The following is a 53,286-nucleotide window of genomic DNA, read 5'->3' as shown; positions in this document are numbered from 1 at the left end:
GCACTGGCGTCTCCTGCCCGGTCGGTCTGACGTCCGGCGAGGCGTAGACCTGCATAGATGGCCCGGCGCTGTCGGCGGCTGAGCGAGGTGCTCCGCGCGGGCGACGGATGGCCGGCGCCTGCAGCGTGGCCAGGACGCCGGCGTCAGCGTAGAGCGGCGGTTGGGTTTCAAGCACGGAGCTCGGCGAGGGGCCGGAATCATGATTCGGCCAGTGCGACCGCCCTTTCCAGGGCGTGCCGGGCGTCCTGTGGCGAACGTCTGCCGAGGCCGCAGGCGGGGGAGACGTCCACCATACGCGAGAGGACACTCTCCACAGTGCGGAGGATCTTCCGCTGGTCGCCCGGTTCTTGAGCCTCGTGGACCAGGCCGGCGGCGAACCTGGTGTCCCGGGGTAACGCCGCGAGGGATTCCAGCGGTTGGTAGAAGCCCGGTTCCAGGGGCGGCGGCTGGTCGCCCGCCGCCAGCGGAACATGGACGTACTCCAGCGAGCGGCCTCGCGGCCAGATCCGAAGCAGCGCGTTGACCATGGACACCGCAGGCGCAACAGTGCTCAATCGCTTCAGCGCCTTGTTGTTGAGGTCGCCGACGCAAAGGTGGACGCCGAAGCGAGTGCCCGGAGGTGCGGCGGAGACCTGCTTCACCATGCCGTGGACCAGCAAGTACGCAGCCGCCGTCCTCAGTGGCTTGGGCACGGTGGCCACCATGACCAACTCGGCGGGCACCTCAAGCTGGAACAGCACGTCTTGGCCGCCCCATCCGGTGATCTCCTCGATCTCCCGGGCGAGCGCGTCCCGGAAAGTCCCCCGGTGTCTGACTGTCCCGGCCGATCCGAAGGCGAAGAATGCGAGGTCCAGGTCGCCAGGGATCCCAACCTGGAACGACACAGCGTCCAGACGATGTTCCACGCGGATCTTCTTGAAGATCTCATAGCTTTCCCGAGCGGTGGCCGCGTGCCCGAGGTCGAGGGAGCCGGAGGTGAGCCGGTGTCCGCGCTTCACCATGAAGACGGGGCGGTCGTCGTAGTCGGACCAGTTTCCGTCCGTCCGCAGTTCGACGTCCGGATGCTCGCGGAGGCCGTCGACGATGTGCGTGATCCAGTTGCGGCGGGCGCCGACCTCCCCGTCCGCCAGTGACCTTAGGTACGGGCCCGCCATGCCTGCCGCGGTCGTCATGGCCTGACGTGTGTCGGCTGCTGGGTAGCTTCCGACGAGATGGATGTGGCGGCTTGGCATGTTCTCCTCCTCGTCAGCCCGCCACCACGCGGCAGCGGCGTCGTGGCCGTGTTCTGCGTTAGGGTGCGCTCCCCGAGTGTGATGAGTTTCGATCCTCCGGTCGAGCAGCCGATCGAATTCTGAGAGTGTCTCGCCGGTGCGTGCTGATCCCCCGTTCACGCGCCTGGCATGAGCGGCAACATCCGCTTGGCTGCTTGTCCCGTTCCGAACGGGTACTGCTTGATCGGTGGCACGGGCGTGACCTGCTCGGTGGGGGCTGACGTCCGGCGAGGCGCGTAGGTGCATCCAGCGGTCCGGCTCTTGCAGTCCGCCCGTACCCGCTCGTGCTCGTCCACGGCGGCGGCGGGCGTGGCACCGACTGGCTCGGCACGCCAGCACCGAACGTGCGGCCGGGCCTGGGACCAGTCACCCCTCGTGGCCGTCGGGGGTCATCCGAGGTCACGACGGTGGAGCCCGGCCAGCCCGGCAGCGGTGAGCCCGGCGGCGACGACGGCCAGCAGGACCAGCGGCGTCATGGTGAATTCGGCGACCGGAAGCCCAGGGGTCTGCGCGAACGGCGACACCTTCAAGATCGACGGATCGGCGTCCAGCAGTTCCACCGCGAACTCGAGCACGAGGCACAGGCCGAGCGCGGTATAGGGGACGATCGCGGCGAGCCGTGGCATCAGGCCGTACACCAGCGCCGAGATGGCGGCCAGCACCAGGACCGAAGGCAGCCGCGTCAGGTTCGCACCCAACAGCCGTGGAATCTCGCCGCCCGGATCTCCCGTGGACAGCCCGTAGACCAGCCCCATCCCGAGACCAAGCCCAGCGAGCACGATCCCCGACCCGGCTACGACGATGGCAAGGTGACCGCCTGCCCAGCGCAGCCTGCCGACCGGGCCGGTCAGGATGGTATCGGCACGGCCGGAGGTCTCTTCCGTCCGCAACCGCAGGGTCGCCTGAATCGCGTAGACCGTGATGACCTGGCTCATCAGGTAGATGACGAAGGCGAAGAAGCCGTCGACGGGACGGCCACCGCCACCCATCCGCTCGATCAGGCCCCTGAGGGCCTCGCTCGCGTTCAGTTGTTCGGTGACGCTCCGCGCCACGCCTCCCAGGCCGGCCCCGAACGCGGTGAACGCGACGGCCCAGGCGAGCAGCGTGCCCCTCTGCAGCCGCCATGCCAGGGCAAGCGAAGTGCGCAAACCCGGCGCCGCGTCGGCGGGTCCGAGCCGGGGCGGGAGGATTCCGGCCCCCAGGTCCCGGCGTGCGGATATCCGGTAGGCGCCGGCCACCAGCAGCAGGATCAGGCCGATGACGGGCAGCAGCGGCCAGTAGTGGTCACCGGCGAAGGGGCGCATGTGCTGGGTCCAGCCGAACGGCGACAGCCAGGACACCCAGGGACTCTTCTCGACGTCCGCGGTCGCGCGCACCGCGTACAGGACGACCTGTTGCAGGTCGGCCCGTCGGCCGTCTCGGGTGCGGTGAAGTACCTGATGCGGGTCGGGATCGTGACCCGTGAGCGAGACCCCGGAGAGCGTCGTGATCATTACCGCGTCGACCAGACGGCGTGGTACAAAGCGGCAGCATCGAGTGACGAGGTGTTCCGTCGCTTCGAGGAGGGCGCACGCGACGGGGCCGACGTATTGGGCACGGACACGCCCGCCGGGGCCCGGATGGACGAGACCCGGCGCTTCTTCGCGTTCCTCCGCAGCGAGGTCCCCCTGCTTCTGCACAAGTGGAACGAGTTGAACGCTCAGCCCGCAGAGCAGCCGGCCAGCCCGGATCGAGGGGCCCTGTGATGGCACCTGGCGGCCACCTGGCCCCCAGGTTACTGAAGAGGCTGCTGACGAACGACTCTCATCCAGGCGTCCCAAGTCCTGGAAGAAGTGGCGAAATGCTCCTCTTGGGGAGATCATTCAAATCCGCCTCGAGCGCCGGATGCGCCTCGGCATCGAGAGCGAGGCACAGGCCGCAGCGCGCATCCAACGTGTCCGCCGACGGATGCAGCACCGGTCGGTCTGACATCTGGCGACGCATAGGCGTGCGTAGCGGCCGGTCCTTGCGTAGAGCGAGGACCGGCATTTTGCTACTTCGAGTAGTAAACTGAGCCCATGAGCATGCCAGAGCGAGACTTCGCCCCCGGAGACGGCCCGGCCGCCAAGGTCAGTGTGTCTCTGAGAACGGGGAACATTCGCGCTGTCCGAGAGCGAGTCGGGGCCCGCGGTTTTTCCGCCTACGTTGATGCCGCTGTGGAGCGTCAGATCGAGCGGGATCTCTTGGAGGAGGCCCTGCAGGCGAACGAGGCCGCTTCTGGGCCGATCCCACAGTCCTTGCGTGATGAGGCGGCGGAGTTGTTCCGCCGCGTGAAGTCGGCGCCCGCACTCCAAGAGGAGGACGGATGGCGCGCGCACGAAGCCGGTTGAGCGCGGGCACCGTCGTTCTCGATTGCGAGGGGCTCGTGAAGTGGTGCGAGGCCGACCAGCGAGTGACGGCATTCGTACGGGAGGCGCAGGACAACGATTTTCGGGTGGTGGTCAGCGCCATGACACCGATCGAGGCGCAAGACGTTCGGGTCAAAAGCGATCGTCTCAAGTGGTATCTGTCCCGGTTGAAGATTGAGCCGGTGACCGAGGACATCTCCTCGCGAGCGATCGAGCTTCTTCGAGATGCCCGCCTGCACGGTCACAAGTACGCCATCGACGCTGTGGTCGCAGCCACCGCACTGCGCTCGGTGCGCCCTGCCATCGTCCTGACGTCTGACGAGGACGACCTGAGCAAACTGTGCGGGAAAGCAGCGCAGGTGGTCGCTGTCTAGACTCGATCTGCTGGCGGCGGAAGGCCCGTTGCTGGGAGAGCCGTACACGCGACAGCTCGATGGCAAGCTGCGCGAGCTGCGGTTCTACCTTGATGATCTGACAATGCGGATCAGCTACTGGATCGCTTCGGATCGGCGCCTTCTGGCTGTTTTCCACAAAACGTGAATGAGGGAAGATCGAGAAGTGGACCGGGCTCGGCGGGCGCTGTCCCGTTGCAAGGACGAGGCGCACTCGGTGGACGAGGAGTGGTGATGAGCGAGCGGACCGATTGGGCTGATCTCCGTGACCGACGACTGTCCGAGCCAGGGGCGGCCGAGGCATACGATGCGGCTCGTCTCGCCTTCGAACTCGGTCGGGCAGTACGACAGATGCGGGAATCTCGTGGGTGGAGCCAGAGCGAGCTGGCTCGTGCGGCTGGCATGACGCAGTCAGCAGTGGCCCGTTTCGAAGGAGGAGGCACCGTGCCGACGCTGCCGGTCCTCGAGCGACTGGCTAGGGCTCTGGACGCCGAGCTGGAGGTGCGAATCAGTCCACGTGCTCCCGCAGCCCGAGCCTGATTTATCGCGCGAGATGAAGTGCTACCACCAGCAGTATCTTCACAAAGTTCCCAATGGGTACTGCGGTATAGGGGGCACAGGCGTGGCCTGTCCGGTCGGGCTGACGTCCGGCGAGGCATGAGCCGACGCTCGCTTCGGGATCGCGGTTCTGTGCAGAAAGATATACAGTTGATGTATGACTGTTCTGCGCGACGCTACTGAGCTGAGCGTCACAGAGGCGGCCCAGCGAGGGGTCGCTCGCCTGGTGGCTGATGCGGAGCAGGGGGCCGATCTGGTGGTCACCCGCCGGCATCAGCCAGTGGCGGCCGTGGTGAGCATCCGCCGGCTCGATGAGTTGGAAGAGGCGGCGGCTGATCTGCGCGACCTGGCGCTTGTGCTCGCCCGGTCGGTCACGGACACGGGGGAGCGGGTCTCGCTCGATGAGGTGCTTGCCGCTTTCGGGCATACTCGCGAGTCGCTGTCCGCCATCCCGGACGACGAGTGAGTCGTGTCCGACGTCGTCTTCACGGCGCCGGCAGTCGATGATCTCCGACGCATTGGCCCAGATGCGGTGCCCAAGGTACTCAAGAAGATCCTTCTCCTGCTGGAGAACCCCGAGGCTGGTTACCCGCTCGGCGGGGAACTTACCGGTTTTCGGAAGCTTGTGGTCGGCCGCAACACCTGGCGTGTCGTTTACCGGATCACCGAGGACAAGTCGGTCGAGATCTGTGAAGTATGGGCCGTCGGTGAGCGAGCCGATGCGGAGGTGTACGCAGAGGCGACGGCGAGAGTTCGGGACGCAGGGGACAATCGTCCGGAGATCGTCCGACTCGGCCAGGTGATCGAGCGTCTCGGCACGCTGGCTGATCACCTGCAGGTGGATGAAGCGCCCCCTAGAGAACCGGTTCCGGACTGGCTCGCGGATCGGTTGATCCACACGGTTGGGATGGCCCGCGAGAACGTCGCCGCTCTTGATCTTCAAGAGGCGGTCGACTTGTGGACTGACTACCGGTCGAAGCCGCACTAGGCCGCATTACTATCCCCTGCAGTGCATTGCTACCACCAGCAGCACTTGTTCAAGGTTCCGAACGGCTACTACGGCATCGGTGGTACCGGTGTCAAGATGAGTAACCCATCCGAGTGGCCGAACACTTGTCCGACAGGTCTGACGAAGACCGAAGATTGACGAGATCATTTCGGATCGGGCCTACCGCGATCGTTCTCAACGGTTGATTGGGTTCGTAGCCATGGGTCTGGAGTTGGGAACAGGTCAGCCGGTTAACATGGTTCATTTGCTGCGGAGCGCCGCAACACGCTTGTCATGGTGCAGAATGATCGTGTGACGAAGGTCGTTCCGGCTGAGCGGATGCCGGCGGCAGCACTGGCCGCCAGGGTCATCATGACCTTGCAGGTAGGCTTGGGACTTTTATTTCTAGCCATATTTTTGGCGGGCGCAGTGGCTGCCGCCAGCGATGCGGCACTTCTCGTGGCGTTCCTCCCCGGCCTCTTGTTCGTGGTGCTCCAGGGGTGGCTGATATTTCGCTGGTCGTCACGCAGGAAGTGGGTGCGCTGGTCTGCCATCGCCATCGAGGTGGTCGCGGTCGGCAGCAGTGTCATCACGGCCGTTGTCGACGGCGAGCTCGGTGGGGCAACGCTGGCCGGCCAGGTCCTGCCGCTCGCGATCGTCGTCCTGCTGCTCACGCCCTCGGCGGCACGCTGGTTCGAACGTTGACGTCGCCCATCATGAGGTCATCGGCACGCGTTCCTCCGCCGACGGACTCATGCTTGTCCCGGCAGGCCCTACGAAGACCGAGGGAATGACAAGATCATTTAGCAGCTCAAGATCCACTCATTCAGTCGGCTGGTTGCGGGTTCGTCTCCGAACGCGCAAACAGGTCCCCGGCCAACTGGAGATCCAGCGGCGGGCGCTTTGCATTTATGCGCCGAGCTGCGGTCGCGGCGGCTTCGGCGAACCATACAGCTCCCGGTAAACCTCGCGTAGTTCGACTGCTTCGGCCAGGCCATGTTCCTCGACGCCCGCGATGACCTCTTTCGCCCGCCAGTAGTTCGATGGCACGAGCAAGCCACTCATCACCGCCTGGAGAGCGACGTGGCCAGCCTCACCCGGCTCGTCCGTGGCAAGCAGGGCCAGCGCCAGATCCAGCCGCGCGGACGCGGCCCGGCGCGGGCGCGGCCCGCCGTCCTCAGCGGACTCCAGCCGTGCGAGGACCTGCCGTGCGTATCCCACCGCAGCAGGATCGCCAAGCCACGACAGCGTTGTCGCGGTATACGCCTCGCTTTTGGCGGGGTCGTAGCGGAAGTGGTGCTCCGGCCGGTCCGGCATGGGCATGGGAGAGACGATCTGATGAATCCGGGTGAGCGCGGCCCTCGTCTCGGTGCCCTTCCTCATCCGCGCCCATGCCCGACCTTCCTGCCCGGTCGCCTGGATGTACGCCGAGCTCTTGCGCGGGGCGCCGTCTTGCGCTGCCTGGGCGAGGATCATGGCGTGCTGGTATTCACCCTCGGTGAGGGCTTGCCATGCTTCTGTTTCCAGGCACCACGCCTTGATCTCGGCGTGCTCGGCGTCGTCGGCCAACTGCCCCGCCGTCCGCAGGCGCGCTGCGGCTGCGGGATGTTGTCGCAAGTCGATGTGGCAGGTTCCCGCAAGCAGCGATAGCCAGCCGCCGGCCACGAGTAGGCGGCGGTGCTCGGCGAGGGTCTTCTTGCCGTCGAGGAGCCGCGCAACGTACTCCAAGTGCCGTCTCACCCGCCCCAGCAGTTGGGCGGGGGGTGTGCGAGGGTAGGCCGACGCCAGGTCGTCCACGGCGAGCTCCAGCCGTTCCAGCGTTTCCCTGCCGACATCGCTGGCCGCCGCGCGGCGAGCGAGCTCGATGGCGTCGATCTCGTCGCCGAGGTACGTCTCATCGTCCACGTCGTTGAACAGGACGTGCTCGCTCAGCCCATACAGGCGGCAGTACAGCTCGGCGTATTCGTCGTCGGGCCGATGCTTGCCGCTCTCATGATCCCGGATTCGGCGCACCATGCTCTCGGGCTCAGGCATGATCCTTTCGGCGACCTTGGAAAGTTGCACTGCGAGATCCCGTTGAGACCATCCTCGTCTGGTCCGTTCGGTACGCAGCCGACCGGCCCAGGCCGGAATCTTGCTCATCGTGCGCACACCTCCGGAGGACGGGCGGACACGGGCGGATAGCCGGGTGCGCCTCCAGTGTCCTCTCCCGCAGTCGTACCACGCGTGGATGTGATGGAACCGTGCACTGGGACAGGGAAAACCGCGACGCCATGACTGATGTCGAGCTGCGAAGCCTGGTTGAGATCACGGACCAGAACGTTCGTCAGGTGATGGCTCGGGCGGCGCTCCTGCAGGACTGGGCGGGGCGTCAGCTCTCCACGCTGCGCAACACCTACCCGGCCTGGAACATCGACCGTGAGCGGGGTCCGGCCGGAGAGGTGTCTTGGACAGCCGAGTTGCGCAGAGAACTCACACCCGCGCTGGTGGCGGCGGGAGTCATGAGTACTATCCGGCAGCCGGACGCCATCGCGCTCGCTGCCACCCTGGCCTGGCAGGCGGCCCTTCTCCACAACGGGGGACGGTCCCGTGCCGGACCTATCTGAGCCACCCTGGCCCGCCGGTTGCAGGTGTCGCAGGCGGCGGGTCAGGGGTCCAGGTCAGGCCGCGAATGGCCTGACTCAGCCAGCCCTTTGGGCCGACGAAGAGGGATATCCCGAGATGGTCAACGACAGACACAAGATCAACGATCTGTACGCGCACGACCTCGACGAGGACTTGTTCGCTGAAGTGGACGGGACCACTCTGGCGTACGCGCCGATACCCGACGTCGAGGACGCGTACGCCGTGCGCGACATGAGCAACATCGACGCCGGGACCATCCGCCAGCCGGGCACCGCGCTGCGGAAGCTCGGCGTGGTCCTCTAGCCGCACACCGCAGTCCTCGCCGGAGGCGCAACCCCTCCAGCTACGGACCCCGAGCAGGCGCGGCGGTCACGGCCCCACCACACCCAAGGCCCACCGCCGCGCCACTGGAAGTGACTGGAACATGCGCGACTGGGAGTGGTACGTGCCACGAGTGCCGCGACCGCGGGTGCGTAAGACGTCCTGCTGCGGTGCCTACGAATTCGTGTGCGAGGGCGGCGAGTACGTCGTGTTGCGCCCCGCCAAAGATGGAGGCCACGAGGAAACCGCCAGGGGCTTGTACGCACGCACCCTGGCGGTGTGGAACGAGCTCGTCTCCCAGCACCAATGCAGCAGGCGGGCGTCATGATCGCCGCTCGTCAACTGGCTTCCTTGAGCCGTAGCCATCCTTGTCTGCCCGCACGGCTACGGCACCCTCGCCCCGGCGCACCAGGCCCGGGACCGGGGCGAACAGGCCGTGGGGCTGTGCTGCTGGAGTCGCAGCCTCACGGCCGTTCGCCACCCTCTCCGGCCCCCAGCGCCGTAAGCTCGCCAACTACTCAACCGACCGGAAGACCACCATGACCGATGCCCTGATAGACGCGCTGAGCGACGCGTTCCCTGACCGGCCACTGCGGATCGGGACACGCAGCTCACCCATGGCCAAGCACCAGGCCGGCGACGTACGCGACCGCATCCAGAAACGCATCCCCGGCCTGGACGTCGAGCTGGTTCCCATGCAGACCAGCGCCGACCTGTGGCCGGGCGACCTCGCCGAGCTGGGCGGCAAGCGGCGAGCATGCCCGGTGAGCGTGAGCCGGCGGCCGAGCCGGTCGGCCAGTCATCCCGCCACGACATGGGAGAACAACGACCCGACAACGAAGACCGCCATCACGGCACCGACGTCAAGCTAGCGTTTTGGCGGCCGGCGTAACCGACCGGCCATCGCTACGCCGCTCTTTTAGCCGGATAGATGAGGATGAGATCCACGCCTGGACGCGTATACAGGCGCAGCCGGTAGATGCCAGGACCGCTGCGCGCGAGATTGGGGAAGCGCACCTTGCTCGCCGACAGCGTCTGCATCACCAGGTGACCCGATTCGCTGACGATGTCCGCCTCGGCCACCTTGTCCCAGCCTTTGCGTCGCAGAGGTGGCGGGGCCGAACGCAGCGCCTTCGCCGTGACGCAGGTCGCCCAGTCCTGGCTGGGTGTGAAGATCAAGGCCAGCTGACCGCTGGTTGCCAGGGTGTCGACCGATTCCGCATTCCAGATCACCTCGGAATCTTCCTCGGTGTCCGATTCCGGGTCCCGGATGCCGTAGGGCTGTGCATCCCAGTCGTAATAGGACGCGGTCGCCTGGAATCGAGTACGTAGCGCGGGCCACGGGTCGCGGCACAGAGCGTCCTCCTTGCGCGCCTCGCGCGCAAACTGTTCGCGCTCGATGTTCTCCTTCTCTGCCTGCTGCTGCTCTATCTGAGCGGACGACAGCAACAGATCCGGATGTTTCCGTTCGATCACCTCCGGGCAGAGCAGCGCGAGCAGCGCCGGCCGAGCCTTGACCGGCTCTCCGGCGGCGAACCTGGTGCACGCATCTCTGCCCTTGCCCAGCAGTTCCTGGTCCGAGACCTGTCGATCAGGCTTGCTCACGCTGCACAGGTAGGCCCGATCGCGCTCGTGGGGCGGGACATCCGCGACACGTGGCGGTTTCCACCGCGCCCAACAATCCAAAAGCTGATCGCTCTGCCAGGTGTAGGTGAGATGTGGAGGGTCCTCGGGTCCGACGACCATCAGCAGGAGGACCGTGGCTGCCACAGCCGCGACCGCTGTGGGCACTCGCAGAGGCGCCTTCTGTCTCGGCTCACGGTTCAGTTCATGCGCCGTGCGCGCCAGCCAGACGACGTAGAGCACATCCATCGCCTCGGCGATCGACTCGATCGTGCTGCCCCTCGTCAGGCCATCTACGAGCTCTACCAGGAACGCACTGGCGAATGTGCCCCGCCTGGCAGGACCCGTGCTGGGTGGATCAAGGGTGTCTCTGTCCTGCTGCGATCCGGCTGGTGTTGGATATTCGGTGCATAGCGGTAAAAGGTTCACTAACCTCTTCGGGTGATTTCCTACCGTGCGATCGTCCCTGCGGACCTCGACCGCGTGACCGCTTGGATCGTGACTGAGCCCGTCGGCTGGATCCCCGCCGACCGTTACCTCACCGAACTGGCCGAGAACATGTACCGGCCGGAATGGACGTGGATCGCCGAGGTAGGCGACCGGGTCGTGGGACGGGCGCTGTGGTGGGGGCCGAGGGACAGCGCGTACCCGGTCGCGCTCGACTGCCTCGACGTGGATCCCGCCATGGGTGACCGCGCCGCCATCGCCGCCGAGCTGATCAGGGCCGCGCTGGCGGGGTTCCCGCGGCCGGTGCAGTACGCGATCAAGGTGGCGGGCGGCTGGCGCGACGATCCGGCCACGTCGGTGGCCGTGGAGTGGCGGCGGGCGGCGGCACACGCGGCGGGCCTCACCCGGGAGGTGGAGCGGCTGCAGTTCGAGTGGACACCGGCCGACGGGGTGCCTCCGGCGACCGGCGCGCTGCGGTTCGCCGAGGCGTCCGACGAGGAGTTCCTGGCGGTGTTCACGAGAATCGCCGAGGGCAGCCTGGACGCCCAGACCCGGGCGAGCCTGGCGGCCAAGGGCGTGGACGCGACCGCGCGCGAAGAGATGGACTTCTATCTGAGGGCGCCGGGCAAGCGGGAGTGGTGGCGGATCGCCTATACGCACGAGGGCGAGGTGGCCGGTATGGCGATCCCCTCGGCGACGCCGTACAACGTGAATGTCGGGTATCTCGGGGTGGTCCCGGAGTTCCGGGGGCGCGGCTACGTGGACGAACTGCTCGCCGAGATCACCCGCTTCCACGCGGCCAACGGAGAGTCGCGCGTCACCGCCACCACCGACGTGGGCAACGCGCCGATGGCGGCAGCGTTCCAGCGTGCTGGATACCGCAACACGGAGATCCGGATCAACCTCTCCAACGACATCCGGCCCTGAGAACTGCCGATGCCGATGCGGGGTGGACGCCTTCACCAGATTTCACGGTTGTGCCAGGCACTTGGCGCCGGCGATGCCCACGGAGAGCTCCTTGCCGGATTTGCCCTGCACACTGATGGAGTTGGTGTCGCCGGAGTAGGCCACCTCGGCTGCTGAGTCGCAGATCTTCTGTGCTGTGCTTGACTCGCCGTCGCCGAGGGTGGTCTCGATCGACACCAGCGTGCACTGGCCCTGCATGGTAACCGATTCGATTTCGGGCTGCTGCGCACGCTGCTTGACCTTGTCGGCGGTCTTGCCGCAGGAGTCCTGGGCGGGTGCCGAGGTCGCGCTCTGGCCGTCCCCGGGTGGTGGGCTCGGTGCGCGTGGGCCGGCTCCCGGCTGGCCGCAGCCGGACGAGACGACGAGCGCGATGGCCAGCAGGGCGATCCTGGAGATCATTGCCATCAGGCGGTCACCGAGAGGGTCCAGCCCTGTTTGCAACTGGAGCTGAAGGTTCCGTTGTCGCAGCCTTCGACGATGAACCGGTAGCCGCTGGTGGTCATCACGCGGACCCGCATCCGGCCGCTGGTGCCTCCGCCGACGTCTCGCTGGGTTCCGGCTCTCTCCGCGGCGCTGGTCCAGCGGACGAGGAAGCGGTCGTAGGAGCGGGGGGCGGTCGTACGCCAGTCGACGTAGGCGTATCCGCCGATCGACCAGGCCGACACCACCATCTTGGGCCCTTGCCGGGGTGACCAGACCATCTGCCCGCGAAGGAAGTTCTGCCTGCGTCCGGCCCAGACGCCGTTGAGGTAGACGTCCACCTCGGAGGTGCGCGGGCAGCCCAGCGCGCTGTTCTCGCCGCCGAGTTCGATCCACCGGGCGCCGATCAGGCCGTAGGGCTGAATGCGGCAGGCGCTCGTCACGGCCGCCCCGGTGGTCGCCGTTGCGGTGCCGGCATGGGCGGGGACCCCGGCGCACAACGTTGCGGCCAGCACGAGCGGGGTGCCGACCGATAGCACGCGGCATAGGGTCACTGCCGCGGATGTACGGCTGGTGCCAACACTTGCCATGATGCGATCATCTCGATTCTGGTGGTGTGGGTGTAGTGAGGGCACCGCCGCGCGTGCTGCGGTCGGCCAAGGGGCGCGCATGGCCTGGTGAATGAGCGCGTCATCTGGACCCGGCTCTTCATCGTGGAAGGGCTGGGCCGCCCCTGGTGAAAGGCTCAGTTGCTGTCGGCATCCCGACGAGGACCGAGGAGGAGTGGATCGGAGTGAGATCGACTCGTCGGCCGGCCTGCGTCTGCCGTTGCTCGATCTGTCGATCGATGTGAGGGCGACGATTCAACGATGGGCGGGCACGCGATGAGCTGGTGGGGACGCTGCCGAGTCCACGTGAAAGGCCGGGACCTGCGTGACCTGGTTCTGGTCAGGTGGTACTGGGCCCCAGAGGGCTGTCAGGGGTTGGCGAGCCGCTCGCGAACGGTTCCTTCAGCTCAACAAAGATCGTGTGGGTGTCGGTGTCGCCGATGTTCTCGCCGGAATGCTCTTGAGCGCCGACCCATCGGACCTGCCCGGCTTGGAGTTCGACATCCACCTGCTGGGCGCCGGCCGCAACCCTTCTCTTGAAGGAACTCAGCGTGTACATGACACTGTCGGGATGCCGATGAGGGGTGGTCTTGTCGCCCGGCTTGTCCTTGTACTCCAGTACACGGATGCGCTCGTTCTCGAAGATCAGTTTATAGAGGTCGGGGTTGGTCGTGGTGGGATCGTGGTCCATGAGCGCATCACCCGGTCTGCTTCGTCAGAGCACTGACGCCGATATGGGACTCAAGTCCCATGGGACGAAGATACCATGATGGGCATGTCAGTACCATATGAGTTGGGTGGCCGTCATCAGCAGAAGGTTCGTACGCGCCAAGCGCTCATCTCGGCCACGCGTGAGCTGCTGACGCAGGGGGTCATCCCCACCGTGGAGCAGGCCGCGGCCGCAGCAGGGATCTCCCGGACGACGGCGTACCGGTACTTCCCCAATCAGCGCACGCTGCTGCTTGCCGCACATCCCGAGACCGAGCAGCAGTCGCTGCTGCCCGAGCATGCGCCCAGCGATCCGCAGGCCCGGCTCGACCTGGTCATGGAGGCTTTCACCCGGATAACCGTCGAGTGGGAACCGCAGCTGCGCACCTCGCTGCGCCTGTCGCTCGAACCGGCCCCCGACACCGACCGGCCGGTTCTCCGCGGAGGTCGAGCGATCGGCTGGATCGAGGACGCCCTGGCGCCCCTGCGCGAGACCAACCCCGAGATCGATGTGCATCGGCTCGCCGTGGCGATCCGATCCGCCAGCGGGATCGAGGCGCTGATATGGCTCACCGACATCGCCGGCCTCTCCCGTGAGGAGGCGGTGGAAACCATGCGCTGGTCGGCACACGCCCTGCTGCAATCGGCGCTCGCCGGCAGGGCCCCCTCACACTCGTAGCCTGCCCCTACCCCGGGCAACGGCTACTCCGGGTGGCCGCCGGACATCGGCGACGCCGTGCTACGCAATCACTGGAGGTGGGTGGCGAGGCTGCTGCGCGGGACGTACCGGGCTTCACTCGGTGGCCGTAGGAACCTTGTTGTACAACCGGCCGGCAAGGTCGACTCCCACGACCGCGCCGCTGTCGTCGCGGGTGAAGAAGCCGCGCTGCCCCGCCAACCCGCCGCTGGTGACGATGTACTCGTCCGTGCCGCCGGACAGCAGGCCGATGTCGGCCGGCGCGTAGTCCGCGGGCAGTTCGGTGTCCGACGCCGCACGGATCTCCGGCTTGATCAGGACCTCGAGTGTCAGCCCTGCCCCCTCCACGCTGATGGTGAGCGTCATGGCGTCGATCTCGTAGCGGCCGGCGATCTCGCGGGCCCGCGCCTCGTCATAGGGGAGCGGCTCCGGGTCTCGGTCGATCACCCCCAGGTAGTGCTCGAGCACCCAGCGGACGACGGCCTGGTTGAAGGGGATGCCATCCGGTCCTGCGTTGGACAGCGCGACGACGGCGAAGTTCCTTTCGGGCACGATGAGAAGCTCGGAGAACTGGCCGTACGCTGACCCTCCGTGCCCGACGGTGCGAACGCCGTCCACGTCGCGCAGGAACCAGCCGATGCCGATGGCGTCGCCGAGCGTGCTGGCCCGCAACGCGACCGTCGGCTCCTTCATCCGCTGCAGCACCTCGGCGGGCAGAACACCGACACCGCTCTCCGCGCGGCCGTCACCGAGATGGAAGCGGGCCCAGCGAAGCTGGTCGGCCAGCGAGGACGCGACGCCTCCGCCTGGGTTGTTGCCGCGCGTGTCCTTCCACGGCCGCGCGATGGACAGCGTTCCGTCCTGGCCGAGGTCGTGCCCCACGGCGAACCGCCGGGTCATGACATCAGCGGGCGCGAAGAAACTGTGCGACAGCCTCAGCGGCTCGAACACGAGGGAGGTGACGGCCCGCTCGAAGGTCAAGCCGGTGACCTTCTCGATGATCCGACCGGCCAGGTTGAACCCCGCCTGGCTGTAGGAGGCCCGGGCAGCAGGCGGCGCGATCTGCGCCAACTCGGCCATCTTCGCCACATAACCTGCCAGGGCGTCGTCCCCGTCACCGGTGTCGACGATGATCCCCCAATCCAGCCCTGCAGTGTGGTTGAGCAGGTTCTGCACGGTGACCTCCGCCGCGGCCCGCTCGTCCGCGAGCACGAGTTCGGGAACATACCGGCGCACCGGCGCCTCCAGCTCGACCCGTCCCTCCGCGACCAGGCGCATCAGCGCGGTCGCCGTATAGGTCTTGGTGACCGAGCCCAGCTGGTAGAGCGTGTCCTGGTCGACAGGCAGCGGGTTGTCGAGGCTCGTCACGCCGTGGCAGGCGTAAATCTCCTTTCCGTCCGCCCACACCCCGACGGCGACGCCAGGAATGCCGAACTTGGTGGCCGTCGCCTCGACGAAAGCGAACAGCGTGTTATCTGACATTTCATTCCCCTGAGTCTGAGTGGAGGTCTTGGTGAGTTCCATGGGGAAGACGATCGCCCCAGCCGCTGACACGGCGCTTCTGCGGCGCTGATACAACAGGCGAGATTGGTCAGGGCGGGCCTCAGCCCCGGTACGGCGTCAGCATCGGCTTTGATGGGCCGAATGTCATGCCTGATGGGGTGGCGTTCTGGGAGGCTATTGAGGTGCGAATTGTCCTGCTTGGCCCGATTGAGGCCTATGCCGATGACATGAAAATGATGGACATCGGCGGTGTCCGGTTGCGTATGTTGCTGGCAAGGCTCGCCATGGCGGCAGGTCGTCCGGTGTCTGCCGACTCGCTTATCGATGATGTGTGGGGTGACGAGCCGCCGTCAGGGGCGGCCGGCGCGTTGCAGGGACTGGTGTCCCGGTTGCGTAAGGCATTACGCAGGACCGGAACGGTGGACCTGGTGGCGGGGGGCTACCGGCTGTCGGTGCGGGACGCGGACGTGGACGCGCTTCGGTTCGAGGAGCTGGCCGGGCAGGGCAGGCGTGAGCTGGCGGCGGGCAGGCCCAAGGAGGCGGCTTCGGTGCTCGGCGGCGCGCTGGGGCTGTGGCGGGGCCCTGCGCTGGCGGATGTGCTGGAGGCCCCGTTCGCCCGCGTCTACGCCACGAGGCTGGAGGATGTGCGCGCAGCGGCCGCTGAGGACTACTTCGACGCGGAGCTTCAGCTGGGCAGGTACGCCGAGGTACTGTCCGATCTTGAGGCAGCCGGCGCTGAGCGCCCGCTGAGCGAGCGGCTGGCCGGGCTGCGGATGCGCGCGCTGTCGGCGGCGGGCCGTCAGGCCGATGCACTGGCGGTGTACGAGGAGATCCGCGCCGGGCTGAGCGAAGAACTCGGCGTCGATCCCTCGGCCGCGCTGCAGGAAACGCACCTGGCTCTCCTCCGCGGTGAGCTGGAGCGGCCCCAGGCGCGGCCGGTACCGGCCGCGAGCAAGCTTCCTGGACGGCTGACGAGCTTCATCGGCAGGAAGGCCGAGCTGGACAAGCTGGCGGAGCTGATGGCGGCCTCCCGGCTGGTCACCATCATCGGACCCGGCGGCGCGGGCAAGACCCGGCTGTCCCTTGAGACGGTGAGCCGCGATGGGGCTTACCAGCGTGGGCGGGTGTGGTTCGTACCGCTGGCCAGAGTGAGCGCGCCGGATCAACTGGTCGACGCGGTGGCAGGCGCGCTCAACTCCCTGGATTTCGGCCCGCCCGGCGGGTTGCAGACGCACAACGCCGTCGACCGGGTGGCCGAGCTGCTCGACGTCGGAGACGCGGTGCTGGTGCTGGACAACTGCGAGCATCTCGTTCAAGCCGCTGCCGAGCTCGCCGAACAGCTGCTCGACCGGCTGCCTCAGGTACGGATCCTGGCCACCAGCCGGGAACCGCTGGCGATCACTGGGGAGGCACTGTGCCATCTCGGCCCGCTCGAACTGCCGGCGGAGTCGCCGGAGCTCGCGGAGGCGGCCGCAGCAGCCGCGGTACGCCTGTTCGTCGACCGGGCCGCCGATGTCCGGCCGGGCTTCGTGCTGGAGGAGTCCACGGTGGACGCCGTGGTGGAGATCTGCCGGCGGCTGGACGGGATGCCGCTGGCCTTGGAGCTGGCCGCGGCCAAGCTGCGTTCGATGAGCGTGGACCAGATCGCGCGGCGCCTCGACGACCGGTTCCGGCTGCTCACCTCGGGTAGCAGGACCGCGCTGCCGCGCCAGCGCACGCTGCTCGCGCTGGTCGAGTGGAGCTGGGACCTGCTGGAGGAGCCCGAACGGGTGCTGGCCCGCAGGCTGTCGATCTTCCCCGGCGGGGCGACCGTCGACGCGCTGGAGGCAATCTGCTCGGACGAGGCGCTGCCCGCAGAGGACGTTTTGTACGTGCTCGGCTCGCTGGTCGAGAAGTCCATCGTGCAAGCCTCTGGCGAGGACGAAGAGCGCTACCAGATGCTGGAGACCATCCGCGCCTACGCGGGCACCCGGCTCGCGATGTCCGAGGACGACATCTCCGGCCGTTTCGCGGACCATTTCCTCGCGCTGGCCGAGGAGCACGAGCCGCTGCTGCGTACCGGTGAGCAGCTACGGGCGATCGCAGTCTTCGACGCCGAACACGACAACCTGATCTTCGCACTGCAAACGACCCTGGACGCCGGAGACGCGCTCATGGCGTCCCGCTTCGTCACAGCGATGTTCTGGTACTGGGGAATCAGGGGGATGAACGCCCAATTCGAGACGTTTCTCGCCGCGGTGCTCAAGTTCGGCGACGCGCTGCCTGACGAGGCGCGCGCCGCGTTCAGCGTGGTGTATCTCGCCGCGGGCGTCCCGGTTACCGCCGCCCAGGCGGATTCTCTGAGCGCGGGCGCCGATTCGATCGCGGCGCGGATGTTTCACCCGGCGTTGCCGTTGTTGCAGATTTCCCAGATGGCGTCCGCCACGGGCGACTTCGGGCTCACGGAACACCAGCGCCGGCAGGCGCTGAGCTCGCCGGATCCGTGGGTGAGGGCCAGCGCGCAGTGGGCGTGGGACTTCGTCCTCACCCAACGGGGCGACCTGCGGACCGGAGCGGCGGCGCGGCTGGAGGCACTGCGCGGCTTCGAAGCAGTGGGCGATCGCTGGGGGCTGGTGATGAGCCTGCTCAACGTCGGCCGGGACCATTCTCTGCGGGGCGAGTACAGCCCGGCCATCGCCGCATTCGAAAGGGCGGTCGCGATCAGCTCCGAGCTCGGCACAGAGGAGTACCTCTTCTCGACCAAGTCCAGGCTCGCGCAGGAACGGATGCGCAGCGGTGATCTGGACGGCGCCCTGCGGGACATCCACGCCGCGCGGCGCCAGGCCAAGGAGCGCGGCCATCGGCGTCTGGAGGCCAACCTGTTGTCCACGATCGCCGACGTGCACTGCGTCGCGGGTGACACGGAGCAGGCCGACCAGGCCCTGGACCGGCTGGAAGGACTCGTACACCGGCTGCCCTACCCGGAGGAGATGGCCAGGGACATGCTGGCGGGCATGCGGATGGCGGTCCGGCTCGGGGAGGGAGCGGCCGTACAAGCCCGCGAGCTGCTGCCCAGGGCCGTCCGCGGCTACTTCGCCCGGGGCGACAGCAGCGGCATGGCGTGGCCCGCGGCGCTGCTTGCCCGGCTGCTCGTGCTGGAGAATGACCCGCAAGGTGCGGCGACCGCTCTGGGGATGAGCCAGGTGATCCGCGGTGAGTTCGACGAGGGCTGCCCGGAGCTGCGTGCTCTGGTCACTGAACTGATCGGACGGCTCGGCGAGGACGGGTACCGCGAGGCGTACCGCCGAGGCGCCGAGCTGCCGAGGCAGGACGCGCTGAACCGGCTGGCCGAGCAGGCCGGCCAGCCTGTCAGTACTCCAGCCGGTGCGCCCAGAGATTGAGGAGGTGGTCGTCCAGCGACCATGACCTGATCACAAGCTCGTCGTCGCCTGCCGGTGTGAGTCCGGTCCGCGAAGCGTCTCTGATCGGCTTAGCGATCCTGAGGAATCCCTAGGAACAGTGCACGGCGAAATGCCGGGCATGCACCGATCGTCTTCGTGCCCTGGTGCCGGTGGACAAAGCCCCCGGCCCGCGTGGCACGTCCCTCCGGACGCTATCGGTCCAGCGTGCACGGCTATGGGACCGAGGAGGGTGCCCCGCGTCGCCTGGGCACGGGGCGTGCTGATGCCAGAACGATCCACAGGATCACTATGAGTCACTAACGAAAGAAGGCAGCCTGCCGCGTAGGTCCACCTGGCGGCTGTCTGTGGGAACAGAGTGCGCGCCTTGCACACGCGCTCCACCGGGCGGCCAAAGCTGACCCGAATCGACGGTTCCACGCGTTGTTCGACAAAGGCCTGTCGCAGGGACGTGTTGAAACGGCATGGCAGGACGTGCGCCGCAACCGCGGCGCGGCCGGCATCGACCGCGTCACCTGACCGGCGGGCGCCGGCGGATGCCGTTCTCGCTGCGCATGCGGATGCGGGCGCGTTCGCGGCGTTGGGCGGCCAGCACATCGGCGTGGCGGGCGTGGGCGTTGCGCCGGCGCAGGTAAGGCGTGCAGTGCGCGAGTCTCGCCGCGGGGCCAGTCCAGGAGATCGCCGGGTGTAGCGTTTTGACACCTCGTATGGGTAACCGCTATCTATTGGCTAACCGTTAGGGGGTCGAGTGCAGGACGCAGTGCTGGCGATGCTCGCCAAAGAGCCGACGCACGGGTACGACCTGCGCGTTCGGCTGCGGCAGAGTCTCGGTCCGCTGGGCGAGTCGATGAATCCCGGTCAGATCTATGTGACCTTGGCCCGGCTGGAAAGGGCGGGGCTCGTGGTCTGCGAGCGGGCGGACGGCCTTCCCGAACGACCGGAGCGCAAGGTCTATGCGCTGACGGCGGCCGGGCAGCAGCGGGTGGCCGCCTGGCTGGCCGAGGTGGGCTGGCCGAAACCGGACCTGGCGGAGTTTCATCTCAAGCTCGTCGCTGCCGCCGCGGCCCGGCTGGCCGACCCCGTCGAGCTGGTGGCGGCGCAGCGCCGTGAGTTGCTGCGCCGCTTGCGTGAGGCGCAGCACGCGGCGCTGGCCGAGCCGCCGGGATCGGCCGGCGGCCTGCTGCTGGAAGGGGTCGTGCTGCGGTTGCAGGCGGACCTGCGCTGGCTGGAGGCCTGCGAGCGAGCCTGGTCCAAGGGCGATGACAGAGCTGAGGGTGGATGAACGTGTTACGTGGCGTGGTCCGGGCCCGCGGCCTGGTGAAGGATCACGGTCAGGGGCAGAGCCGGGTCCGCGCGGTTGACGCCGTCGACCTGGAGGTGCCGCAGGGGGAGATGCTGGCGGTGATGGGGCCCAGCGGCTGCGGGAAATCTACTCTGCTGCACCTGCTGGGTGGCCTGGAGCGGCCCACCGGCGGGGAGGTGTGGCTGGCCGATCGGCGCATCGACCGCCTGAGCGAGCGGGCCCTGGCACAGATGCGGCGCCGGTCGGCAGGATTCGTCTTCCAGGCCTTCCACCTGGTGGAGGAGCTGTCGGCGGCCGAGAACGTGGAGCTGCCCGCGCTGCTGGCCGGGCGTTCACGACGCGCGGCCAGGCGGCGCGCTGGCCTGCTGCTGGAGCGGGTCGGGCTCGCCGACCGCGCCCGGCATCTGCCGTCGCAACTGTCCGGTGGGCAGCGCCAGCGGGTCGCCATCGCCCGCGCGCTGGTCAACGATCCGCTGGTCGTCCTGGCCGACGAGCCGACCGGCAACCTCGACACCGCGGCGACCCTCGATGTGCTGAGGATCTTCGAGGATCTGCGTTCCGCGGGACAGACCTTCGTGATCGTCACGCATGACGAGCGGGTGGCGGCCACCGCGGACCGGCTGGTCTCGATGCGCGACGGGATGTTCGTCGACGACACCCGGCTGGCCGGCTCCCACACGCGCGGGCTCGGCGGGCTGATCGGGCTGGAGGGCTGAACGCCATGGGCTCCATCGTGCTTGTCGTGCGCCTGGTGCTGGCTGACGTGCGCCGGCACAAGGCCCAGGCCGCGATGCTCCTGCTCGCGGTCACCGCGGCCACCGCCACGATGGCACTGGGCCTGTCCCTGCGCGGCGTGAGCGACGCGCTGTACGAGCGGACCCGCGCGGCCACCGCCGGGCCGGACGTGGTGGCACTCTCCGGCGACACGGGCCCCGCCGTGACCTCGGCCCTGACCTCGCTAGCGAACGCTCCCGAAGTCACCGCCCACCATGGCCCCTATCGCATCGTCTACGCCAACCTCACCACGCGCGATTCCGTGTCGTCCCCGGTGGTGGTGCACGGCTTCGCCAAGAAGCCCGGCGCGGTCAACCGGCCGCTGGTGACCTCGGGTCAGTGGGTCCGATCCGGCGGCACGGTCCTCGAACGCGGCTTCGCCACCGCGCTGGGCGTCGGCGTCGGCGACCGCGTCACCATCGCCGGCCGGTCGTACCCCGTCGTCGGGACCGCCGTCACCGCGGCCACCTCCATCTACCCCTGGGCGGCGCAGATCGGCCCGGGCGGCGGCCCCAGCGACTACAGCGGCCTGGCCTGGATGACCCGATCAGATGCCCGGACACTGGCGTCGTCCCAAGATCTCCCGGTGACCTCGGCCCTGGACCTCAAGCTGCGCGACCCCGCCGCGACCGAGGCCTTCCGCGACGCCCACCGCGTCTCCACCATCAGGGTCAACTTCCACTCCTGGCAGTTCAGAGCCGAACAGGACACGGTCATCCTCAGAAACAGTCAGCCGATCCTGGTCGTCGGTAGCTGGCTGCTCAGCTTCCTGTCCATCACCGGAGTGGCGGCACTGGCCGCGGGACGCGCCGTCGAGCAGACGCGCCGGGCCGGGCTGCTCAAGGCCGTCGGCGCCACCCCGGGTCTGATCGCCGCCGTCCTGCTCACTGAGTACCTGGCGCTGGCGCTGGTCGGCGACGCGCTGGGGTTGGTGATCGCCCGCCTGACCGTGCCCGCCATCGCCAGTCCCACCGCCAGCCGGGTCGGCGACGCGGTCGGGCTGACCGGCGTCACCGTTGCCGCGGCGACCGTCCTCGCCGTGGCGGTCGCGGTGCTGTCCACGCTGCGTCCCACGCTGCGGGCCATGCGTACGGCGACCGTCACGGCGCTGTCCGCCACCGCGCACCAGCCCCGTCACCGACCCTGGATCACCGCGCTGTCCGCGCTGCTGCCCACGCCGCTTCTGCTCGGGCTGCGGCTGACCGCCCGCCGGCCGGGCCGCGCCGTGCTGCAGGCATGCTCCACCGCCACCACAGTGATCGCGATCGTCGCCCTGCTGACCCTCTACGCCCAGCCGGAGAGGGGCTATGGCCTGGGAGGCTCCTCCGCCCTGCCCAACCTGCGAGGCGAGCACGACCGCCAGCTGATGCTCGCCGTCACCATCCTGCTGATCGCACTCGCCGTCGTGAACACCATCACCTTCACCTGGACCACTGCCATCGAGGCCCGGGCGAACATGGCCATCGCACGTACGCTCGGCGCCACCCCAGGGCAGATCTCCGCGGGGCTGTCCACCGCCCAGCTCCTGCCCAGCCTGCCCGGCGCCATCATCGGCGTGCCTCTGGGCATCGGCCTGCTCTCGCTCTTCGCCGCCAGGAATGCGGTGGAACCCCCCTCCTCCTGGCTGTTCGGCGCCGCACTCGCGACTCTCCTGGCGACGGTGGCGCTCACGGCCCTGCCCGCACGCCTGGCGGCGCGCCGGCCCGTGGCACAGACCCTCAGCGCCGAAACCGCGTGACCGGCCCCGCCCAGCAGAGGCGCTCAGCGGACCGAGTCCCGCACAACGCCGCAGAGACCTCATCCGCCTCACCAGCGTTCGCCGACGGGCACCGGCGTCTAGATGAATCGATTCGATCGACGGAAAGGAACCCCGAAGTGGCATCTGACGCCGCCGGCACTCGGCGATTCATGGCGGACACGAGGGAGCCCCGCGGATGGGTGTCCCCCAGGACAGACCTGGTGACGGCGCTGCTCGGAATCTGGTTCGGGGTCGGACTGATGATCGACGCCTGGGCGCACAGCAACCTGACGGAGCTGGAGACGTTCTTCACTCCCTGGCACGCGGTGTTCTATTCCGGCTTCGCCGTGGTCTCCGGCTGGATCATCTGGCAGGTGTGGCGCAACGTGCGCGCCGGCCGGCAGGGGCTGGCGGCCGTCCCCACCGGCTATCTCGCCGGGCTGGTGGCGATTCCCGCATTCGCCGCCTTCGGGCTCGCCGACATGATGTGGCACACCATCCTCGGCATCGAGACGACCATCGACATCTTCTTCAGCCCGTCACACCTCGGCCTCGTCGTGACGATGATGCTCATCATCACGACACCGCTGCGCTCGGCGTGGAACGCCCCCGATGTCGGCGCCCGGCCCTCGCTCGGCCGCCTGTTGCCCGCGCTGGTCGGGCTCGCGTTCGCCACCACGCTGGTGTCGCTGTTCCTGTCGTACGGCGACGCCTTGCAGTACCGGCCCCAGGTAATCGTCCAGGCGTTCTCCTTGGCGCAGGACTCGGGCGCCGTGCCACGGGGCGCCGGCCCCAGACCTGTCGCCGTGGGCGCCGATCGGGTGGCCGTCGCGATGGTCGTCACCAACGTCGTCATGCTCAGCCCGGTGCTGTTCCTGGTGCGCCGCTGGCTGTTGCCGTTCGGCTCGGTGACCGTCATGTACACGATCATGGCGCTCATGCCGGGTGCCCAGACGGCCTTCCGTAACCTGCCGATCCTGTTGTCGTTCGTGGCCGCCGGGTTCGTGAGCGACCTGCTGATCCGCCGGCTGCGGCCGTCGGGTGAGCGGCGCGCCGCCTACTGGACCTTCGCCGGGCTGTCGGCCTTCGCCACCTGGTCGCTGTACATCGGGGTCGCCTCAGCCACCGGGGGCGGCCTGCCTGCCGTGCCCGAGCTGTGGACAGGCGCGCCGGTCGTCGCCGGGCTGATCGGGCTGGCGCTCGGGGCGCTGCTCCTGCCCAACGCGGTCACTGCCGAGCCGGTTCCGCACGGCGCGGCCGTCGCCGAGTGTGCATGATCCGAGTTCTGTGCCTCGCCGCCGCCCTCGTGCTGGTGCTGGCCGTCCCCACCGCTGCGCACAACGTCACGGCGGGGGCGGACCTGCGATCAGGCCTCATAGCTCCAGGCCGTCCCGGAACCGCGGTACTCCCTGACCGGGATCGGATCTACTCCGGGGCGCATTCTGGCCCGATACAGCCTCCCCGCGAGGTGGTCGACTTCGTGCGCTACCAGACGGGCAAGTCCACGCTCGAACACGGAGACGCAACGGACGCCCTCAAGGGTGTCGTAAGCGACCCGGAGGGCCAGCGCCCGCGGCACGAGCCCGCGGACGTCGAAGAAGCTGAGGCACCCCTCGAACTGCTCGTCGGTCTCCGTCGACTTCTCAAGCACCACGGGATTGAGGAGGACCAGGGGCTCCCGCCCAGGTGGCCGGACGATGGCGGCGTCCAGGGCGATCTCGCCGAGCTGCCTCCTCATCGTTCTCGCATCTCTTGAGCGGGACTCGAGCCGTCCGGACGAAGTCCTCTTGGCCTAGATCGCCTGGGTGAAGCGGGCGAGCAGGTCCCGGAAGGAGTCGCGTTCGTCCGGGGTGAAGGCGTCGGCGATCCTGCGCTCGATGACCACGGCCGCCGCGTCCGCAGTGCGTAGTGCCTCGCGCCCCGCATCGGTGAGGTGGGTCTCCAGCATTGTGCGATGCCACTGATGCGGGCTGCGCTCAATCAGGCCGTGCTCCAGCAGGTTCTTCAGCACGACGGTCATGGCCTGTGGGGTGACGAGGCATTCCCTCGCCAGGGCGGCTGCGGAGATGCCCGGGTTGGCGGCCAGCACCAGCAGGGCGGCGTATTGCGGCACCGTCAGCCCTGCGGTCTTCACCGCCACGTGCTTCGCCGCCATGAGCCGCTGCTCGGCGCGTTTTACTGCGAAGCCGAGCCGCTCCTCTGCAGGCATGTCCATGCACGGAGCCTACAAGTCATTCTCACTCTAAGGGTATTTATGAGTATCAAACCTTTGATACTGTGCTCGCATGTCTGTGATTCCGGAAAGTCACCTCGATCTGCTGACTCGCCCCTTGTACGCTCACTTGGCGACGCTGATGCCCGACGGCACCCCGCAGGTGACGCCGGTGTGGACCATCTGGGATGGCGAGTTCCTGCGCTTCACCACCACGACTGACCGGCAGAAGGGGCGCAATGCGAGCGCTCGCCCTCACGTTGCCATCTCGATCAACGACCCTGGCCAGCCGTACCGCTACCTGGAGGTCCGCGGCATCGTCGAGCGAATTGACCCTGACCCCGAGGGCGCCTTCTTCGACGTGCTCGCCAAGCGCTACGGGCTGGAGTGCGAAGCGCCGGTCGGCGACGCCGAGCGCAGGGTCGTTCTCGTTGTGCGGCCCACCCGCCACACCAGCCAGTGACACCGTGGACGGGATCTTTTCATCGATCGACACTGGCCCCGATCGCCGGCGCGATCGGTGAGTTCCGTCGTGGCTCATGATGTGCGCCGGCGGCGGGGCCGACGGGCGTTGGTGCTGCGGTCAGGCCGGCGCACATCGAGGAGCGGGCTCCGTCCCTTCATGGGTTGGATCAGCGGTGGAGGCGAGCGGTCAAGCGGCATGGGTCTGCTGCCGTGGATCTACGGATACCTCGAGGACGGTGGCGTGGGCGCCGTCCGCGTCGATGAGGTGTTCTTCCACCGTGGGACCTGTGATGGCCAGGTGGTGGCGGTGCAGCCAGCCGAACAGGTCCTGTCCGGCGAGGACTACGCCTGCTGAGGGTGGAACGATGGCTCGCACGACGGTGCGAGCGGGCAGGGTGAGCTGCTCGCCACCGCGATCGGTGGTCACCGCGGCGACGAATCCGCCCGTCGGCTGTCCGCGAAGCCAGGTCAGCAGGGTCGCCGGCGGCGGTGGGCAGATGGTGGCCAGTTCGGATGGGTGGTCGAGTCGCATATGACGGACCCGTAGTCGGCGCGGGCCCACCGTGGTCTGCTGGGGCAGGATGGACATCGGCGTGGCGAGGTGGTCCTGAGCGTGGGCGGCGGTCGCGGTCAGCGCGGCGATGTCATGCCGGATGCTCGTCACGATCTCGGTCAGCGCCTGTCGCAGCTGCGTCTCGGGAGCCTCCAGCAGCTCGGCGATCTGACGCAGCGGCAGTCCGAGGCGCTGCAGTCCGCGGATGCGTTCGAGCCGGGACAGCTCGGCCACGCCGTACCAGCGGTAGCCGGTGGCGCGGTCGACCGTGGTGGGGACCAGCAGTCCGATCTTGTCGTAGTGGCGCAGCGTGCGTTCGGACACGCCGACCATTCGCGCCAGTTGCCCGATCCGCCACATAGCGTCCCCTTTCTCTGGCATGTTGACCTTGTCGCTGCGTCAGGGTTCTACCGTCACGGTCCATGACTGATGTGAACCCTCAGAGCCGGCTCACCGGCGTGCTGCTGCTGACCTCGCTGGTGGCTATGATCTCCGGTGCGGCCATCGTGGTGCCATCAGGGTTGACCCTGAATCCGTCCGATCCCGCCGCCGCCCTGGCCGCCGTAGGCCGGCAGGTCGGCCTGCACTTGACCGAGCTGGCCTTCGACGTGCTGGGCTGGCTGGCACTGACCGCGGCCGGTCTGGTCATGGCTGCTCGCTCGGCCGAGGCACTCAGGCCGTACACGGTGACGCTCGCCGGTGGCCTGCTGGCCGCCGCCGGGCTGGCGGGTCTGCTTCACGACGCCGGAAACCTGGCATTGACCCAGTTGGCCGCCGGCCCCGCTGTTCCGGCGGCCGCGACTGTGGCCATGGCGGTCCTGCTCACCGCCAAGTGGGGGGTCAACCTGGCCGGGCTGCTGTGGGTCGCCGCCACCGTGGCCGGAGCAGTTGGTATCCCGATGCCCGCCGGGCTTCGTATCACCGGCGTGATCGCCGCGCTTTCCGGCCTGGCCGGCGTTGCGCTTCCGTGGACGACTGGGACCGACGGTCCGACGGCGGCGCTGGAACAGGCCGGGTACGCCCTCCATCTGCCGATCATGCTCTGGTACGCGGTGCTGGGCCGGCGGTATCTGCGTCGTCAGAAACCAGCGCCCGAAATCGCGGTTCCGCATGACGCTACCGAGCCCCCTGATGCGATGCACACGTGACCCTGCAGGGTCGGCGAACCGTCGGCCGGGCGGACGCGGACTGTGCGATGGTGATCTTCATGATCTGGGCGACGATGTTCCGCTTGGTGCTGATCGCGGCTGCGGTGGTCGGCATGGTCTATACGTGGATCGCCCTGGCCAGCCCGCTGAACCCGCTCGTGCTCTTCACCGTACAGAGCAATCTGTTGCTCGCGGGTTATTACGCCTGGCGAGTGGTAAGCAGGCGGCCGCCTTCGGCTGAGGTCAAGGGAGCCGTGACGCTCTATATCGTGATAACAGGGCTGATCTGGCATTTTCTGCGTATGCGCGGGGCGAACCCATTCGAGCACCTGTTCCATTCCGGTCTCGGCCTCGGCAACTTTCTCCTCCACTATGTGACACCCGTCATGGCTGTGATCGACTGGCTGGTCTTCGATCGGAGCGCCCGTCGGCCTAGATGGGCGGCCGCTCCCGTATGGCTGGCCTATCCGACGGCGTATTTGGTCTTCGCCCTGGTGCGGGGGGCTCTGCTGCCTCCACAGGCATGGAAGCGGTACCCCTATCCGTTTCTGGATGTGGTCAGGTTCGGGTACGGCGGAGTCGCGCTCATGGTCGTGGTCGTGGCTGTCTCGTTCGTACTGCTCGGTTATGGGCTCATCGCCCTGCACCGCCTCGTCAACCGTGCCGACCGTACGGACGAAGAAGCGGCGGCGATGTGAAGGCCCCGAAGCCCTCGGACTTCCGGGGCCAACGCATATTCTCCGATCGGGGGCAGCGGACGTGACCGACCTTCAGAGCGTCGCTGGGCCGGACAGGGCGGGGATCTTACGCTGGATGAGGTCGGCCATGGCGGCCTGTCCCTGCTGGTTGAGGTGCAGGACCGCGTCGATGCCCTCCTGGCCCGGAGCGAGTGCGTCGAATCCCCGGTAGAAGGGCGGCTCGGCCTGGCACAACGAATGGCCCTCGAATTCGGGCCGGAGATCGACCGAATTCATATAGGGGCTGACGAACCGGACGTTGACCCCCTGCGCCTTGGCGGCCTTCGTGGCATTTCTCAGTGTCGCGTCGAGTTCTCTCGCGATCTGGTTGCCTTCCACCCGCTCCTGCGCGGTGAACACCTGGCTGTCGCAGATCGGGTCCAGTGTGACGCCCTCGGCGTTCTCCCCAGGTGTGACCTGCTGTCCGTACCCGGTCAGTATGATCTTGGCGCGCGGGCTGCGGGTCTTGATGTCGATCAGGAGAGCCGTCAGCTTCTCGCCCATGGCCGGTAGCAGACCTCTGATCGTCGTGGCGGGCGCGCCCGAGCAGTCCGCCTGGATGCACAATCCGCCGAATCCCGCGAAGTCGATATCGCCGGTGCCGATGCTCAGCATAACCACGTTGGTGTTGCGCTTAAGGGCGTCGAACTGAGGGGGCTCGCCTTTGAACGATTGCCGCAGTGTGCTGATCGCCGAGCCGCTGCAGGTGACGTTCGTGAAATTCACCTGCTTGCCCCGCCGGCGGAGTTCGTCGGCGATGACCGAGGAGTAGGAGTTGGCGCTGCGGAAGCAGACTCCCTCGGTGCCCGGTTCGTAGTTACCGGCACCGGTGCCGGATCCATAGGAGTCACCCATCGCCACTAAGTTCAGCGATGTGTGAGATTTGGTCTCGGCGACCGCCGTAGCTGGTAATACACTTAGCGTGCCTATGGTGAGAGCCGCTAGCAATGATTTCATGTCGGCATCGTAGTGATATGCGGCAAGGAATGCGATGAACTCAGCGTGTTCACGCGTTGTATATCTTGATATGCAGAGCGCATTTCGGCGCATCGTCGCAGGTGAGCAATGTCTAACGTGCCCGCTGTGAGATCGTTTGGGAATGGATGACAAGGGGAAGTCCATCGGGTTGGTGATCGTTCTCAGAGATTCGGCGTGATCTGGAGTCGTCCCTGCTCACCGCCCTGGCCGAGAGCCGGTTCTCGACAGTGCTGATCCGCCCTCCATGGCGTACCGTTCTCGATATTTCTGCACTCAACCTCCCCAAAATCCGATAAACCTCGGCGTGGTTCGGACGATCGGATACAGGTGTGAGGTTCTTTGTCGCCCAGATGGTCCGCTTCGCGTGGGCCGAGGCCAAGTCGTGCGCGTTCGCGGCCGCCCTGTTCGCGGGGCTGGCCGCTTCGTCTGTCCTGCCGCTGCCGATCCCGCGCTATGACGCGCTGCTGGTCTATGCCGTGGCGGTGACAGTGATCCTGCGTGCCCTGCGATGGGAGAGCAACCAGGAGACAGCCGTCATCGCCGGGTTCCATCTGGTCGGGCTGGCCTTTGAGATGATCAAGGTACGGCTCGGGTCATGGAGCTATCCGGAGGATGCCTACACCAAATTCGGCGGGGTACCGCTGTACAGCGGGTTCCTCTACGCCGCGGTGGGCAGCTACGTCTGCGCGGCCTGGCGGATCTTCTCGTTGCGCCTGGTGGCCTACCGAACGGTGCCGGTGACCCTGGTGGCACTGGCGATCTACGTGAACTTCGTCAGCCAGCACTGGTGGATCGATCTGCGGATCCCGCTGGCCCTCGTGCTCGTCCTGGTCACATGGGGGACGGTGGTGCATTTCACCGTGGGCGAGCACCGATACCAGATGCCGCTGGCCCTGTCGCTCGCCCTCATCGGGTTCTTCCTGTGGGTGGCCGAGAACATCGCGACCTACCTCGGCGCCTGGCAGTACCCGTACCAGCGGGATACCTGGCAGTTGGTCCACCCCGCCAAGTTCGGGGCCTGGGCGCTGCTGGTCAGCGTCACGTTCGTGATGGTCGCTTCCTGGCAGGCGAGCCGGGGACGGCTGCACCTGCCGACGACCTCCCGCGGCAGCTCCCTCGGCTGGGCGCTGCCGCTGCGCCGCGTCCCTCCTCAGGCCTCCGCAGACGGATGAGCGGCATCGACAGGCCGGCCGGAGGAGCAGGTCCTAGGTCGCTGCTGCCGAACAGCTAGCAGACGCCGGGCAACTTACACACCTTCGCAGCCATCTTCCTGGCGTCTTTGGTCAGTCGGCCGGGCTCGTGCATTCCCTCGTCGGTCGTGTAGATCATCAGTGCGCTGCCCCTGCGCGCGGCAATACCCGTGATCGTCTGGTTCACGCTGCCGTCCTGCCAGGTCTGATAACCCATGCCTATGGCCTCGTCTCCGGCCTTGGCCTTACTCGTCCGCCACTGGATCTTGAGTCTGGGCTCTGACGGGTCGCCCTTGCGCGCGCACCGCTTGACGTCGGCGCGCAGGCGGGTGAGCGCGGAATGGGCGGCACGAGGGGTCTTGTAGATGACGAGTTGTTCGGAGGAGCCGCTGGGGGCGCTGGTCCAGTGCGTGATCGTGCGGGCGGCCACCCGGTCGCGGTCGACGGCGCGCCGGTGCCCGCACGGGTTCAGCTCCAACGGCTCGGTGAGCTTGTCGCTGATCTTGTAGCCCTGTTCGTCTGCCTGATGGGGGTCCAGGTGCCGGCGCGCGTCGCGTTCGGTGAGCAGGAAGTTCTTCGGAACCTCGGTCACGGTCGCCGGGGAAAGGACCAGCAGGAAGGAGAGCGTCACGTTGATCACGAAGAGTTGGATGCCGGTGGGAACGGCTTGGTTCTCAGTTCTCTCGCCAGATCGGCTCAAGCAGGTCGGGGTTGCATGTGGCCCATCGGGGCGGCAGGGCTGAAGAGGACGGGGAGAGACTCCAGGCTGCGGGCCCACAACGAAGGGCGCCAGCGGAGCGACTCCGGCGACACCGCCAGATGAAGGTCCGGCAGCCTGTCGAGGAGGACTTCGACGGCCGACTTGGCGATGATCTCCCCGAGCTCGGGGGCGGGGAAGGGGCAGCCGTACTCGCCGTGGCTGAAGGACATGTGCGCGCGGTTGGCGCCCAACCCCACCGGATGTGCGGCGGGCTGGACCTGAGGGTCGGTGTTGGCCGCGGCGAAGCCGAGCACGACGAGGTCGCCGCGGCGGATGCGGCGGCCGGCCAGGTCGCAGTCGCGTACGGCGTAGCGCGAGGGCATGCTCATGGTGGGCGTGTCCTTCCACAACACCTCGTTGAGCGCTTCGCCGACGCTGCTGCGGCCGCCCTGCAAGGTCATCGAGAAGTGGTCGTCCACGAGCATCAGCCGCAGCGTGTTGCAGATCCAGTTGGCGCTGGCGCCGTGGGAGGCGCCCACCAGCACCATCAGGTCGGCGGCGGTCTCCTCGTCGGTGAGCCGGGCGGCGTGCGCCAGCAGGCGCGAGGTGACGTCGTGGCCCGGACGGGCACGCTTGACGGTCACGAGACGTTCCATGTGGGCGTAGACCCGGGGGAACGCCTGGGCCGCCTCCTTGCCGCCGTCCAGGAGGTTGTGGATGTCCTTGATGAGGTCCGGCAGGTCCACCTCCGGCATGCCGAACAGGCGGGTGACGACCTCGGCCGGAATACGCTGGGCGTACTGGGGGACGAGGTCGGCTTCGCCGTCGCCGGAGAACCGGTCGATCACCAGGTCGGCGACGTGCTCGCAGATCCGGGTCAGCTCGGTGCGGTCGATGGAGTCGAGGGCGTCGCTGACGGCGTCGCCGCGGCGCCGGCGTTCCTCGCCCTCGGAGTACATCAGGTTCGGCTGCCAGGTGACGTACAGCCTGGCCGGCCAGTCCTCGGGAAGCCGGTGGAGCAGGTTCCAGCGCCTGGGGTCGCGGCCGAACAGCTGCGGCTGGCTGGTGACGAAATGCAGCTCGCGATAGCCGATCACGAGCCAGGCGGGGATGTCGGCTTCGAGCAGGATCGGGACGACCGGCCCGTACGTGCGGCGCAACTCGTTGTGGTACGCGGCGGGGTCGTCGTGGATGGGAGCCTCGGGCAGGCGCACGGCGGCGGCGTGCTCCGGGTAACCCTCCATCAGCTCCTCCATCGGCGTCACGGCGTGCTCCCCTCGTACTGGTGGGTGAGGTGTTCCATGAGGGTGATCAGCACGTGCTTGCACGAGCTGCGCTTGCGCGCGTCGCACTCGATCAGCGGGACCTCGGGCGGCAGCGAAAGCGCTTCGCGCACGTCCTCCAGCGAAGGTCCGTCGGTGAAACGGTTGACCGCGACGACGAACGGCATCCGGTGGTGTTCCAGCCGGTCGATGGAGTACCAGGAGTCCTCCAGGCGGCGGGTGTCCACGAGGACGACCGCGCCGAGGCTGCCGGCGAACAACTGGTCCCACACGAACCAGAACCGCTGCTGGCCGGGCGCCCCGAACAGATAGAGCACCCGGCTGGCGTCCAGCGTGATGCGGCCGAAGTCGAAGGCGACGGTGGTGGTGAGCTTGGCGCGTACCCGGCTCACGTCGTCGACGCCCACGCCCGCCTCGGTCATGACCTCCTCGGTGCTCAGCGGGCGGATCTCGCTCACCGAGCCGACCAAGGTCGTCTTGCCCACGCCGAACCCGCCGACGATCACGATCTTCAGGGCGTCTACGGCTGTCTCCCGTAGCGGAATCCGAGTCGGGAGCCGGTCAGAGGTCGCGGAGTGCAATGAGTACCTGCTTCAGAGTCTCGGCGTCGGGACGGCCGGCACGGCTGGCGGCCGAGGGGTGGCGTACGGTGATGCGGTTGGTGTCCAGGAGGTCGCGCAGCAGGATCTTCACCACACTGACCGGCAACCGCAGCTCAGCGGAGATCTCCACCACCGCCATCGGCTGCCGGGCCAGCCGCAGGATCTTGACGTGCTCCGACTGCATGCCGGGGGTGGGCTCGCATTCGCCGACGATGAGGGAGACCGGGTCGAAGGCGGTCTCATCGGCGCGCGTACGGCCCCCGGTGACCGTGTAGAGCCGGTCGGGATCCTCGCGGTCGACGGATCGACCGGTCATGGAAGCTCGCTGCTTCCCGCCGCCTGTCTCGGCGCCGCGGTGAGGTAAGTCCCGATCTGCTCGACCAGCTCGTTCATGTTGTGCGCGATCAGCCCCACGTCACCGTCCTCGTCTGCGAGTACGGCCAGGTGGGCGCCGTCCCCGGCCGGCACGATGAGCAGCATCCCGCCGGCGAACTCCACCATCGCCTGCCCCGCCCCCACGTCGTCGCCGAACTCGGCGGAGGCGCTCAGCGACAGGCTCTGGATCCCGGCCGCGAGCGCCGCGAGCTGATCGGCTGAGTCGCGCTGCAGACCGCCCGTGAAGCACATCTTCAAGCCGTCCCTGGTCAGCACCAGCACGTGCCGGATTCCCGGGGTCTTCTCCCTGAGGTTCTCCAGCAGCCAGTCAAGGGTCTGCGTGATGTCGGTCGTGCTCATCGAAACGCCAATCTCTCTACGTGGTCACGAGTCGCCTGGTGCCGGGGCGGAGGTGCGCCCGCGGCCGCCGGCCTGGCGGAACGCGGCGAATCTGGCGGCCGCGTCCTGACCGCTCCGCGTGGGCCGGGCCGCCGGCACGCGCGTGCCCATGGCCTCACTCCGCGAGGCGGACGCCTTCATCGCCTCCGCCAGCGTCTGCCCGCGCCGCCGCTTGGGCAGCAGGTCGCCGCTCTCCTCCGGCGCGGGCGTGTCCGACGCGGCCGCAGGCTGGGCGGGCGGAGGCTGGACAGGGGGCTCGGCGGGAACCCTCGGCTGAGTGATCAACCGGCGCGGGATCAGCATCACGACGCCGGTGCCGCCGCGGGCGGACGGCCGGAAGCTGACCGTGAAGCCGTACTTGTCGGCCAGGCGGCCCACCACCGCCAGGCCCAGCCGGGTGCCGGACAGGGTACGCAGATCGAGGGGCTCGGTCACGAGCCTGGCGGCGTGGCGGCGCTCACGTGCTCGCATGCCCAGGCCGCTGTCCTCGATGATGATCACGATGCCGGCGTCCTCCTCGTCCACGTACACGTGGACCTCCGTGCCGTGCGCCGAGAACGCGGCGGCGTTGTCCATGAGCTCGGCCAGCGCGTGCATCACGCCTTCGGCGGCGTACCCGGCGACGGCGGAGGTGCTGGTGGAGTGCGGGCGGATGCGGCGATAGGCGCCGATGCGGCCCATCGCGCCACGCAGGATGCTCTCCATGACGATCGGACGGGTCCACCGCCGCCCGGAACGGCCGCCGCTCAGCAGGGCGACGTTGTCGGCCAGGCGGCCCATCTGGGAGGCGCGGTGGTCGAGGTCCAGCAGGTCGGCGAAGATCTCTTCCTGGTCGCCGTACTGCTCCTCCAACTCGCGCAGGCGGGCGAGCAGGCTGGTGGCCTGGGCCTGTACGCGGGCGGCGGCCCCGGCGCAGGCGGCCATGACCGCGGCGGCCTTGCGCTCGCCCCCGCCGAGATGGCGGGCCGTCCCGGTGAGCAGGCCCCGGAGCGGGGCGAGCTCGGGAACGCGGACCTTGTCCAGCGCGGCCTCGGCGGTCATCCGGTCTGCCTGGATGCGTTCGACAAGCTCGGGCAGGGTTTCGGTGGTCAGGCGGGCGATCTCGCCCACGGTCGCCGCATGGGCGGCCTCGGCCGCGGCGTGGGCCGCCTGGGCGGCGGCGCGGTCGCGTTCGAGCGCTCCAAGTTCCTGTCCGGCCATGGCGAGCAGGTGCCGCAGCGCGCCGTCCGCGGGCTGAGGGACGCCGATCAGCGCGTTGGGCATCAGGGCGCCCGCGCGGAGCCGGTGTGCCAGCGCGGGCACCGACTCCTCGGCCGTCCGCAGCGTCTCCAGCTCCAGATGGGCCAGCCGGCCTTCGGCCTGCGCGACCCGATCGCGCAGCACGCGGGCGGCGGCGACGAAGTGGACGATCGCGGCGGCGGCGCAGGCCAGCAGGAGGGCCGACCCGCCGCCGGCCAGCGCCATAGGTCCTCTGGCCGCGACGGGGGACGCCAGGACCGCCCACAGCCACACGCCGACCATGACGATCGTCATGCCTAAGAAGGCCAGGACCGCCGTTTCCTTCGGTGAGAGCCTGCGCTGCGGTGCATCTGCTGACATCGGCTGTCCTCGGGACGGTGGCGGCGAAGCGTGGCGGCCGCGTCGAACGTGGTGCTTCCCGGGCGACACGCGGCGGTCCGCTGTCGCTTCGCGACGGAGCGCGATGGGAAATTCACGGTAGCACCACGTGTCCCTGCAAGAACAGACAACGATCTCAGAAGCACCGGTTTCAGGAGTAACGGAACACTGTTACACCGGCGCCGGCTCAATCCAGTTCCTGGAGCCTGGCCAGCTCCGACGCTTCGACGGGACGGAACGTCCGGAGCATGGCGATCAGCTCTGCCTCGGGCACAATGCTGCTCTCCACTCGTACCAAGGCGTTGGCGGTTGTCGCGAACACCGAAGTCTGGACCTCTCCGTCACGGACCCACACGCCTGGCGCCGCCTCCCGGCATTCCGACGTCCCGTGGGGGTCGCGCCAAGGAAGGGACGTCACGCAGGCGACCTTGGGCGGGGCCGCGAACACCGGTCCGACGGCGACCTCGACGGCGTGGGCGTTGTTCTCGTCGGCGTACCAGAGCTGCAGCCAGGATTCCGAGTCGGACGCGTACACGAGCTGGTGGTCCGGCAGCACGGGCGCGATGAGCGGGATTCCGGCGCGGGCCAGCCTGTCGGCTCGTGCCGTCTCGGCGATCACGCCCTGTGCCGACCACACGGCCAGGTACGCGACGGCGACCCCGCCGGCCGTCAGCGCGCGCAGCCGGCGGTGCACCGGCATGACCAGGCCACCGGCGGCCAGGTAGCTGGTCGCGCTCAAGGCCATGAAGATCAGGCACATCTTCCAGTCGCCCAGGTACGTGTCCTCGGGGATCTCCAGGAGGGGGAGGTTGACGAGGGCGAACGCCGCGGTGACGCCCGGGCCGACCGTGGCCACCCCCGCCCAGCGCGGCAGCATGCCCCACCACGACAGGAAGAACCCCAGCGAGTAAGGAACAACCAGGAGTCCGAACAGGTCGAGGATCCCGATGTCCGGCCCCCGCCAGCAGAGGAGGATGAACTGCGTCAGCCCGACTACCGCCCCTACGAGGGCGGCCCGCATCGATGCGTTCATTGTCCGATCATGCCGTACGAAATCAGTTAATTGTGGGAATTGCCTGATTCGACACCCGGACGCGGGGTGACCGGCAGTAGCGGCTTCGGCGTGACCTGCAGCCTGATTACGCCATCGCGCTCCGACCAGGCATTCCATACGAGCCAGTCCTGCCCGACCTCGGCCGCGCTCACAGGCTCGTATGACAAATGGAAGGCGCCTTTCTTCCCGTCGATGAAGTTGATTTCCGGATTGTTGGGATCATTCCTGACCCGCTGGTAAACGACCTCCAGGTCGCGCTTGCGGGCCTCGGCGAGCACCTGGCTCACGGGACGGTCCTCCACCGGGACGCCCTGGAGCATCTCGCCCGGGTCGGTCGCGTGGGCCGCCGCCTGGTACTGCTCGCCGGGCGCCGCCGGCCTGCCGAGCTCAGTCCGTACCCGGCCCTCGAAGCCGACGGGGACACGGAACGTCAGATGGCAACCGGCCTGGCCGATCCGGCAGCCTTCGGGTTCGAGGCCGCCGCTGAACGTGCCGGACTGCTGCGAGCCGGTCATGACCAGGTCGCCGACCCGGGCGGGCGAGGCCGGGACAAGCAGGAGGTCGACGTCCAACCCCACGGCGCCGAACGCCTCGCGGTACTTCTCACGCTCGGCGAGCGGATCCTTGATCCTGGCCACCCAGTCGCCGCCCTCCTGCCTCACGTCGATGGCCGAATTGGCGTACGACGTCGCGTTCCCCGGCGGCAGCGCCGACACGACCAGGGCTGCGGCCACGAGCCCCGCCGTCACCGGCACTCCCACCAGCAGACGGCGCAGGCCTGCTCGCGGGCGCCTGTCCGGCTCCTCCGGCTGCCAGCCGAGGGCCAGGGCCAGCTCGTCGGGGTCGCGCAGCGGGATCTGCGACCTCATCCGCTTCAGCGACTCGATCTCATTCATCAGCGGTTCCTCCAAGCGCGTCGCGCACCTTCGTACGAGCCCTGTTCAGCCGCGAACGCACGGTGCCCACCGGAATGCCCAGCACGTCGGCGACCTGCTGGTAGCTCAGTTCGCCCCACGCGGTCAGCAGCAGCACGTCGCGGTCGCCCTTGCGCAGCCCCGCCAGCGCGGAGGCCAGGCGCGGGCTCTCCGCGGCGGCGCTGACCTGCTCGGCCACCCTGTCGGCGTGGCTCTCCAGCGCCGGGTCCACGCCGGTCCGTGCCAGCGCGCGCAGCATGCGCAGTTCGGAGCGGTAGTGCCGGCGGATCAGGTTGGTGGTGATCCGCCACAACCACGGCCGGACGTCGCCCCGGGCGGGGTCGTACGCGGACCGGGCCCTGAAGGCTGTGTGGAAGGTCTCCGCGACGATGTCGTCGGCGAGATCGCTCCCGAGGCGGCGGGCGGCGTAGCGGTGCAGCGGCGGGGCGTGTCGGCGAAACAGGTCGCCGAAACATCGGGGATCCTCGAGGGACCGCGCTACCAGCAGCGCGTCGTCCCTCTCGTCGCCGAGCACCTCAGAAGAGCCCATGGATGTCCTTGTCGCCGTGCGTCCGGGTTTACATCGGCTACTAGCCCGACGCCGCACCACCGGTTCACGGTCACTGACCGGATGCGCCCGAGGACCCGAACCAGCGCCGGGCCGCAGGCAGGAGCAGCAGCCAGCCGGCCAGCGCCAGCATCGCCGCGCTGTAGGCGAGAAGCAGGAACAGCATGGCGTCGAACGTGGCGAAGAAGGTGCCGACCAGGATGGCGATCCCCACGAGACCGAACGCCACCTCGAGCGTCATGATGAATCTGACCGTCCTCACGGTTGCTGGCATTCGGTCCGTCCCGGTGATTTCGGTCACCCTGTCATTGTGGCGGACAATGACACTTCCGTGACTGAGATCAGCGTTGCGAACTGCGCGTTAACCGGTTGTTTCGGCCGGACGGCTATCAGCGGGCGGCTGATGCCACAGGTGGACAGCTGGATTTTCGGGACAGATATTGGAGATGAGCGGAGGTTTCCATGAAGGCACATCTTGACCATCTCGTCTGCTGGGTCGCCGACCAGCTCAGGTCGCTGCATTTCTACACGGAGGTGATCGGCCTGCCCGGAGTGCGGGCCGAGGAGTTTCGCGAGGGGAAGGCGGCCTTTCCGAGCGTGCGTGTCTCTGGCGAGAGCATCATCGACCTGATGGCGTATGACGCCATCAGAGGCGTCGACGAGGGCACCGGCGTGCAGGGCAGCGCCGGGCATCCGATCAACCATTTCTGCCTGGCCGTGAGCAGGGAGGATTTCGACGCGCTCCAGGTCCGGCTGAAACAACACGGAGTCGAGATCACGGGCACCGGCACCAACTCGTTCGGCGCCCAGGGCATCGCCCCGGACGCCATGTATTTCCCCGACCCGGACGGCAACGTACTGGAGGTCCGCTACTACGAGTGACCGGCTCTGCGTAGCTTCGCGCGTGCGGCGCGGCGGACCAGCGGGCCCATGTCGTCCAGGACCGTCACCAGCGCGGCGAGCTCCTCCAGCGCGTTCAGCGCGTGGTCGGCGCCCTCTGTGTCCACGCCCTCGTACAGCTCCAGGCCGACGAACGCCGCCGCCACCGCCTTGGCCAGACCCGACACGTCCACGAAGTCGGCCAGCGGCGACTTCGCCAAGACGCGGCGGAGCGCCTGCTCCACCTCCGCGATCCACAGGTTGAGGCCGGCGGTGGTGGCGGGGGCGAGCTTGGCGTCGGTCTGGCTGCCGGCCAGGAGCTGGGCGAGCGCCGCGACGCTGCCCTCCGCGCGCTCCTCTGCGTGGAGGGAACGGCCCAGATCGAGGAGCTCGCGGAGCGTGGTCACGGCGGCGAAGCGGTCGCGGTAGAGGGCGATGCGCTGATGGGCGCCGTGCTCGCAGGCGGCGGCGAGGAGCTGGTCGACGCTGCCGAAGTGGTAGAAGACCAGGGCCTGGTTGACGCCTGCCGCGGCGGCGATCGTCCGGGCGGAGGCGCCCGCGATGCCCTGCTTCTTGAGGGTCGCGAGCGCGGCGTCGAGCAGCTTGGTACGTGTGTCGGCCACCAGGTTTCCTTACGTGGTCAGCGGCGGGCGTCCTCTCGCTCCGGCCTCACGTTAGCCGGTATGCCGCGCGCTCGACTCTCGGAAGTGTCGGCGCGATCTGATACACAGGCGGACATGGGTGTGAGCGTCGATGAGTTCCTGGAGATGCTGGAGGAGCTGCCCGAGGTCAAGATGAGCCACGGCGGCGAATGGATCGGCCTCAAGGTGCGCGACAAGGGGTTCGGCTATCTGTGGGAGGCGACTGAGACTGTCGGGCTCAAGGCCACGATCGAGGAGCAGATCGCGCTGGTCGCCGAGCGGCCCGAGGTGTTCGAGGTGCAGTTCACGGCGGGACGGTTCGGCTGGGTGGTGGTGCATCTCGACCGGATCGACGCCGACGAGCTGTTCGAGCTCGTGGCGGAGGCGTGGTGCCTGACCGCGCCCAAGCAGATGGTCGCCGACTTCGAGGCCGCCCACCAAATAGGGCAACAGGTGCGTCCTGGGTAATCTCGGGCTGCGTGAGCTCTGTGAACATCCGGTTGCGGGAATGGCGGGAGAGCGACGCGCTGACGGTGCTCCAGGCGTTCCAGGCCCCCGACTTGCGGCGGCAGGCGCCGTGGCCGATCGTCACGCTCAAGGACGCGCTGGGCTGGATCGCCTCCTGGGAGGGGGCCGGTCACGCTTTCGCCGTGACCGTCGGCGGCGATCAGGTGATCGGGAACGTGGCGGTGACCAGGATCGACGCGCATGACACCGGATGGGTGTCCTACTGGGTCGTGCCGGAGGCGAGAGGGCGCGGGGTCGCGGTGGCGGCCACCGAGAAGCTGGCCCGCTGGGCGTTCGACGAGCGCGGGCTCTACCGGCTCGAGCTCGGGCATCGTATGAACAATCCGGCTTCGTGCAGGGTCGCCACCAAGGCGGGGTTCCGGCCGGAGGACATCGAGCGGGGCAGGCTGCGCTATGACGGCGTGCGGCACGACGTGGAGCGGCACGCCCGCCTGGCCACCGACTGAGCACGATCCGATGGCCGTCCGCCGTCCGCTGATCTACCCTTTCTTGGGTGGACAGCGAGAGTCTGGCCGCGGCCGGGCTTCTGACAGCCTTGAGCCGGGCGTCGGAGATTCTCGCTGACTTACGCCATCCCTTCGTCAGAAGCGAGCCTTTCTCCTATTTCCTCCCGCCCGCGGGCGCCCGCGTCGGCACCACTTTCACCCTGCCCGACGGCCGCGAGGTCCGTTTCGAGGTCTCCGTCACCGCCACCTCCACCGCCTTCCGCGTGGAGGGATCGATCACCGCGGAGGACGACACGCTGCTCGAACTCCCGCGCAAGAGCCTGCCGGGCATCCACGACGGCCTCGCCGCGCTGGACGACTACGTGGGGGAGGTGGCGGCTCCGGCGGCGCGGCTGATCGACCAGCTACTGGACGAAATTGTCTAGTTGTCAGACAATGACTGCATGAGGAATGGGTCTTTGGCTGTCATCGGCGCGTCCGTGCTCTGGGGCACGGCCGGCACGGCGGGACTGCTCGTCTCCGCCGACTCCGTGGCGCTGGCCGCCGCGCGGCTGGTCATCGGGGGCGCGGTGCTCGCGCTCTTCGCCGGGGCGGGCATCAGGCGGGCGATCAGGCCGGGACTGCTGCTCGGCGCCGTGGCGGTGGCCGCCTACCAGCTGTGTTACTTCGCCGCCGTGGCCCGGACCGGCGTCGCCATCGGGACCGTGGTAGCCATCGGCAGCGGCCCGGTCTTCACCGGAGTGCTCTCGTGGCTGCTGGACAGGCGCCGGCCGAGCGGGCGGTGGACCCTGGCCACGGCGGCGGCCATCTGCGGGTGCGCGGCGCTGATCGTGGGCGGCGGCGCCGAAGCAGGCGGGCAGGTGGTCTCCGGGGTCCTGTTCGCCCTGCTCGGCGGGCTGCTGTACGCGTTCTACGCGGTCATGGCGGCGCGGGCCATCGGCGATGGGGCGCGGTCCGACGCGGTCATGGGGGTGATGTTCGGCGGGGCGGCAGTGATCATGCTGCCCATCCTGACGGTGAACGGCGTCGGGTGGCTGGGAGAGCCGCGCGGGCTGGTCGCCGTGCTCTACCTCGGGCTCGGCACCACGGCCCTGTCCTACTTCCTGTACGGCCGTGGCCTGCGGACCACCCCGGTGGCCACGGCCGCCACGCTGGCGCTGGCCGAGCCGGCCGTGGCCGCGCTGCTGGGGCTGGTGGTGCTCGGCGAGCGGCTGGCGCCGGTCTCCATCGCCGGGCTCGTGCTGCTGGCGCTCAGCCTGGCGGCGGTGGCCGTACCGGAAAAGGCCGCAGCACAGGGGAAGACTGCCGTACCGGAGAAGGAGGCCGTGCCGGAAAGGGCGTTAGAGTCGCAGGCGTGACGTTGCCGCTCAGACCCCTCTCCACCGTCGGGGCGCTCACCGACGCCCTGCGCAGCAGGGTGCTCTCCGGCGAGATCGCGCCCGGCACCCCGCTGCCCGAGCAGGAGATCGCCGCGTCGTACGGCGTGGCCAGGCCGACCGTGCGGGAGGCGCTGGCGAGCCTGGTTCATGAGGGGCTGCTCAGGCGAGAGCGCAATCGCAGCGCCTATGTCCCCGAAGTGACGATCTCGGACCTCAATGACCTCATGTACGTCCGCCGGCCCCTCGAGGACCTCATGGCGCAGGCCGTCGCCGGGCGGCAGGTGCCCACGGCGGAGGCCGCGCTGCACCGGATGGCCGCCCTGCCCGCCGGCGCGCCGTGGTCGGAGATCGTGGCCGAGCACATGGCGCTGCACCAGGCGTTGATCGAGGCCGTCGGCAGCCCGCACCTCGAACGGCTCTACGGCGTGCTCGCGGCCGAGACCAGGCTCGGCCTGGTGCGGCTGAAGGAGGTCTACATGGACAGGGACGTGCTGGTGCGCGAGCATCGCGAACTGCTCGACGCGATCTCGGGCGGCCCCGAGGACGCGGCCAGGGCGGCGGTGGCGGCGCATCTCAGCCATTCCTGGGGCGTGGAAGAGTCCGACTGAGCGCGAACCCTTGCGGGACGGCCATGGAACTCGCAAGAATCGCGGCCATGCACGGCAACCCGATGCCGGACTCCTACGTGTATGTCACGGAAGAGGGCGTCACCCGTCACTACGCGGACGGTAGCGTCGAGGCCCTTGCGTGGGAGGACGTGGTGGAGGTCCGTGTCGTCACCGAATCAGGGGAAGACGTCCTGTTCATCCTGCTCGACCGCGACGGCGAAGGCTGCGTCGTGCCCCGCTCCGCCACGGACGCCACCTTCCTCGCCCGCCTGCGCTATCTCCCGGACTTCGACCTCGATCGGCTGGCCAACGCCGCGGAGTCGGCGCACGACGGTGTGGTGGTCGTCTGGCGCAGCCCGGACCCGCCGTCCGCGCTGCCGGACCTGGAGTACGACTGACTTCTTCATATTGCGGCAACCTGGAGAAATGCCGCCGTGAACCGGATATTTCCCCGCACCGGACGCTGCACCAGATGGACCGTTCCGTCAACCCCTTGGCTTGCCCATCAAGCGTCCGATTGTGGACGTTTGACGTTATTCCCCCCGCCCGAATCGATCTTTACTCTTTAGTGGGGGCCGCCGCCCTTTGATGCGTGGGACTTGTCAACCCATGTGATTCAAGGAACGTCAAGTTATCGCGGTGCACGGAGTTGTCACAGGGTGGTGCTATGAGGGTGGGGACTGGGGAGTCCGCTGTTGTGCTCCTCAAGGCCGTGCCGCGCCGTGCGTCCAGCATTTGGACGCGGGCGTATTTACGGCTCCTGTTATTCGGGGACACGGTGTGCGCGCTGCTCGCATGCGTGTGCGTGCTGGGCGTCCGGCTGATGGCCGGCGTGTACATCCCATGGATCGAGTTCCTGCTGGGATTCGGCCTGATCGCGGCCTGGCCCGTCGCGCTCATGATGGGCGGCGCGTACCGCCAGCGGGCCAACGGCGAGGGGACGGAGGAGTTCAAGGCGGTGTTCAACGGCGGCGTCGGCCTGATGGCCACCGTCGCCATCATGGCCTACGCCACGCAGACGTCGATCGCGCGGAGCTTCGTGATGGCGATGTTGCCGCTGGCGCTGCTGGCCACGCTTTATTACCGCTACCGGATGCGCAAGCGTCTCCACCGAAGGAGAGCGGTCGGGGACTACACGCGCCAGGTGATCGCGGTCGGGCATCGGGAGTCGATCCTCGACCTGGTGATGCAGTTCAGGCGCCAGCCGTATCACGGAATGCAGGTGGTGGGAGCCTGCCTTCCCGAGCACTCGATGGACGTGGACCTGGACGGCATCCCCGTGCTCGGCTCCTTCGGCGACGTGGCGAACGTGGCCGAGAAGGAGCAGGCCGACGCGGTGGCCGTGCTGGCCTGCCCGGAGCTGGACGGCGCCGCGCTGCGCCGGCTGGCCTGGAGCCTGGAGACCGCCCGTACGGACCTCTTCGTGGCGCCGGCGCTGCTCGACGTGGCCGGGCCGCGCATCAGCATCAGGCCGGTCGCCGGGATGCCGCTCCTCCACGTGGAGCATCCCGAGTTCGACGGCACCAAGCAGCTGGTGAAGACCGTCTTCGACCGGCTGGTGGCGGCGACCGCGCTGCTGCTCCTGGCCCTGCCGCTGCTGGCGATCGCGTCGCTGATCCGCCTCACGAGCAAAGGGCCCGCGCTCTTCTATCAGACAAGAGTCGGCAAAGGCGGCCGAGAGTTCCGCGTAGTGAAATTTCGTACGATGGTGGCTGATGCGGAACGGCTCAAGGGCACCCTCCTGGATGACAACGAGTTCGACGGAGTGCTCTTCAAGATTAGGAACGATCCAAGGATCACCCGGGTAGGCGCTTTCCTACGGAAATACTCCCTCGACGAGCTGCCCCAGCTGCTGAACGTCCTGCGTGGCGAGATGTCGCTCGTCGGCCCGCGACCGCCGCTGCCGGAGGAGGTCGCCGCGTACGGCACCGACGTCCGCCGCCGCCTGGTGGTCAAGCCGGGGATGACCGGGCTCTGGCAGGTCAGCGGCCGTTCCGACCTGACGTGGGAGGAGTCCGTGCGGCTCGACCTGCGGTACGTCGAGAACTGGTCGCTCATCCTCGACCTGCAGATTCTCTGGAAGACCTGGTCCGTCGTCACCCGTGGAGAAGGGGCTTACTAGCGGTGAAAGCACTCGTGCTCGCCGGGGGGTCGGGCACACGGCTTCGGCCGATCACCCACACCTCGGCGAAACAGCTGGTGCCCGTGGCCAACAAACCGGTGTTGTTCTACGGCCTGGAGGCGATCGCGGCGACCGGGATCAGAGAGCTGGGCCTGGTGGTCGGGGACACCCATGCGGAGATCGAGGCGGCCGTGGGGGACGGGTCGGAGTTCGGGCTGCAGGTGACGTACCTGCGCCAGGAGGCGCCGCTCGGGCTGGCGCACGGCGTGCTCATCGCCCGCGACTACCTGGGCGACGAGGACTTCGTCATGTATCTCGGCGACAACTTCGTCGTGGGCGGCATCAACGGCCTGGTGGACAGGTTCGCCCGCGAGCGGCCCGCCGCCCAGATCATGCTGACCAAGGTCGGCGACCCCCGCCAGTTCGGGGTGGCGGAGCTCGACGCCGAAGGGCGGGTCGTCGGGCTGGAGGAGAAGCCGGCGCGGCCCAAGAGCGACCTGGCGCTGGTCGGGGTCTACCTGTTCAGTCCGGCCATCCACGCGGCGGTGGCCGAGCTGAAGCCGTCGTGGCGGGGCGAGCTGGAGATCACCGACGCCATCCAGTGGCTGATCGAGGAGGGACTGCGGGTCGAGTCCTCGCTGATCTCCGGCTACTGGAAGGACACCGGCAACGTCACCGACATGCTCGAGGTCAACCGGCTGGTCCTGGAGTCGGTGGAGCCGCGGATGCGCGGAGCCGTGGACGCGGCCAGCGAGCTGGTGGGCCGGGTCGTCATCGAGCGGGGGGCGGTGGTCGAGCGCTCCCGCATCGTCGGCCCGGCGATCATCGGGGAGGGCGCGCGGGTCAGCGACAGCTACGTCGGCCCCTTCACCTCCATCGGCGCCGGCTGCGCCATCACCGACAGCGAGATCGAATACTCGATCGTGCTGCCCCGGGCCTCGATCTCCGGGGTCGGCCGCATCGAGTCGTCGCTGATCGGCCACGACGTCGAGGTCACCCCGGCGCCCAACACGCCCAGAGCCCACCGCCTCGTGCTGGGCGATCACAGCAAGGTACAGATCTCTTCATGACCAGAGTCCTGGTAACGGGCGGCGCCGGGTTCATCGGCTCCCACTTCGCCCGAAGCCTCCACGACATGTACGTGACCGTCTTCGACAAGCTCACGTACGCCGGCAACCGCGCCAACCTCGAAGGGGTGCGCCACGAGTTCGTGCACGGCGACATCTGCGACGCCGACCTGCTCAGCGAGGTCGTCCCCGGGCACGACCTCGTGGTGAACTTCGCCGCCGAGTCCCACGTCGACCGGTCGATCGAGGGCGCCGCCGAGTTCATGCGCACGAACACGCTGGGCACCCAGACGCTGCTGCAGGCATGCCTGGACGCGGGGGTGCCGAAGGTGGTCCAGGTGTCCACCGACGAGGTGTACGGCTCGATCGACCTCGGCTCCTGGGACGAGTCCGCGCCGGTGCGGCCACGCTCGCCGTACGCGGCGTCGAAGGCGGGCGGTGACCTGATCGCCCTCGCCTACGCGGTCACGTACGGGCTGGACGTCTCCGTCACCCGCTGCGGCAACAACTACGGACCGCGGCAGTACCCGGAGAAGATCATCCCGCTGTTCGTCACCCGGCTGCTGCGCGGCGAGAAGGTGCCGCTGTACGGCGACGGCGGCAACGTGCGGGACTGGATCCACGTCGAGGACCACTGCGCGGGGATCCGGCTGGTCGCCGAGAAGGGGCGGCCCGGGGAGGTCTACCACATCGCGGGCACGGCGGAGCTGACCAACAGGGAGCTCACCGCGTGCCTGCTGGAGGCCTGCGGCCGTGACTGGGACCTCGTCGAGCACGTCCCGGACCGCAAGGGCCACGACCGCAGGTACTCGCTGGACGACTCCAAGCTGCGGGCGCTCGGCTACCGGCCGGAGATCCCGTTCGAGCAGGGGCTCAAGGCCACCGTCCGCTGGTACGCGGAGCACCGGGACTGGTGGGCCCGTTAACCGCGCTGGGGAGGCGTCATGAGGTGGTTGATCACGGGGGCCGGTGGCATGCTGGCCGCCGACGTCCTCGATCGGGTGGCCATGACCGGCGAGCCCGTGCTCGCGCTCGGCCGGGCCGAGCTGGACCTGTGCGACAAGCGGGCGGTATACGACTTCGTGTCCGCCTACCGGCCCAGAGCCGTGATCAACTGCGCCGCCTGGACCGCGGTGGACGACGCCGAGACGCACGAGGCCGAGGCGCTGGCCGTCAACGGGCACGCCGTGCGCTGGCTGGCCGAGGCGTGCGACCGGGCGGGCGCGCGGCTCCTGCACGTGTCCACCGACTATGTCTTCGACGGGGGCGGCGACGCGCCGTACGCCGAGGACGCGTCGACCGGGCCGGTGAACGCGTACGGCAGGACCAAGCTCGCGGGCGAGCGCGCGTCGCTGGAGCACGGGCACTACGTGGTGCGCAGCGCCTGGCTGTACGGCGCGCACGGCGCCAACTTCGTGCGGACCATGATCAGGCTGGCGGGGGAGCGGCCGACGCTGGACGTGGTGGACGACCAGCGCGGGCAACCGACATGGACCGCCGACCTCGCCGACTACCTCGTCCGCCTGGCGCAGTCGGACCTGCCGCCGGGCGTCTACCACGGCACCAGCTCAGGGGAGACGACCTGGTGCGGGTTCGCCAGGGAGATCTTCACGTTGCTGGGCGAGGACCCCGGGCGGGTGCGCCCGGTGCCGACCTCGGCCTTCCCCCGCCCGGCCCGGCGGCCGGCCAACAGCGTGCTGGCCCACACCAGGTGGGAGCCGATCCGGCACTGGCGCACGGCACTGCGCGCGGCGTGGCCCGTACTCACGGGGAGCCCTCAATGCAACGTGGCGTAGAACTCCTGGCACCGCCGGTAGTCGGGCAGGAGCCCGGTCGCGAGCGCCTCCTCCAGGGACGGCGCCTTGGCGTCCTTGTCCGACAGCACGGGCTCGACGCCGGCCGGCCACGCGATGCCGAGCGCCGGGTCGAGCGGGTGGATCCCGTGCTCGCGGCCCGGATTGTACGGCTCCGAGCACAGGTACACGACCGTCGCCTGCTCGCTCAGCGCCATGAACGCGTGCCCCAGGCCCTCGGCGACGAACATGGCACCACGCGTCTCGTCGTCAAGGACCGCCGTCTCCACGCGGCCGAAGGTGGGCGACCCCACCCTGATGTCCACGACGACGTCCAGGACGCTGCCGGACACGCACATCACGTACTTCGCCTGACCCGGGGGGACGTCCGCGAAGTGCACGCCGCGCAGCACCCCGGCGCCCGAGGTGGAGCAGTTGATCTGCGCGAGGTCGAACCGTCGCGGCAGGTCGGCCGCGCGGTACGCCTCCAGGAACGAGCCACGCGGGTCGGTGTGGACGTGCGGCGTGTGGCGCCAGACGCCGTCGATGCCGAGGGGATCCATGCGCCGCACAGTAACGAGATCACCGACCCCAGCGAAATACCAATCTTTGGAGCGTGTGAATGACCGTCTGCCGTTTATGCGGTTCCTCCGACCTGACCGGAGTCGTGGACCTGGGGGCGACGCCGCCCTGCGAGCGGATCCTGACCGCCGGGCAGCTCGACGAGCCCGAGGTCACCTATCCGCTGCACCTGCGCGTGTGCACCTCGTGCTGGCTGGCGCAGATCCCGCCGCTGATCTCCCCCGAGGAGACCTTCACGGACTACGCCTACTTCTCCTCGTACTCGACCTCGTGGGTGGAGCACGCCCGGTCCTTCGTGGCCGGGCTCGCCCTCCGGCCGGACTCGTTCGTCGTCGAGGTGGCCAGCAACGACGGCTACCTGCTGCGGCACGTGGTCGAGCGGGGGGTGCGCTGCCTGGGCATCGAGCCGTCGGTGAACGTGGGGGCGGCGGCCAGGGAGAAGGGGGTGCCGACGGTCACGGCGTTCCTGACGCCGGAGAGCGCGCGGGCCGTCGTACGGGAGCACGGGACCGCGGACTACGTCGTCGCCAACAACGTCTACGCCCACATCCCCGACGTGGTGGGCTTCACCGAGGGTCTGCGCACGCTGGTGGCGGACGACGGGCTGGTCTCCATCGAGGTGCAGCACCTGCTCACGCTGATCGAGGGCAACCAGTACGACACGATCTACCACGAGCACTTCCAGTACTACACGGTCGCCTCGGCGCAGCGGGCGCTGGCCGGCGGCGGACTGACCGTGGTGGACGTCGAGCTGCTGCCCACGCACGGGGGCTCCATCCGGCTGTGGGCGAAGCCGGCGGAGACCGCGGAGCCGCCCTCGCGGCTGGTGTCCGACGTGCTGGCGCTGGAGAAGGCGGCCGGACTGCACGAGCTGTCGGGCTACGTCGGCTTCGCGAACCGGGTGGCCAAGGTCCGGCGCGACCTGCTGCGCTTCCTGGTCGACGCCGCCGAGGACGGCAAGACGGTGGTGGGGTACGGCGCGCCGGGCAAGGGCAACACGCTGCTCAACCACTGCGGCATCCGGCCTGACCTGCTGGCGTACACGGTGGACCGCAACCCGTACAAGCACGGCAAGTTCACTCCAGGCGCCCGGATCCCGATCCTGGAGCCCGACCGGATCGCCGCCGACCGGCCGGACTACGTGCTCGTCCTGCCCTGGAACCTGCGCGACGAGCTGATCGAGCAGCTCTCCTATGTCCGTCACTGGGGCGGCCGGCTGGTCTTCCCCATCCCTGCCTTGGAGATCGTGTGAAGGTCGTCCTCTTCTGCGGCGGATACGGCACGCGCATGCGGACCGGCGCGCCGGGCGACGTGCCCAAGCCCATGCAGCTCGTCGGCCCGCGGCCGCTGCTCTGGCACGTCATGCGCTACTACGCGCACTTCGGGCACAAGGACTTCGTGCTCTGCCTCGGCTACGGCGCCGAGCAGATCAAGAACTTCTTCCTGAAGTACGAGGAGACCGCCTCCAACGACTTCGTCCTGCGCCGGGGCGACGTCGAGCTGCTGGGCAACGACATCTCGGACTGGACGATCTCGTTCGTGCACACCGGGGTCGAGTCGTCGATCGGCGAGCGGCTGCGCCGCGTCCGCGATCACCTCGACGGCGAGGAGATGTTCCTGGCCAACTACGCGGACGTGCTCACGGACGCGCCGCTGCCGGAGATCATCGAGAAGTTCACGGCGTCGGACGCGGGGGGCTCGCTGATGGCGGTGCCGCCGCCCGGCACGTTCCACTGTGTGGAGATCTCCGAGGGCGGGCTGGTCGAGCAGATCACCGCGGTCACCGAGATGCCGCTCTGGGTCAACGGCGGATATTTCGTCTTACGTCAGGAAATCTTCGATCACATCCCGAAGGACGGTGACCTGCTGGTGGACGGCTGCCGAGAGCTGGCCAAGCGCGGGCGACTGCTCGCCTACCCGTACCGCGGCTACTGGCGGCCCACCGACACGGTCAACCAGCGCCTGGAGCTGGACCGCGCCTACTCGCGCGGCGAGCGGCCGTGGGCCCTGTGGGAGCGCGCGGCATGAACCGTCTGGTCCCCGGCGGCCTGCGCAGGGTCGCCGCCCTGGCCGCGCACTGCGACGACATCGCGATCGGTGCCGGCGGCACCCTGCTGGCCATCTGCACCTCGCATCCCGGCATCCAGGTCGACGTCCTGGTCCTGTCGGGCGGCGGCACCCCGCGCGAGGACGAGGAGCGGGCGGCGCTGGCCGCGTTCTGCCCCGACGCCGACCTGCGGGTCACGGTCGCCAAGGTGCCCGACGGGCGGCTGCCCGCCCACTGGGACGAGGCCAAGGCCGCGGTCGAGGAGCTGCGCCTGCGTACCGAGCCGGACCTGATCCTCGCGCCCCAGGACGGCGACGCCCACCAGGACCACAGAGGGCTGGCCGAGCTGGTGCCCACGGCCTTCCGCGACCATCTCACGCTCGGCTACGAAATACTCAAATGGGATGGCGATCTCGGCCGGCCCAATGCGTACCAGCCGCTCGACCTCGCCCTTGCCGAGAGCAAGGTCACGCTGCTCTGGGAGCACTACCCGTCCCAGCGCCACCGCCCCTGGTTCGACAGAGAGGCCTTCCTCGGTCTGGCCAGGATCCGCGGAATCGAATGTCACGCGCGCTACGCCGAGGCCTTCTACCTGCACAAACTCTCCCTCGACCTAGCTGGAGGCTGATCGGCATGCGTGTCTTACTCACCGGGCACCAGGGTTACCTCGGCACCGTCATGGCCCCCGTGCTGGCCAAGGCGGGCCACGAGGTGGTCGGCCTGGACTCCGGGCTCTTCGCCGGCTGCGTGCTCGGCCCGGTGCCCGATGACCCGCCCGGCCACCGCGCCGACCTGCGCGACGTCAAACCCGACCTGTTCGCAGGCGTCGACGCGGTGATCCATCTGGCCGCGCTCTCCAACGACCCGCTGGGCGCGCTCGCGCCCGAGCTGACCTACGACATCAACCACCACGCCTCGGTACGGCTGGCCAGGCTGGCCCGCGACGCGGGCGTCCGCCGCTTCCTGTACGCGTCCACCTGTTCGGTGTACGGCGCCTCCGGCGGTGACGACCTGCTCGACGAGGAGGCCCCGCTGCGTCCTGTGACCCCGTACGCGGAGTCCAAGGTCCGGGTCGAGGACGACCTGCTGGAGCTGGCCGACGCCGACTTCACCCCGGTGTTCCTGCGCAACGCCACCGCGTTCGGGTTCTCGCCGCGGCTGCGGGCCGACATCGTGCTGAACAACCTCACCGGCCACGCCCACCTGACCGGCGACGTCCGGGTGCTGTCGGACGGCACCCCGTGGCGGCCGCTCGTGCACGTGGCCGACATCGCCGACGCCTTCCTGGCGGTGCTCGACGCGCCGCGCGAGGCCGTGCACGCCAAGGCGTTCAACGTGGGCGGCGAGCACAACAACCTGACGGTGGCCGAGATCGCCGAGCACGTCGTGGAGGCGGTGCCCGGCTCCCGGCTGCTGATCACCGGCGAGACCGGCGCGGACCCGCGGTCGTACCGGGTGGACTTCTCGCGCATCCGCGAGGCGCTGCCCGGCTTCCACGCCCGCTGGACGGTGAAGGCGGGCGCCGTCGAGCTGGCCGACGCGTACCGGCTCTACGGGCTGACGGCCGACGACTTCCGGCAGCGGTTCACCAGGCTGGCCTGGCTGGCCGCGCGGCAGGCGGCCGGCACGGTCTCCACGGAGCTGCGGACGTGACGGGAGAGGAGATGCACGCCCTGGTGGAGCGGCTCTACCCGCTGTGCCGCTCCATCACGGGCGACGGCGTGCGCGCCACGCTGGAGATCGTCAGCGAGCACCTGGACCTGGCCGTGCACGAGGTGCCGACCGGGACCCCGGTGCTCGACTGGACGATCCCCAAGGAGTGGAACATCCGCGACGCCTTCATCAAGGATCCCTCCGGGAGGAGGGTGGTGGACTTCCGGAGCTCCAACCTGCACGTCGTCGGCTACAGCGTGCCGGTGTCGGCCACGATGACGCTGGAGGAATTGCGGCCGCACCTGCACACGCTGCCCGACCAGCCGGACCTGGTCCCCTATCGCACCGGCTACTACGCGGAGACCTGGGGGTTCTGCCTGAGCCGGCGCACGCTCGACGGGATGGGCGAGGGGCCGTACGAGGTGGTGATCGACTCGACGCTGGCCGACGGGCACCTGACGTACGCCGAGCACGTGGTACGCGGGCGCAGCGACGACGAGGTGCTCATCTCCTGCCACGTCTGCCACCCGTCGCTGGCCAATGACAACCTGGCCGGGATCGCCGTGGCCGTCGCGCTGGCCTCCCGCCTGGAGGCGCCCCGCTACACGTACCGGTTCGTGTTCGCGCCCGGCACGATCGGCGCCATCACCTGGCTGGCGCGCAACCGCGACCGGGCCTCCAGGATCAGGCACGGGCTCACGCTGGCCTGCGCGGGCGACCGCGGGACGCTGACGTACAAGCGCAGCAGGCGAGGGGACGCCGGCATCGACCGGGTGATGACGCACGTGTTGCGGGACCGCCCGCACACCGTCGTGGACTTCTCGCCGTACGGCTACGACGAGCGCCAATATTGCTCGCCCGGCTTCGACCTGCCCGTGGGCAGTCTCACCAGGACCCCGTACGCGGGCTACCCCGAGTACCACACCTCGGGCGACGACCCGGGCTTCGTCGCGCCGGAGGCCATGGCGGACACGCTGGAGGCGCTGTGGTCGGCCGTGGAGGTCCTGGAACACGACGGCCGCTACCAGAACCTGAGCCCGTACGGCGAGCCGCAGCTCGGCCGCAGGGGCCTCTACGGTTCGCTCGGCGGACGGAGTGACACGAAACAGGCGCAAATGGCGATGTTATGGGTGTTGAACCTGTCCGACGGCGCGCACGGCCTGCTGGACATCGCCGACCGGTCGGGGCTGCCCTTCCGCGCGGTCGCCGAGGCGGCCGGCGCACTGGAGGGCGCGGGGTTGCTGAAGAGGGTGGGGGAGGACGCGTGAACCTGCGGGTGGGGGACCTCGTCGAGGTACGCGGTGAGGCGGAGATCCTGGCCACGCTGGACGAGCGGGGGGAACTGGAGAGCCTGCCGTTCATGCCGGAGATGCGGCGGTTCTGCGGCCGGCGGATGACCGTGCACAAGGTCGCGCACAAGCTCTGCGACACGATCAGCCGCAGCGGCATGCGCCGCATGGAGCGGGCCGTCCACCTGACCGGGGCCCGCTGCGACGGCCAGGCCCACGGCGGCTGCCAGACGGCCTGCTCGCTCTACTGGAAGGAGGCCTGGCTCAAACGGGTGGATCCGGATGCCCCCGAGACCCCCGCGGAGCCGGAGCCGAAGCTGCTGCCGCTGCTGCAGATCAACGCCCGCAAGGACGAGGACCACTACTCCTGCCAGGCCACCGAGCTGCTCAGGGCCGCGCCCGCCTGCCTGCCGTTCCGCGACCTCGGCCAGTACGTCACCGACGTGCGCAGCGGCAACGCCGGCGTGCTCGCGGTGCTGCGCACCTTCCTCGTCGGCCTGTTCAACCGCTTCCAGGGCCTGAGCAAGAAGGTCCTGCCGCGCCGGCTGTGGATCAGGCGCGGGCTGCGCTGGGGCTTCATCGAGGGCCGTGCGGGCAAGGTCACGCCCACGCAGAAGCTGGACCTCGCGCCCGGCGAGCTGGTCAGGATCAAGTCCAAGGAGGAGATCCTCGACACGCTCAACGACGACCTCCTCAACCGCGGGCTGGGCTTCGAGGAGGAGATGGCCCG

63 protein-coding genes and 2 pseudogenes (2 of these 65 running past the window's edge) are annotated in these 53,286 nt (G+C 68.7%); 41 read left to right on the top strand and 24 right to left on the bottom strand.

The window, feature by feature from the left end:
- Positions 1–47 (top strand): annotated as a pseudogene (locus ACIBX3_RS21890) (peptide-methionine (S)-S-oxide reductase) (its annotated part extends 52 nt beyond the left edge of the window); the annotation flags it as partial.
- A gap of 150 nt (positions 48–197) precedes the next feature.
- Here ACIBX3_RS21890 and ACIBX3_RS21885 read toward each other — a convergent pair.
- Positions 198–1,172, bottom strand: a complete 975-nt coding sequence (locus tag ACIBX3_RS21885) for a hypothetical protein (RefSeq protein ID WP_397119663.1) — start codon at positions 1,170–1,172, stop codon at positions 198–200.
- A 488-nt stretch (positions 1,173–1,660) separates the two neighbouring features.
- The gene (locus ACIBX3_RS21880; RefSeq protein WP_397119661.1) at positions 1,661–2,647 is read right to left on the bottom strand and encodes an ABC transporter permease; all 987 of its coding nucleotides are present in this window, start codon (positions 2,645–2,647) and stop codon (positions 1,661–1,663) included.
- Positions 2,648–2,665: 18 nt separating this feature from the next.
- Here ACIBX3_RS21880 and ACIBX3_RS21875 point away from each other — a divergent pair, with 18 nt between their 5' ends.
- The 8 genes and pseudogenes from ACIBX3_RS21875 (at position 2,666) to ACIBX3_RS21840 (ending at position 6,301) form a co-directional block, all read left to right on the top strand.
- Positions 2,666–3,016 carry a GbsR/MarR family transcriptional regulator gene (locus tag ACIBX3_RS21875; protein WP_397119659.1) on the top strand — a complete coding sequence of 117 codons (351 nt, stop codon included), beginning with the start codon at positions 2,666–2,668 and terminating at the stop codon, positions 3,014–3,016.
- Between the two features lie 599 nt (positions 3,017–3,615).
- Positions 3,616–4,032, top strand: a complete 417-nt coding sequence (locus ACIBX3_RS21870) for a type II toxin-antitoxin system VapC family toxin (RefSeq protein WP_397119657.1) — start codon at positions 3,616–3,618, stop codon at positions 4,030–4,032.
- A 28-nt stretch (positions 4,033–4,060) separates the two neighbouring features.
- The gene (locus ACIBX3_RS21865) at positions 4,061–4,198 is read left to right on the top strand and encodes a hypothetical protein (protein WP_397119655.1); all 138 of its coding nucleotides are present in this window, start codon (positions 4,061–4,063) and stop codon (positions 4,196–4,198) included.
- A gap of 86 nt (positions 4,199–4,284) precedes the next feature.
- Positions 4,285–4,590 carry a helix-turn-helix domain-containing protein gene (locus tag ACIBX3_RS21860; RefSeq protein WP_397119654.1) on the top strand — a complete coding sequence of 102 codons (306 nt, stop codon included), beginning with the start codon at positions 4,285–4,287 and terminating at the stop codon, positions 4,588–4,590.
- Positions 4,591–4,612: 22 nt separating this feature from the next.
- A pseudogene (locus ACIBX3_RS21855) lies at positions 4,613–4,711 on the top strand (peptide-methionine (S)-S-oxide reductase); the annotation flags it as partial.
- A gap of 54 nt (positions 4,712–4,765) precedes the next feature.
- The gene (locus ACIBX3_RS21850; protein WP_397119652.1) at positions 4,766–5,074 is read left to right on the top strand and encodes a type II toxin-antitoxin system prevent-host-death family antitoxin; all 309 of its coding nucleotides are present in this window, start codon (positions 4,766–4,768) and stop codon (positions 5,072–5,074) included.
- A 3-nt stretch (positions 5,075–5,077) separates the two neighbouring features.
- Entirely contained in the window at positions 5,078–5,596 is a 519-nt protein-coding gene (locus ACIBX3_RS21845) for a type II toxin-antitoxin system RelE/ParE family toxin (RefSeq protein WP_397119650.1), read from the top strand.
- Positions 5,597–5,890: 294 nt separating this feature from the next.
- Positions 5,891–6,301, top strand: a complete 411-nt coding sequence (locus ACIBX3_RS21840) for a hypothetical protein (RefSeq protein WP_397119648.1) — start codon at positions 5,891–5,893, stop codon at positions 6,299–6,301.
- A 204-nt stretch (positions 6,302–6,505) separates the two neighbouring features.
- Here ACIBX3_RS21840 and ACIBX3_RS21835 read toward each other — a convergent pair whose 3' ends face one another.
- Positions 6,506–7,738: a multiprotein-bridging factor 1 family protein gene (locus ACIBX3_RS21835; RefSeq protein ID WP_397119647.1), complete on the bottom strand. Its 1,233-nt coding sequence runs from the start codon at positions 7,736–7,738 to the stop codon at positions 6,506–6,508.
- Between the two features lie 131 nt (positions 7,739–7,869).
- Between ACIBX3_RS21835 and ACIBX3_RS21830 the strand changes: the two genes are divergently transcribed.
- From ACIBX3_RS21830 to ACIBX3_RS21815, 4 genes are all read left to right on the top strand, one after another.
- A complete protein-coding gene (locus tag ACIBX3_RS21830; protein WP_397119645.1) occupies positions 7,870–8,202 on the top strand; it encodes a hypothetical protein in 333 nt (110 codons plus the stop codon).
- A 115-nt stretch (positions 8,203–8,317) separates the two neighbouring features.
- Positions 8,318–8,524: a hypothetical protein gene (locus ACIBX3_RS21825; RefSeq protein ID WP_397119644.1), complete on the top strand. Its 207-nt coding sequence runs from the start codon at positions 8,318–8,320 to the stop codon at positions 8,522–8,524.
- Between the two features lie 121 nt (positions 8,525–8,645).
- Complete coding sequence (locus ACIBX3_RS21820) at positions 8,646–8,870, top strand: hypothetical protein (protein WP_397119642.1); 225 nt, start codon at positions 8,646–8,648, stop codon at positions 8,868–8,870.
- A 211-nt stretch (positions 8,871–9,081) separates the two neighbouring features.
- Positions 9,082–9,414 carry a hypothetical protein gene (locus tag ACIBX3_RS21815; RefSeq protein ID WP_397119641.1) on the top strand — a complete coding sequence of 111 codons (333 nt, stop codon included), beginning with the start codon at positions 9,082–9,084 and terminating at the stop codon, positions 9,412–9,414.
- Between the two features lie 34 nt (positions 9,415–9,448).
- Here ACIBX3_RS21815 and ACIBX3_RS21810 read toward each other — a convergent pair whose 3' ends face one another.
- Complete coding sequence (locus ACIBX3_RS21810; RefSeq protein WP_397119639.1) at positions 9,449–10,414, bottom strand: hypothetical protein; 966 nt, start codon at positions 10,412–10,414, stop codon at positions 9,449–9,451.
- Positions 10,415–10,663: 249 nt separating this feature from the next.
- Between ACIBX3_RS21810 and ACIBX3_RS21805 the strand changes: the two genes are divergently transcribed.
- Entirely contained in the window at positions 10,664–11,539 is an 876-nt protein-coding gene (locus ACIBX3_RS21805) for a GNAT family N-acetyltransferase (RefSeq protein WP_397119637.1), read from the top strand.
- Positions 11,540–11,581: 42 nt separating this feature from the next.
- Here ACIBX3_RS21805 and ACIBX3_RS21800 read toward each other — a convergent pair whose 3' ends face one another.
- The 3 genes from ACIBX3_RS21800 to ACIBX3_RS21790 form a co-directional block, all read right to left on the bottom strand.
- The gene (locus tag ACIBX3_RS21800; protein WP_397119635.1) at positions 11,582–11,977 is read right to left on the bottom strand and encodes a hypothetical protein; all 396 of its coding nucleotides are present in this window, start codon (positions 11,975–11,977) and stop codon (positions 11,582–11,584) included.
- 5 nt (positions 11,978–11,982) lie between these two features.
- The gene (locus ACIBX3_RS21795) at positions 11,983–12,537 is read right to left on the bottom strand and encodes an LGFP repeat-containing protein (protein ID WP_397119633.1); all 555 of its coding nucleotides are present in this window, start codon (positions 12,535–12,537) and stop codon (positions 11,983–11,985) included.
- Between the two features lie 409 nt (positions 12,538–12,946).
- Positions 12,947–13,297, bottom strand: a complete 351-nt coding sequence (locus ACIBX3_RS21790; protein WP_397119632.1) for a hypothetical protein — start codon at positions 13,295–13,297, stop codon at positions 12,947–12,949.
- Positions 13,298–13,381: 84 nt separating this feature from the next.
- Here ACIBX3_RS21790 and ACIBX3_RS21785 point away from each other — a divergent pair, with 84 nt between their 5' ends.
- Positions 13,382–13,993, top strand: a complete 612-nt coding sequence (locus tag ACIBX3_RS21785) for a TetR/AcrR family transcriptional regulator (protein ID WP_397119630.1) — start codon at positions 13,382–13,384, stop codon at positions 13,991–13,993.
- Positions 13,994–14,107: 114 nt separating this feature from the next.
- On the opposite strand, the gene ACIBX3_RS21780 is transcribed toward ACIBX3_RS21785, so the two are convergent.
- On the bottom strand, positions 14,108–15,493 hold the full coding sequence (locus tag ACIBX3_RS21780) for a serine hydrolase domain-containing protein (protein WP_397119628.1): 1,386 nt from the start codon (positions 15,491–15,493) through the stop codon (positions 14,108–14,110).
- A 248-nt stretch (positions 15,494–15,741) separates the two neighbouring features.
- Here ACIBX3_RS21780 and ACIBX3_RS21775 point away from each other — a divergent pair, with 248 nt between their 5' ends.
- From ACIBX3_RS21775 to ACIBX3_RS21755, 5 genes are all read left to right on the top strand, one after another.
- Positions 15,742–18,894, top strand: a complete 3,153-nt coding sequence (locus ACIBX3_RS21775; protein ID WP_397119626.1) for a BTAD domain-containing putative transcriptional regulator — start codon at positions 15,742–15,744, stop codon at positions 18,892–18,894.
- A 766-nt stretch (positions 18,895–19,660) separates the two neighbouring features.
- On the top strand, positions 19,661–20,194 hold the full coding sequence (locus tag ACIBX3_RS21770; RefSeq protein WP_397119624.1) for a PadR family transcriptional regulator: 534 nt from the start codon (positions 19,661–19,663) through the stop codon (positions 20,192–20,194).
- Positions 20,191–20,931 (top strand): ABC transporter ATP-binding protein, encoded by a 741-nt coding sequence (locus ACIBX3_RS21765; protein ID WP_397119622.1) that lies wholly within the window; start codon positions 20,191–20,193, stop codon positions 20,929–20,931. The genes ACIBX3_RS21770 and ACIBX3_RS21765 overlap by 4 nt, the downstream gene beginning before the upstream one ends.
- A 5-nt stretch (positions 20,932–20,936) precedes the next feature.
- Complete coding sequence (locus ACIBX3_RS21760; RefSeq protein ID WP_397119620.1) at positions 20,937–22,727, top strand: FtsX-like permease family protein; 1,791 nt, start codon at positions 20,937–20,939, stop codon at positions 22,725–22,727.
- A gap of 200 nt (positions 22,728–22,927) precedes the next feature.
- Positions 22,928–24,004: a hypothetical protein gene (locus tag ACIBX3_RS21755; RefSeq protein WP_397119618.1), complete on the top strand. Its 1,077-nt coding sequence runs from the start codon at positions 22,928–22,930 to the stop codon at positions 24,002–24,004.
- A gap of 89 nt (positions 24,005–24,093) precedes the next feature.
- Here the strand turns inward: ACIBX3_RS21755 and ACIBX3_RS21750 are convergent, their stop codons facing one another.
- Together ACIBX3_RS21750 and ACIBX3_RS21745 are read right to left on the bottom strand one after the other, a co-directional pair.
- Positions 24,094–24,465, bottom strand: a complete 372-nt coding sequence (locus ACIBX3_RS21750) for a peptide deformylase (RefSeq protein WP_397119616.1) — start codon at positions 24,463–24,465, stop codon at positions 24,094–24,096.
- Between the two features lie 54 nt (positions 24,466–24,519).
- On the bottom strand, positions 24,520–24,942 hold the full coding sequence (locus ACIBX3_RS21745; RefSeq protein ID WP_397119614.1) for a MarR family winged helix-turn-helix transcriptional regulator: 423 nt from the start codon (positions 24,940–24,942) through the stop codon (positions 24,520–24,522).
- A gap of 70 nt (positions 24,943–25,012) precedes the next feature.
- On the opposite strand from ACIBX3_RS21745, the gene ACIBX3_RS21740 reads away from it, so the two are divergent.
- Entirely contained in the window at positions 25,013–25,402 is a 390-nt protein-coding gene (locus ACIBX3_RS21740; protein ID WP_397119612.1) for a PPOX class F420-dependent oxidoreductase, read from the top strand.
- 189 nt (positions 25,403–25,591) lie between these two features.
- Here the strand turns inward: ACIBX3_RS21740 and ACIBX3_RS21735 are convergent, their stop codons facing one another.
- Complete coding sequence (locus tag ACIBX3_RS21735) at positions 25,592–26,317, bottom strand: MerR family transcriptional regulator (protein WP_397119610.1); 726 nt, start codon at positions 26,315–26,317, stop codon at positions 25,592–25,594.
- 98 nt (positions 26,318–26,415) lie between these two features.
- Between ACIBX3_RS21735 and ACIBX3_RS21730 the strand changes: the two genes are divergently transcribed.
- Together ACIBX3_RS21730 and ACIBX3_RS21725 are read left to right on the top strand one after the other, a co-directional pair.
- The gene (locus ACIBX3_RS21730) at positions 26,416–27,105 is read left to right on the top strand and encodes a hypothetical protein (protein WP_397119608.1); all 690 of its coding nucleotides are present in this window, start codon (positions 26,416–26,418) and stop codon (positions 27,103–27,105) included.
- Positions 27,102–27,803 (top strand): Pr6Pr family membrane protein, encoded by a 702-nt coding sequence (locus ACIBX3_RS21725; protein ID WP_397119606.1) that lies wholly within the window; start codon positions 27,102–27,104, stop codon positions 27,801–27,803. The genes ACIBX3_RS21730 and ACIBX3_RS21725 overlap by 4 nt, the downstream gene beginning before the upstream one ends.
- Positions 27,804–27,875: 72 nt before the next feature.
- Here the strand turns inward: ACIBX3_RS21725 and ACIBX3_RS21720 are convergent, their stop codons facing one another.
- A complete protein-coding gene (locus ACIBX3_RS21720; RefSeq protein WP_397119604.1) occupies positions 27,876–28,799 on the bottom strand; it encodes an SGNH/GDSL hydrolase family protein in 924 nt (307 codons plus the stop codon).
- A 350-nt stretch (positions 28,800–29,149) separates the two neighbouring features.
- On the opposite strand from ACIBX3_RS21720, the gene ACIBX3_RS21715 reads away from it, so the two are divergent.
- Positions 29,150–29,992, top strand: a complete 843-nt coding sequence (locus ACIBX3_RS21715; protein ID WP_397119602.1) for a DUF817 domain-containing protein — start codon at positions 29,150–29,152, stop codon at positions 29,990–29,992.
- Between the two features lie 55 nt (positions 29,993–30,047).
- Here ACIBX3_RS21715 and ACIBX3_RS21710 read toward each other — a convergent pair whose 3' ends face one another.
- The 10 genes from ACIBX3_RS21710 to ACIBX3_RS21665 all read right to left on the bottom strand — a co-directional run bounded on the left by ACIBX3_RS21710 (position 30,048) and on the right by ACIBX3_RS21665 (position 37,763).
- Positions 30,048–30,650: a hypothetical protein gene (locus ACIBX3_RS21710; RefSeq protein ID WP_397119600.1), complete on the bottom strand. Its 603-nt coding sequence runs from the start codon at positions 30,648–30,650 to the stop codon at positions 30,048–30,050.
- A gap of 56 nt (positions 30,651–30,706) precedes the next feature.
- Positions 30,707–31,966, bottom strand: a complete 1,260-nt coding sequence (locus tag ACIBX3_RS21705) for a cytochrome P450 (RefSeq protein ID WP_397120238.1) — start codon at positions 31,964–31,966, stop codon at positions 30,707–30,709.
- 5 nt (positions 31,967–31,971) lie between these two features.
- The gene (locus ACIBX3_RS21700; RefSeq protein ID WP_397119598.1) at positions 31,972–32,574 is read right to left on the bottom strand and encodes a GTP-binding protein; all 603 of its coding nucleotides are present in this window, start codon (positions 32,572–32,574) and stop codon (positions 31,972–31,974) included.
- Complete coding sequence (locus ACIBX3_RS21695; protein WP_397119596.1) at positions 32,555–32,911, bottom strand: DUF742 domain-containing protein; 357 nt, start codon at positions 32,909–32,911, stop codon at positions 32,555–32,557. Before ACIBX3_RS21695 ends, ACIBX3_RS21700 begins: the two co-directional genes overlap by 20 nt.
- Positions 32,908–33,330 carry a roadblock/LC7 domain-containing protein gene (locus ACIBX3_RS21690; RefSeq protein ID WP_397119594.1) on the bottom strand — a complete coding sequence of 141 codons (423 nt, stop codon included), beginning with the start codon at positions 33,328–33,330 and terminating at the stop codon, positions 32,908–32,910. Before ACIBX3_RS21690 ends, ACIBX3_RS21695 begins: the two co-directional genes overlap by 4 nt.
- Before the next feature lie 24 nt (positions 33,331–33,354).
- Entirely contained in the window at positions 33,355–34,968 is a 1,614-nt protein-coding gene (locus ACIBX3_RS21685; protein ID WP_397119592.1) for a sensor histidine kinase, read from the bottom strand.
- A gap of 205 nt (positions 34,969–35,173) precedes the next feature.
- Entirely contained in the window at positions 35,174–36,019 is an 846-nt protein-coding gene (locus ACIBX3_RS21680) for a hypothetical protein (RefSeq protein ID WP_397119590.1), read from the bottom strand.
- A gap of 26 nt (positions 36,020–36,045) precedes the next feature.
- Complete coding sequence (locus tag ACIBX3_RS21675; RefSeq protein ID WP_397119588.1) at positions 36,046–36,936, bottom strand: hypothetical protein; 891 nt, start codon at positions 36,934–36,936, stop codon at positions 36,046–36,048.
- A complete protein-coding gene (locus tag ACIBX3_RS21670) occupies positions 36,929–37,504 on the bottom strand; it encodes an RNA polymerase sigma factor (RefSeq protein ID WP_397119586.1) in 576 nt (191 codons plus the stop codon). The genes ACIBX3_RS21675 and ACIBX3_RS21670 overlap by 8 nt, the downstream gene beginning before the upstream one ends.
- Before the next feature lie 70 nt (positions 37,505–37,574).
- The gene (locus tag ACIBX3_RS21665) at positions 37,575–37,763 is read right to left on the bottom strand and encodes a hypothetical protein (RefSeq protein ID WP_397119584.1); all 189 of its coding nucleotides are present in this window, start codon (positions 37,761–37,763) and stop codon (positions 37,575–37,577) included.
- 221 nt (positions 37,764–37,984) lie between these two features.
- Here ACIBX3_RS21665 and ACIBX3_RS21660 point away from each other — a divergent pair, with 221 nt between their 5' ends.
- A complete protein-coding gene (locus ACIBX3_RS21660) occupies positions 37,985–38,404 on the top strand; it encodes a VOC family protein (protein ID WP_397119582.1) in 420 nt (139 codons plus the stop codon).
- On the opposite strand, the gene ACIBX3_RS21655 is transcribed toward ACIBX3_RS21660, so the two are convergent.
- A complete protein-coding gene (locus ACIBX3_RS21655) occupies positions 38,395–39,024 on the bottom strand; it encodes a TetR/AcrR family transcriptional regulator (protein WP_397119580.1) in 630 nt (209 codons plus the stop codon). The two genes, ACIBX3_RS21660 and ACIBX3_RS21655, sit on opposite strands and share 10 nt — an antisense overlap.
- Before the next feature lie 114 nt (positions 39,025–39,138).
- Between ACIBX3_RS21655 and ACIBX3_RS21650 the strand changes: the two genes are divergently transcribed.
- The 10 genes from ACIBX3_RS21650 (at position 39,139) to rfbD (ending at position 46,988) form a co-directional block, all read left to right on the top strand.
- Positions 39,139–39,510 (top strand): MmcQ/YjbR family DNA-binding protein, encoded by a 372-nt coding sequence (locus ACIBX3_RS21650; RefSeq protein ID WP_397119578.1) that lies wholly within the window; start codon positions 39,139–39,141, stop codon positions 39,508–39,510.
- Between the two features lie 11 nt (positions 39,511–39,521).
- Positions 39,522–40,016, top strand: a complete 495-nt coding sequence (locus ACIBX3_RS21645) for a GNAT family N-acetyltransferase (protein WP_397119576.1) — start codon at positions 39,522–39,524, stop codon at positions 40,014–40,016.
- Between the two features lie 47 nt (positions 40,017–40,063).
- Positions 40,064–40,441: a hypothetical protein gene (locus tag ACIBX3_RS21640; protein WP_397119574.1), complete on the top strand. Its 378-nt coding sequence runs from the start codon at positions 40,064–40,066 to the stop codon at positions 40,439–40,441.
- Positions 40,442–40,474: 33 nt separating this feature from the next.
- Positions 40,475–41,374, top strand: coding sequence for a DMT family transporter (locus ACIBX3_RS21635; RefSeq protein ID WP_397119572.1), 900 nt, complete (start codon positions 40,475–40,477; stop codon positions 41,372–41,374).
- Positions 41,371–42,003, top strand: coding sequence for a GntR family transcriptional regulator (locus tag ACIBX3_RS21630; RefSeq protein ID WP_397119570.1), 633 nt, complete (start codon positions 41,371–41,373; stop codon positions 42,001–42,003). The genes ACIBX3_RS21635 and ACIBX3_RS21630 overlap by 4 nt, the downstream gene beginning before the upstream one ends.
- A gap of 23 nt (positions 42,004–42,026) precedes the next feature.
- Complete coding sequence (locus ACIBX3_RS21625) at positions 42,027–42,401, top strand: hypothetical protein (RefSeq protein WP_397119568.1); 375 nt, start codon at positions 42,027–42,029, stop codon at positions 42,399–42,401.
- A 269-nt stretch (positions 42,402–42,670) separates the two neighbouring features.
- Positions 42,671–44,125: a sugar transferase gene (locus tag ACIBX3_RS21620; RefSeq protein WP_397119566.1), complete on the top strand. Its 1,455-nt coding sequence runs from the start codon at positions 42,671–42,673 to the stop codon at positions 44,123–44,125.
- A gap of 2 nt (positions 44,126–44,127) precedes the next feature.
- Positions 44,128–45,195: a glucose-1-phosphate thymidylyltransferase gene (locus tag ACIBX3_RS21615; RefSeq protein ID WP_397119564.1), complete on the top strand. Its 1,068-nt coding sequence runs from the start codon at positions 44,128–44,130 to the stop codon at positions 45,193–45,195.
- Positions 45,192–46,118, top strand: coding sequence for a dTDP-glucose 4,6-dehydratase (gene rfbB, locus ACIBX3_RS21610; RefSeq protein ID WP_397119562.1), 927 nt, complete (start codon positions 45,192–45,194; stop codon positions 46,116–46,118). Before ACIBX3_RS21615 ends, rfbB begins: the two co-directional genes overlap by 4 nt.
- An 18-nt stretch (positions 46,119–46,136) precedes the next feature.
- The gene (gene rfbD, locus ACIBX3_RS21605; RefSeq protein WP_397119560.1) at positions 46,137–46,988 is read left to right on the top strand and encodes a dTDP-4-dehydrorhamnose reductase; all 852 of its coding nucleotides are present in this window, start codon (positions 46,137–46,139) and stop codon (positions 46,986–46,988) included.
- Here rfbD and ACIBX3_RS21600 read toward each other — a convergent pair.
- Positions 46,970–47,548: a dTDP-4-dehydrorhamnose 3,5-epimerase family protein gene (locus tag ACIBX3_RS21600; RefSeq protein ID WP_397119558.1), complete on the bottom strand. Its 579-nt coding sequence runs from the start codon at positions 47,546–47,548 to the stop codon at positions 46,970–46,972. The genes rfbD and ACIBX3_RS21600 overlap by 19 nt on opposite strands.
- 59 nt (positions 47,549–47,607) lie before the next feature.
- Between ACIBX3_RS21600 and ACIBX3_RS21595 the strand changes: the two genes are divergently transcribed.
- The 6 genes in view from ACIBX3_RS21595 to ACIBX3_RS21570 are tightly spaced (at most 5 nt apart) and all read left to right on the top strand, a layout consistent with a single transcriptional unit that may run on beyond the window.
- Positions 47,608–48,819, top strand: a complete 1,212-nt coding sequence (locus tag ACIBX3_RS21595; RefSeq protein WP_397119556.1) for a methyltransferase domain-containing protein — start codon at positions 47,608–47,610, stop codon at positions 48,817–48,819.
- Positions 48,816–49,595 carry a glucose-1-phosphate cytidylyltransferase gene (locus ACIBX3_RS21590; RefSeq protein WP_397119554.1) on the top strand — a complete coding sequence of 260 codons (780 nt, stop codon included), beginning with the start codon at positions 48,816–48,818 and terminating at the stop codon, positions 49,593–49,595. The genes ACIBX3_RS21595 and ACIBX3_RS21590 overlap by 4 nt, the downstream gene beginning before the upstream one ends.
- Positions 49,592–50,242 (top strand): PIG-L deacetylase family protein, encoded by a 651-nt coding sequence (locus ACIBX3_RS21585; protein ID WP_397119552.1) that lies wholly within the window; start codon positions 49,592–49,594, stop codon positions 50,240–50,242. The genes ACIBX3_RS21590 and ACIBX3_RS21585 overlap by 4 nt, the downstream gene beginning before the upstream one ends.
- A 5-nt stretch (positions 50,243–50,247) precedes the next feature.
- Positions 50,248–51,267 carry an NAD-dependent epimerase/dehydratase family protein gene (locus ACIBX3_RS21580; protein WP_397119550.1) on the top strand — a complete coding sequence of 340 codons (1,020 nt, stop codon included), beginning with the start codon at positions 50,248–50,250 and terminating at the stop codon, positions 51,265–51,267.
- Complete coding sequence (locus ACIBX3_RS21575) at positions 51,264–52,535, top strand: DUF4910 domain-containing protein (protein ID WP_397119548.1); 1,272 nt, start codon at positions 51,264–51,266, stop codon at positions 52,533–52,535. The genes ACIBX3_RS21580 and ACIBX3_RS21575 overlap by 4 nt, the downstream gene beginning before the upstream one ends.
- Positions 52,532–53,286: the 5' portion of a hypothetical protein gene (locus ACIBX3_RS21570; protein WP_397119546.1), read on the top strand. It continues 202 nt past the right edge of the window; the window shows 755 of its 957 coding nt (coding positions 1–755); its start codon is at positions 52,532–52,534; its stop codon lies beyond the right edge, outside the window. The genes ACIBX3_RS21575 and ACIBX3_RS21570 overlap by 4 nt, the downstream gene beginning before the upstream one ends.

It is taken from the genome of Nonomuraea sp. NPDC049480, assembly GCF_044465905.1.
Classification (GTDB): Bacteria; Actinomycetota; Actinomycetes; order Streptosporangiales; family Streptosporangiaceae; genus Nonomuraea.
Note: the sequence above shows the minus strand (reverse complement) of the source record. Positions and strands in the feature narration are given on the sequence as shown.

What these genes read in the sequence shown, in the direction of transcription:
- ACIBX3_RS21885 (WP_397119663.1), bottom strand. Translation starts at nt 1,172, where the DNA reads ATGACGACCGCGGCAGGCATGGCGGGCCCGTACCTAAGGTCACTGGCG.
- ACIBX3_RS21870 (WP_397119657.1), top strand. Translation starts at nt 3,616, where the DNA reads ATGGCGCGCGCACGAAGCCGGTTGAGCGCGGGCACCGTCGTTCTCGAT.
- ACIBX3_RS21860 (WP_397119654.1), top strand. Translation starts at nt 4,285, where the DNA reads ATGAGCGAGCGGACCGATTGGGCTGATCTCCGTGACCGACGACTGTCC.
- ACIBX3_RS21850 (WP_397119652.1), top strand. Translation starts at nt 4,766, where the DNA reads ATGACTGTTCTGCGCGACGCTACTGAGCTGAGCGTCACAGAGGCGGCC.
- ACIBX3_RS21840 (WP_397119648.1), top strand. Translation starts at nt 5,891, where the DNA reads ATGGTGCAGAATGATCGTGTGACGAAGGTCGTTCCGGCTGAGCGGATG.
- ACIBX3_RS21835 (WP_397119647.1), bottom strand. Translation starts at nt 7,738, where the DNA reads ATGAGCAAGATTCCGGCCTGGGCCGGTCGGCTGCGTACCGAACGGACC.
- ACIBX3_RS21830 (WP_397119645.1), top strand. Translation starts at nt 7,870, where the DNA reads ATGACTGATGTCGAGCTGCGAAGCCTGGTTGAGATCACGGACCAGAAC.
- ACIBX3_RS21825 (WP_397119644.1), top strand. Translation starts at nt 8,318, where the DNA reads ATGGTCAACGACAGACACAAGATCAACGATCTGTACGCGCACGACCTC.
- ACIBX3_RS21820 (WP_397119642.1), top strand. Translation starts at nt 8,646, where the DNA reads ATGCGCGACTGGGAGTGGTACGTGCCACGAGTGCCGCGACCGCGGGTG.
- ACIBX3_RS21815 (WP_397119641.1), top strand. Translation starts at nt 9,082, where the DNA reads ATGACCGATGCCCTGATAGACGCGCTGAGCGACGCGTTCCCTGACCGG.
- ACIBX3_RS21810 (WP_397119639.1), bottom strand. Translation starts at nt 10,414, where the DNA reads ATGGATGTGCTCTACGTCGTCTGGCTGGCGCGCACGGCGCATGAACTG.
- ACIBX3_RS21800 (WP_397119635.1), bottom strand. Translation starts at nt 11,977, where the DNA reads ATGATCTCCAGGATCGCCCTGCTGGCCATCGCGCTCGTCGTCTCGTCC.
- ACIBX3_RS21790 (WP_397119632.1), bottom strand. Translation starts at nt 13,297, where the DNA reads ATGGACCACGATCCCACCACGACCAACCCCGACCTCTATAAACTGATC.
- ACIBX3_RS21785 (WP_397119630.1), top strand. Translation starts at nt 13,382, where the DNA reads ATGTCAGTACCATATGAGTTGGGTGGCCGTCATCAGCAGAAGGTTCGT.
- ACIBX3_RS21780 (WP_397119628.1), bottom strand. Translation starts at nt 15,493, where the DNA reads ATGTCAGATAACACGCTGTTCGCTTTCGTCGAGGCGACGGCCACCAAG.
- ACIBX3_RS21775 (WP_397119626.1), top strand. Translation starts at nt 15,742, where the DNA reads ATGAAAATGATGGACATCGGCGGTGTCCGGTTGCGTATGTTGCTGGCA.
- ACIBX3_RS21765 (WP_397119622.1), top strand. Translation starts at nt 20,191, where the DNA reads ATGAACGTGTTACGTGGCGTGGTCCGGGCCCGCGGCCTGGTGAAGGAT.
- ACIBX3_RS21760 (WP_397119620.1), top strand. Translation starts at nt 20,937, where the DNA reads ATGGGCTCCATCGTGCTTGTCGTGCGCCTGGTGCTGGCTGACGTGCGC.
- ACIBX3_RS21750 (WP_397119616.1), bottom strand. Translation starts at nt 24,465, where the DNA reads ATGAGGAGGCAGCTCGGCGAGATCGCCCTGGACGCCGCCATCGTCCGG.
- ACIBX3_RS21745 (WP_397119614.1), bottom strand. Translation starts at nt 24,942, where the DNA reads ATGGACATGCCTGCAGAGGAGCGGCTCGGCTTCGCAGTAAAACGCGCC.
- ACIBX3_RS21740 (WP_397119612.1), top strand. Translation starts at nt 25,013, where the DNA reads ATGTCTGTGATTCCGGAAAGTCACCTCGATCTGCTGACTCGCCCCTTG.
- ACIBX3_RS21735 (WP_397119610.1), bottom strand. Translation starts at nt 26,317, where the DNA reads ATGTGGCGGATCGGGCAACTGGCGCGAATGGTCGGCGTGTCCGAACGC.
- ACIBX3_RS21720 (WP_397119604.1), bottom strand. Translation starts at nt 28,799, where the DNA reads ATGAAATCATTGCTAGCGGCTCTCACCATAGGCACGCTAAGTGTATTA.
- ACIBX3_RS21705 (WP_397120238.1), bottom strand. Translation starts at nt 31,966, where the DNA reads ATGGAGGAGCTGATGGAGGGTTACCCGGAGCACGCCGCCGCCGTGCGC.
- ACIBX3_RS21695 (WP_397119596.1), bottom strand. Translation starts at nt 32,911, where the DNA reads ATGACCGGTCGATCCGTCGACCGCGAGGATCCCGACCGGCTCTACACG.
- ACIBX3_RS21690 (WP_397119594.1), bottom strand. Translation starts at nt 33,330, where the DNA reads ATGAGCACGACCGACATCACGCAGACCCTTGACTGGCTGCTGGAGAAC.
- ACIBX3_RS21685 (WP_397119592.1), bottom strand. Translation starts at nt 34,968, where the DNA reads ATGTCAGCAGATGCACCGCAGCGCAGGCTCTCACCGAAGGAAACGGCG.
- ACIBX3_RS21680 (WP_397119590.1), bottom strand. Translation starts at nt 36,019, where the DNA reads ATGAACGCATCGATGCGGGCCGCCCTCGTAGGGGCGGTAGTCGGGCTG.
- ACIBX3_RS21675 (WP_397119588.1), bottom strand. Translation starts at nt 36,936, where the DNA reads ATGAATGAGATCGAGTCGCTGAAGCGGATGAGGTCGCAGATCCCGCTG.
- ACIBX3_RS21670 (WP_397119586.1), bottom strand. Translation starts at nt 37,504, where the DNA reads ATGGGCTCTTCTGAGGTGCTCGGCGACGAGAGGGACGACGCGCTGCTG.
- ACIBX3_RS21665 (WP_397119584.1), bottom strand. Translation starts at nt 37,763, where the DNA reads ATGACGCTCGAGGTGGCGTTCGGTCTCGTGGGGATCGCCATCCTGGTC.
- ACIBX3_RS21660 (WP_397119582.1), top strand. Translation starts at nt 37,985, where the DNA reads ATGAAGGCACATCTTGACCATCTCGTCTGCTGGGTCGCCGACCAGCTC.
- ACIBX3_RS21650 (WP_397119578.1), top strand. Translation starts at nt 39,139, where the DNA reads ATGGGTGTGAGCGTCGATGAGTTCCTGGAGATGCTGGAGGAGCTGCCC.
- ACIBX3_RS21625 (WP_397119568.1), top strand. Translation starts at nt 42,027, where the DNA reads ATGGAACTCGCAAGAATCGCGGCCATGCACGGCAACCCGATGCCGGAC.
- ACIBX3_RS21620 (WP_397119566.1), top strand. Translation starts at nt 42,671, where the DNA reads ATGAGGGTGGGGACTGGGGAGTCCGCTGTTGTGCTCCTCAAGGCCGTG.
- rfbB (WP_397119562.1), top strand. Translation starts at nt 45,192, where the DNA reads ATGACCAGAGTCCTGGTAACGGGCGGCGCCGGGTTCATCGGCTCCCAC.
- rfbD (WP_397119560.1), top strand. Translation starts at nt 46,137, where the DNA reads ATGAGGTGGTTGATCACGGGGGCCGGTGGCATGCTGGCCGCCGACGTC.
- ACIBX3_RS21600 (WP_397119558.1), bottom strand. Translation starts at nt 47,548, where the DNA reads ATGGATCCCCTCGGCATCGACGGCGTCTGGCGCCACACGCCGCACGTC.
- ACIBX3_RS21595 (WP_397119556.1), top strand. Translation starts at nt 47,608, where the DNA reads ATGACCGTCTGCCGTTTATGCGGTTCCTCCGACCTGACCGGAGTCGTG.
- ACIBX3_RS21585 (WP_397119552.1), top strand. Translation starts at nt 49,592, where the DNA reads ATGAACCGTCTGGTCCCCGGCGGCCTGCGCAGGGTCGCCGCCCTGGCC.
- ACIBX3_RS21580 (WP_397119550.1), top strand. Translation starts at nt 50,248, where the DNA reads ATGCGTGTCTTACTCACCGGGCACCAGGGTTACCTCGGCACCGTCATG.